General features: G+C 65.0%; 54 protein-coding genes (1 of these 54 running past the window's edge). 29 read left to right on the top strand and 25 right to left on the bottom strand.

Features of this window, described 5'->3' with window-relative positions; all coding sequences use genetic code 11:
• From BM118_RS27670 to xth, 6 genes are all read left to right on the top strand, one after another.
• Window positions 1-1,325 carry the 3' portion of an ammonium transporter gene (locus BM118_RS27670; RefSeq protein WP_092189271.1) on the top strand. The gene continues 124 nt to the left of window position 1, outside the view, so only the last 1,325 of its 1,449 coding nucleotides appear in the window; its start codon lies beyond the left edge, outside the window; it ends in the stop codon at window positions 1,323-1,325.
• A 205-nt stretch (window positions 1,326-1,530) separates the two neighbouring features.
• Window positions 1,531-1,935 (top strand): GFA family protein, encoded by a 405-nt coding sequence (locus BM118_RS27665; RefSeq protein WP_092189269.1) that lies wholly within the window; start codon window positions 1,531-1,533, stop codon window positions 1,933-1,935.
• Between the two features lie 345 nt (window positions 1,936-2,280).
• Window positions 2,281-3,495, top strand: coding sequence for an aminotransferase class I/II-fold pyridoxal phosphate-dependent enzyme (locus tag BM118_RS27660; RefSeq protein WP_177234750.1), 1,215 nt, complete (start codon window positions 2,281-2,283; stop codon window positions 3,493-3,495).
• A 9-nt stretch (window positions 3,496-3,504) separates the two neighbouring features.
• On the top strand, window positions 3,505-5,976 hold the full coding sequence (locus tag BM118_RS27655; protein ID WP_092189267.1) for a DNA translocase FtsK: 2,472 nt from the start codon (window positions 3,505-3,507) through the stop codon (window positions 5,974-5,976).
• A gap of 151 nt (window positions 5,977-6,127) precedes the next feature.
• Window positions 6,128-6,883, top strand: a complete 756-nt coding sequence (locus tag BM118_RS27650) for an outer membrane lipoprotein carrier protein LolA (RefSeq protein ID WP_092189706.1) — start codon at window positions 6,128-6,130, stop codon at window positions 6,881-6,883.
• Between the two features lie 180 nt (window positions 6,884-7,063).
• Window positions 7,064-7,879, top strand: a complete 816-nt coding sequence (xth, locus tag BM118_RS27645; protein WP_092189265.1) for an exodeoxyribonuclease III — start codon at window positions 7,064-7,066, stop codon at window positions 7,877-7,879.
• Between the two features lie 128 nt (window positions 7,880-8,007).
• Here xth and BM118_RS27635 read toward each other — a convergent pair whose 3' ends face one another.
• Both BM118_RS27635 and BM118_RS27630 read right to left on the bottom strand, forming a co-directional pair.
• Complete coding sequence (locus BM118_RS27635) at window positions 8,008-8,451, bottom strand: cyclic nucleotide-binding domain-containing protein (protein WP_092189263.1); 444 nt, start codon at window positions 8,449-8,451, stop codon at window positions 8,008-8,010.
• A 58-nt stretch (window positions 8,452-8,509) separates the two neighbouring features.
• Window positions 8,510-9,196, bottom strand: a complete 687-nt coding sequence (locus tag BM118_RS27630) for a response regulator transcription factor (RefSeq protein ID WP_008142830.1) — start codon at window positions 9,194-9,196, stop codon at window positions 8,510-8,512.
• 203 nt (window positions 9,197-9,399) lie between these two features.
• Between BM118_RS27630 and BM118_RS27625 the strand changes: the two genes are divergently transcribed.
• Window positions 9,400-9,969, top strand: a complete 570-nt coding sequence (locus BM118_RS27625; protein ID WP_177234784.1) for a L,D-transpeptidase family protein — start codon at window positions 9,400-9,402, stop codon at window positions 9,967-9,969.
• 6 nt (window positions 9,970-9,975) lie between these two features.
• Entirely contained in the window at window positions 9,976-10,761 is a 786-nt protein-coding gene (locus BM118_RS27620) for a 2-keto-4-pentenoate hydratase (RefSeq protein ID WP_092189259.1), read from the top strand.
• 146 nt (window positions 10,762-10,907) lie between these two features.
• Here BM118_RS27620 and BM118_RS27615 read toward each other — a convergent pair whose 3' ends face one another.
• Window positions 10,908-11,597, bottom strand: a complete 690-nt coding sequence (locus BM118_RS27615; protein ID WP_092189257.1) for a YggS family pyridoxal phosphate-dependent enzyme — start codon at window positions 11,595-11,597, stop codon at window positions 10,908-10,910.
• A gap of 108 nt (window positions 11,598-11,705) precedes the next feature.
• On the opposite strand from BM118_RS27615, the gene BM118_RS27610 reads away from it, so the two are divergent.
• The 4 genes from BM118_RS27610 to holA all read left to right on the top strand — a co-directional run bounded on the left by BM118_RS27610 (window position 11,706) and on the right by holA (window position 17,990).
• A complete protein-coding gene (locus BM118_RS27610) occupies window positions 11,706-13,403 on the top strand; it encodes a diguanylate cyclase domain-containing protein (RefSeq protein WP_177234749.1) in 1,698 nt (565 codons plus the stop codon).
• Window positions 13,404-13,683: 280 nt separating this feature from the next.
• On the top strand, window positions 13,684-16,308 hold the full coding sequence (leuS, locus tag BM118_RS27605; protein ID WP_092189253.1) for a leucine--tRNA ligase: 2,625 nt from the start codon (window positions 13,684-13,686) through the stop codon (window positions 16,306-16,308).
• Window positions 16,295-16,846, top strand: coding sequence for an LPS assembly lipoprotein LptE (gene lptE, locus BM118_RS27600; RefSeq protein ID WP_092189251.1), 552 nt, complete (start codon window positions 16,295-16,297; stop codon window positions 16,844-16,846). Before leuS ends, lptE begins: the two co-directional genes overlap by 14 nt.
• A gap of 115 nt (window positions 16,847-16,961) precedes the next feature.
• A complete protein-coding gene (holA, locus tag BM118_RS27595) occupies window positions 16,962-17,990 on the top strand; it encodes a DNA polymerase III subunit delta (protein ID WP_092189249.1) in 1,029 nt (342 codons plus the stop codon).
• A gap of 337 nt (window positions 17,991-18,327) precedes the next feature.
• Here holA and BM118_RS27590 read toward each other — a convergent pair whose 3' ends face one another.
• The 7 genes from BM118_RS27590 to hemJ all read right to left on the bottom strand — a co-directional run bounded on the left by BM118_RS27590 (window position 18,328) and on the right by hemJ (window position 27,008).
• On the bottom strand, window positions 18,328-19,212 hold the full coding sequence (locus BM118_RS27590; RefSeq protein ID WP_177234748.1) for a ParB/RepB/Spo0J family partition protein: 885 nt from the start codon (window positions 19,210-19,212) through the stop codon (window positions 18,328-18,330).
• Between the two features lie 147 nt (window positions 19,213-19,359).
• A complete protein-coding gene (locus tag BM118_RS27585; protein ID WP_092189245.1) occupies window positions 19,360-20,226 on the bottom strand; it encodes a ParA family protein in 867 nt (288 codons plus the stop codon).
• Between the two features lie 27 nt (window positions 20,227-20,253).
• Window positions 20,254-20,895 (bottom strand): 16S rRNA (guanine(527)-N(7))-methyltransferase RsmG, encoded by a 642-nt coding sequence (gene rsmG / locus BM118_RS27580; RefSeq protein WP_177234747.1) that lies wholly within the window; start codon window positions 20,893-20,895, stop codon window positions 20,254-20,256.
• Between the two features lie 141 nt (window positions 20,896-21,036).
• The gene (gene mnmG / locus BM118_RS27575) at window positions 21,037-22,917 is read right to left on the bottom strand and encodes a tRNA uridine-5-carboxymethylaminomethyl(34) synthesis enzyme MnmG (RefSeq protein ID WP_092189242.1); all 1,881 of its coding nucleotides are present in this window, start codon (window positions 22,915-22,917) and stop codon (window positions 21,037-21,039) included.
• 533 nt (window positions 22,918-23,450) lie between these two features.
• Entirely contained in the window at window positions 23,451-24,809 is a 1,359-nt protein-coding gene (gene mnmE, locus BM118_RS27565; RefSeq protein WP_092189238.1) for a tRNA uridine-5-carboxymethylaminomethyl(34) synthesis GTPase MnmE, read from the bottom strand.
• Window positions 24,810-25,070: 261 nt separating this feature from the next.
• Window positions 25,071-26,336, bottom strand: coding sequence for a transcription termination factor Rho (rho, locus tag BM118_RS27560; RefSeq protein WP_011083462.1), 1,266 nt, complete (start codon window positions 26,334-26,336; stop codon window positions 25,071-25,073).
• Window positions 26,337-26,585: 249 nt separating this feature from the next.
• The gene (gene hemJ / locus BM118_RS27555) at window positions 26,586-27,008 is read right to left on the bottom strand and encodes a protoporphyrinogen oxidase HemJ (RefSeq protein WP_092189236.1); all 423 of its coding nucleotides are present in this window, start codon (window positions 27,006-27,008) and stop codon (window positions 26,586-26,588) included.
• Window positions 27,009-27,527: 519 nt separating this feature from the next.
• Between hemJ and BM118_RS27545 the strand changes: the two genes are divergently transcribed.
• From BM118_RS27545 to dnaQ, 4 genes are read left to right on the top strand one after another with little or no spacing between them, the layout of a single operon-like run.
• Entirely contained in the window at window positions 27,528-28,367 is an 840-nt protein-coding gene (locus BM118_RS27545) for a pyruvate, water dikinase regulatory protein (RefSeq protein ID WP_092189231.1), read from the top strand.
• An 8-nt stretch (window positions 28,368-28,375) separates the two neighbouring features.
• Complete coding sequence (locus BM118_RS27540) at window positions 28,376-28,984, top strand: Maf family protein (protein WP_092189229.1); 609 nt, start codon at window positions 28,376-28,378, stop codon at window positions 28,982-28,984.
• 23 nt (window positions 28,985-29,007) lie between these two features.
• Window positions 29,008-29,607 (top strand): dephospho-CoA kinase, encoded by a 600-nt coding sequence (gene coaE, locus BM118_RS27535; protein WP_092189227.1) that lies wholly within the window; start codon window positions 29,008-29,010, stop codon window positions 29,605-29,607.
• 26 nt (window positions 29,608-29,633) lie between these two features.
• Window positions 29,634-30,353 (top strand): DNA polymerase III subunit epsilon, encoded by a 720-nt coding sequence (gene dnaQ / locus BM118_RS27530; protein WP_092189225.1) that lies wholly within the window; start codon window positions 29,634-29,636, stop codon window positions 30,351-30,353.
• Here dnaQ and secB read toward each other — a convergent pair.
• Entirely contained in the window at window positions 30,350-30,835 is a 486-nt protein-coding gene (gene secB, locus BM118_RS27525) for a protein-export chaperone SecB (protein WP_027543786.1), read from the bottom strand. The genes dnaQ and secB overlap by 4 nt on opposite strands.
• 416 nt (window positions 30,836-31,251) lie before the next feature.
• Between secB and BM118_RS27520 the strand changes: the two genes are divergently transcribed.
• The 3 genes from BM118_RS27520 to BM118_RS27510 are packed head-to-tail and all read left to right on the top strand — an operon-like array spanning window position 31,252 to window position 34,065.
• Entirely contained in the window at window positions 31,252-31,947 is a 696-nt protein-coding gene (locus tag BM118_RS27520) for a Tim44/TimA family putative adaptor protein (protein ID WP_092189223.1), read from the top strand.
• Window positions 31,925-33,478, top strand: coding sequence for a murein transglycosylase A (gene mltA, locus BM118_RS27515; RefSeq protein ID WP_177234746.1), 1,554 nt, complete (start codon window positions 31,925-31,927; stop codon window positions 33,476-33,478). Before BM118_RS27520 ends, mltA begins: the two co-directional genes overlap by 23 nt.
• The gene (locus tag BM118_RS27510) at window positions 33,475-34,065 is read left to right on the top strand and encodes a Smr/MutS family protein (protein WP_092189221.1); all 591 of its coding nucleotides are present in this window, start codon (window positions 33,475-33,477) and stop codon (window positions 34,063-34,065) included. The genes mltA and BM118_RS27510 overlap by 4 nt, the downstream gene beginning before the upstream one ends.
• Here BM118_RS27510 and BM118_RS27505 read toward each other — a convergent pair.
• The 5 genes from BM118_RS27505 to hslV form a co-directional block, all read right to left on the bottom strand.
• On the bottom strand, window positions 34,062-35,186 hold the full coding sequence (locus BM118_RS27505; protein WP_092189219.1) for a hypothetical protein: 1,125 nt from the start codon (window positions 35,184-35,186) through the stop codon (window positions 34,062-34,064). The genes BM118_RS27510 and BM118_RS27505 overlap by 4 nt on opposite strands.
• Before the next feature lie 198 nt (window positions 35,187-35,384).
• Window positions 35,385-36,689 (bottom strand): ATP-dependent protease ATPase subunit HslU, encoded by a 1,305-nt coding sequence (hslU, locus tag BM118_RS27500; protein WP_092189217.1) that lies wholly within the window; start codon window positions 36,687-36,689, stop codon window positions 35,385-35,387.
• Window positions 36,690-36,741: 52 nt separating this feature from the next.
• Window positions 36,742-37,359 (bottom strand): DUF2585 domain-containing protein, encoded by a 618-nt coding sequence (locus BM118_RS27495; RefSeq protein ID WP_092189215.1) that lies wholly within the window; start codon window positions 37,357-37,359, stop codon window positions 36,742-36,744.
• Complete coding sequence (locus tag BM118_RS27490; RefSeq protein WP_092189213.1) at window positions 37,356-37,841, bottom strand: GNAT family N-acetyltransferase; 486 nt, start codon at window positions 37,839-37,841, stop codon at window positions 37,356-37,358. Before BM118_RS27490 ends, BM118_RS27495 begins: the two co-directional genes overlap by 4 nt.
• A gap of 3 nt (window positions 37,842-37,844) precedes the next feature.
• On the bottom strand, window positions 37,845-38,405 hold the full coding sequence (hslV, locus tag BM118_RS27485; protein ID WP_092189211.1) for an ATP-dependent protease subunit HslV: 561 nt from the start codon (window positions 38,403-38,405) through the stop codon (window positions 37,845-37,847).
• 191 nt (window positions 38,406-38,596) lie between these two features.
• On the opposite strand from hslV, the gene hisB reads away from it, so the two are divergent.
• The 7 genes from hisB (at window position 38,597) to coaA (ending at window position 43,342) form a co-directional block, all read left to right on the top strand.
• Entirely contained in the window at window positions 38,597-39,190 is a 594-nt protein-coding gene (gene hisB, locus BM118_RS27480) for an imidazoleglycerol-phosphate dehydratase HisB (protein WP_027543777.1), read from the top strand.
• A 65-nt stretch (window positions 39,191-39,255) separates the two neighbouring features.
• Window positions 39,256-39,786, top strand: a complete 531-nt coding sequence (locus BM118_RS27475; protein WP_092189209.1) for a DUF2628 domain-containing protein — start codon at window positions 39,256-39,258, stop codon at window positions 39,784-39,786.
• Window positions 39,783-40,433, top strand: coding sequence for an imidazole glycerol phosphate synthase subunit HisH (hisH, locus tag BM118_RS27470; protein ID WP_027543775.1), 651 nt, complete (start codon window positions 39,783-39,785; stop codon window positions 40,431-40,433). The genes BM118_RS27475 and hisH overlap by 4 nt, the downstream gene beginning before the upstream one ends.
• The gene (gene hisA, locus BM118_RS27465) at window positions 40,430-41,164 is read left to right on the top strand and encodes a 1-(5-phosphoribosyl)-5-[(5-phosphoribosylamino)methylideneamino]imidazole-4-carboxamide isomerase (RefSeq protein WP_092189702.1); all 735 of its coding nucleotides are present in this window, start codon (window positions 40,430-40,432) and stop codon (window positions 41,162-41,164) included. The genes hisH and hisA overlap by 4 nt, the downstream gene beginning before the upstream one ends.
• A 10-nt stretch (window positions 41,165-41,174) precedes the next feature.
• Complete coding sequence (hisF, locus tag BM118_RS27460) at window positions 41,175-41,948, top strand: imidazole glycerol phosphate synthase subunit HisF (protein ID WP_092189207.1); 774 nt, start codon at window positions 41,175-41,177, stop codon at window positions 41,946-41,948.
• 90 nt (window positions 41,949-42,038) lie between these two features.
• The gene (locus BM118_RS27455; RefSeq protein WP_011083482.1) at window positions 42,039-42,359 is read left to right on the top strand and encodes a phosphoribosyl-ATP diphosphatase; all 321 of its coding nucleotides are present in this window, start codon (window positions 42,039-42,041) and stop codon (window positions 42,357-42,359) included.
• 26 nt (window positions 42,360-42,385) lie between these two features.
• The gene (coaA, locus tag BM118_RS27450; RefSeq protein WP_027543772.1) at window positions 42,386-43,342 is read left to right on the top strand and encodes a type I pantothenate kinase; all 957 of its coding nucleotides are present in this window, start codon (window positions 42,386-42,388) and stop codon (window positions 43,340-43,342) included.
• Between the two features lie 59 nt (window positions 43,343-43,401).
• Here coaA and BM118_RS27445 read toward each other — a convergent pair whose 3' ends face one another.
• The 5 genes from BM118_RS27445 to BM118_RS27425 form a co-directional block, all read right to left on the bottom strand.
• A complete protein-coding gene (locus tag BM118_RS27445; protein WP_177234745.1) occupies window positions 43,402-44,460 on the bottom strand; it encodes an AI-2E family transporter in 1,059 nt (352 codons plus the stop codon).
• A gap of 112 nt (window positions 44,461-44,572) precedes the next feature.
• Entirely contained in the window at window positions 44,573-45,202 is a 630-nt protein-coding gene (locus BM118_RS27440) for a histidine phosphatase family protein (RefSeq protein ID WP_177234744.1), read from the bottom strand.
• A gap of 104 nt (window positions 45,203-45,306) precedes the next feature.
• Window positions 45,307-47,532, bottom strand: a complete 2,226-nt coding sequence (locus tag BM118_RS27435) for an ATP-binding protein (protein WP_177234743.1) — start codon at window positions 47,530-47,532, stop codon at window positions 45,307-45,309.
• A 118-nt stretch (window positions 47,533-47,650) separates the two neighbouring features.
• A complete protein-coding gene (locus BM118_RS27430) occupies window positions 47,651-48,118 on the bottom strand; it encodes a hypothetical protein (RefSeq protein WP_092189199.1) in 468 nt (155 codons plus the stop codon).
• A gap of 97 nt (window positions 48,119-48,215) precedes the next feature.
• Window positions 48,216-49,754, bottom strand: a complete 1,539-nt coding sequence (locus BM118_RS27425) for a YifB family Mg chelatase-like AAA ATPase (protein ID WP_092189197.1) — start codon at window positions 49,752-49,754, stop codon at window positions 48,216-48,218.
• A gap of 225 nt (window positions 49,755-49,979) precedes the next feature.
• Between BM118_RS27425 and BM118_RS27420 the strand changes: the two genes are divergently transcribed.
• Window positions 49,980-50,225 (top strand): PilZ domain-containing protein, encoded by a 246-nt coding sequence (locus BM118_RS27420; RefSeq protein ID WP_011083489.1) that lies wholly within the window; start codon window positions 49,980-49,982, stop codon window positions 50,223-50,225.
• A 79-nt stretch (window positions 50,226-50,304) separates the two neighbouring features.
• Complete coding sequence (locus BM118_RS27415; RefSeq protein WP_092189195.1) at window positions 50,305-51,081, top strand: tetratricopeptide repeat protein; 777 nt, start codon at window positions 50,305-50,307, stop codon at window positions 51,079-51,081.
• 82 nt (window positions 51,082-51,163) lie between these two features.
• On the opposite strand, the gene BM118_RS27410 is transcribed toward BM118_RS27415, so the two are convergent.
• The 4 genes from BM118_RS27410 to cpaB are packed head-to-tail and all read right to left on the bottom strand — an operon-like array spanning window position 51,164 to window position 55,572.
• Window positions 51,164-52,453 carry an AAA family ATPase gene (locus tag BM118_RS27410; protein WP_092189193.1) on the bottom strand — a complete coding sequence of 430 codons (1,290 nt, stop codon included), beginning with the start codon at window positions 52,451-52,453 and terminating at the stop codon, window positions 51,164-51,166.
• A complete protein-coding gene (locus BM118_RS27405; RefSeq protein WP_092189191.1) occupies window positions 52,450-53,184 on the bottom strand; it encodes a CpaD family pilus assembly protein in 735 nt (244 codons plus the stop codon). The genes BM118_RS27410 and BM118_RS27405 overlap by 4 nt, the downstream gene beginning before the upstream one ends.
• Window positions 53,185-53,240: 56 nt before the next feature.
• Window positions 53,241-54,758 (bottom strand): type II and III secretion system protein family protein, encoded by a 1,518-nt coding sequence (locus BM118_RS27400; RefSeq protein WP_092189189.1) that lies wholly within the window; start codon window positions 54,756-54,758, stop codon window positions 53,241-53,243.
• Between the two features lie 10 nt (window positions 54,759-54,768).
• The gene (cpaB, locus tag BM118_RS27395) at window positions 54,769-55,572 is read right to left on the bottom strand and encodes a Flp pilus assembly protein CpaB (RefSeq protein ID WP_092189187.1); all 804 of its coding nucleotides are present in this window, start codon (window positions 55,570-55,572) and stop codon (window positions 54,769-54,771) included.
• Window positions 55,573-55,975: 403 nt separating this feature from the next.
• Between cpaB and BM118_RS27390 the strand changes: the two genes are divergently transcribed.
• Window positions 55,976-56,927, top strand: a 952-nt coding sequence (locus BM118_RS27390) for an IS481 family transposase (RefSeq protein ID WP_092189700.1), incomplete at its 3' end; no start/stop codon positions are given.

Genomic DNA, 56,927 nt, shown 5'->3' with positions numbered 1-56,927 from the left:
CAGTCCTCGTGCTGTTGATGACGATCCCGGGTCTTGCGCTGTTCTACGGCGGTCTCGTCCGTTCCAAGAACATGCTCTCGGTCTTGATGCAGGTCTTCTACACCGTCTGCGTCGTCACCGTGATCTGGGCCGTGTACGGCTACAGCCTCGCCTTCACCGGCGGCTCCGACTTCATCGGCGGCTTCTCCAAGGCCTTCATGATGGGCGTCACCACCGACTCGAAGGCCGCGACCTTCTCGGTCGACGCCAACATCTCGGAGCTCATCTACATGTGCTTCCAGATGACCTTCGCGGCGATCACGCCCGCCCTCATCGTCGGCGCCTTTGCCGAGCGCATGAAGTTCTCGGCGATCGCTCTCTTCATCCCGCTCTGGGTCACGCTGATCTACTTCCCGATCGCGCACATGGTCTGGTACTGGCCCGGCCCGGACATGATCCAGGATGCGGCCAAGGCTCTGGCTGCGGCGACTGATGCGGCGGCGAAGACCGCGGCGCAGGCCAAGCTCGACGAGATCAACGCCGACGCCGGCTGGATCTTCAAGAAGGGCGCGATCGACTTCGCGGGCGGCACCGTGGTGCACATCAACGCCGGCATCGCAGGTCTCGTCGGCGCTCTCTTGATCGGCAAGCGCACCGGCTACGGCAAGGAGCTGATGGCTCCGCACTCGCTGACCATGTCGATGATCGGCGCCTCGCTGCTCTGGGTCGGCTGGTTCGGCTTCAACGCCGGCTCCAACCTCGAAGCCAACGGCGGCGCTGCGCTCGCCATGACCAACTCCTTCGTCGCCACCGCGGCCGCCGCGCTGTCGTGGATGTTCGCGGAGTGGATCGTGAAGGGTCACCCGTCGGTGCTCGGCGTCATCTCCGGCGCTGTCGCGGGTCTCGTGGCCGTCACGCCCGCCGCCGGCTTCTCCGGCGTCATGGGTGCGATCGTCCTCGGTCTCGTGGTCGGCGTGGTCTGCCTGTTCTTCTGCACCGTCGTGAAGAACGCGATCGGCTACGATGACTCCCTCGACGTGTTCGGCGTGCACTGCATCGGCGGCATCGTCGGTGCTCTCGGTACCGGCATCCTGGTGAACCCCGCCCTCGGCGGCGCCGGCATCATCGACTACACGGCGATCCCGCCGAAGGTTGCCGATTACGACTTCGCGGCGCAGATGGTGTCCCAGTTCTGGGGCGTCTGCACCACGCTGGTGTGGTCGGGCATCGGTTCGGCGATCCTCTACAAGGTCGTCGATGTGATCGTTGGCCTCCGCGCCAATGTCGAGAGCGAGCGTGAAGGCCTCGACATCACCGAGCACACCGAGCGCGCCTACAACATGTAACTCTCCTCCCGGACGTGGGCTCCTCGGAGGCCGCGTCCACAACTACGGTTTGGGCACATACCCGGCAATGCCCCGACCGTTGAGGGGCTCCAGCGCAAGTTGGAGCCCCTTTCTTTTTGCGCCGCGCGGCAAAGAAAAGGATTGCCATTCCAGATTGCCGGCGCAGAAATATCGACCACAACGAACAACAAACCGGGAGGTCGTCATGCGTTTGGAAGGTGGATGCTATTGCGGCGAGGTGCGCTATGTGGCCGAAGGCGACCCGATGATGCAGGCGCAGTGTCATTGCCGCGAGTGCCAGTACATCTCGGGCGGCGCGCCCAACACCTTCATCGCGATGCCGGTGGCCGGCTTCAGCTACATCATCGGGCAGCCCAAGCAATTCACCCGCAAGGACCTCGAGCGCGCCGTGACGCGCGAGTTCTGCGCCGAATGCGGCACCCATCTGGTGACCAAGGTTCCGGGCCTTCCCGCCGCGATCCTGAAGGTCGGCACGCTGGACGAGCCGGAGCAGTTCCATCCGCAGATGGCGATCTACACCTGCGACAAGCAGGAATTCCACGCGATCCCCGCCGGCATGGCGACGTTCGAGAAGCTGCCGGGGCACTGAGCACGTCTATTTCGCGAAGCTCGTCATGCCCGGGCCTGTCCCGGGCATCCACGTTCCTGGGTGCAGCAGGAAAGGCCGTGGATGGCCGGGGCAAGCCCGGCCATGACGTCGCCGACACATCCACGCCCCCGACAAGGGCATCATGAAGCCCCGATTGCGAACGAGACGCGAGGGTCTCGCGCGCGCCACGCATCCCGTTGTTATCCGGTCTAATTATTCCGCGCTGGACGGGGGCGGCGACCGATGGTTAATCGCGTCTTAACCTCGCCCTATCTATGGTGAACTGAACCGCTTCCCGCCGGCGCCTTGGTGCGACCGGCTGTTCCAAGAGTGCTGGCGTCCAGAATGGCTATGACCGCTTCATCCCGTGCGCCGCTGGAAGGTGGAAGTTCCGATAACGAACGCTCGCCCTTCGTCCGGTTGAATGAGCTGCTGGCGCCGCATCAACCCGGCAAGCCGTTGATTACGCTTGCGGTCGGAGAGCCCCAGCATCCCGTACCTGACTTCGTCGGCCCGGTGCTGGCCAAGCACATCGCCGATTTCGGCCGCTACCCGATGAACCAGGGCACCGAGCCGTTCCGGAAAGCCGCCAGCGCCTGGCTGTCGTCACGCTTCAAGCTGCCGCGGCCGCTCGACCCCGCGCGCGAGATTCTCGTCCTCAATGGCAGCCGCGAGGGGCTGTTCCTCGCCGCGATCACGGCCGCGCGCTATGTCGGCCCGCGTCCCGGCAAGCCCGCCATCCTGATGCCGAACCCGTTCTATCCGGTCTATGGCGCCGGCGCCCGCGCCGCAGCCTGCGAGCCGGTCTATCTGCCGACCACCGTCGAGAACGGCTTCCTGCCCGATCTCGACGCCATCGACGAGGCGACGCTGGCGCGCACGGTCGCGTTCTACCTCGCCTCGCCCGCCAATCCGCAAGGCTCCGTCGCCTCGCCGGATTATTTCAAACGATTGAAGCAGCTCGCCGACCGCTACGGCTTCGTCATCCTCAGCGACGAGTGCTATTCGGAGATCTACACCCGCGAGGCTCCGGGCAGCGCGCTCGAATGCGCCGGCCCCGATTTCACCCGCGTGGTTGCGTTCCAGTCGCTGTCGAAGCGCTCCAACCTGCCGGGCCTGCGCGTCGGCTTCGCCGCCGGCGACAAGAAGTTCATCGGCATGTTCCTCGAGCTGCGCAACATCGCAGCGCCGCAGGTGCCGGTGCCGCTCCAGCATGTCGCGACCGTCGCCTATGGCGACGAAGCGCATGTCGAGGAGAACCGCAGGCTCTACCGGATCAAGTTCGACCTCGCCGACCAGATCATCGGCAACCGTTACGGCTATCGCCGGCCCGACGGCGGCTTCTGCGTCTGGCTCAACACGTCCGAGCTCGGCGACGACGTGTCCATCACGCTCAGGCTCTTCAAGGAAGCCGGTGTGCGCGTGGTGCCCGGCAGCTATCTGGCGCGGCTCCAGCCCGACGGCTTCAATCCCGGCGCAGGCTACATTCGCCTCGCGCTGGTGCAGGATGGCGAGACCACGGCACAGGCGCTGCACCGCCTGGTCGAGACTCTGGGTTAGGCGGGGCCCGTGAGCATGTCGGCAATCGAACGTGTCATTCCACTGGTCGGTCATCTGCCGCCATCGATCCGCGAGGCGCTGACGCGGCGCGTGCGCGAGCTCGCCGGCCTCGGCCTGATCGCACTGTCGGGGCTCGCCTCGGCCGCGCTCATGACCTGGTCGGTGCAGGATCCAAGCCTCAGCCACGCGACCTCGCGGCCGATCCGCAACATCCTCGGCTATGCCGGCGCGATCGGCGCGGACCTTGCGATGCAGATCCTCGGACTCGGCGCGATCATGCTGGTCCTGACGGTCGCGGTCTGGGGCTGGCGCATGATGACCCATCGCCCGTTCGACCGCGAGGCGCTGCGGCTCGGCTGCTGGATTCTCTGCACGGTGATCGCCGCGGGCTTTGTCAGCTGCTGGCCGCACGGCGGCGCATGGCCGCTGCCGACCGGACTCGGCGGCGTGGTCGGCGATGCCCTGGTGCGCGCGCCCGCGGTGATTTTCGGACCGGCCGGCACGATCTATCGCACGGTGCTCGGTGTGATCCTGTTCGCGGCGATGGCCGCGACTTTCCTGATCGCCTGCGGTCTTGGCGCGCGCGAGCATGACGACGAGCTCAATGAGATCGAGGATGACGACAAGCCGCTCGATGAAGACGAGGAGAGCGATCGCGGCTCGGTGTCGCTGGGCTGGCTGTTCCATGCATTGATGAGCACCAAGGCACGCCTGATCTGGCTGTGTGGTGCCGCTTACCGCTCGCTGGTCTCGAGCGGACCGAAGACCAAGGCCGTTGCGTTCAGCCGCCAGGAGCCGAATCTCGGCAGCGGCCGCACCGCGCCGCCGATCTCGCCGCGGTCCGAGGACGAGGACTACGAGGACGAGCACGAGGAAGAGGAAGACGAGGAGGAAGAGGAGGAGCCTGCCGCGCGCGCCCCGCGCAAGAAGGCTGCTCCGAAGGCTGCGAAGAAATCCTCCGACAAGTTCGAGCTTCCGTCCGTGTCCGTGCTGGCCGCGCCCAAGGCCGGTGATCGCCAGCCGCTCAGCAAGGCCGAGCTGGAAGCCAATTCGCGCTCGCTCGAAGGCGTGCTGCAAGACTTCGGCGTGCGCGGCGAGATCGTGAAGGCCAATCCGGGTCCCGTCGTCACGCTGTACGAGCTGGAGCCGGCGCCCGGCATCAAGTCGTCGCGCGTGATCGGACTTGCCGACGACATCGCCCGCTCGATGAGCGCGCTGTCGGCGCGCGTCGCTGTCGTGCCCGGCCGCAATGCCATCGGCATCGAATTGCCGAACGCCCATCGCGAAAAGGTCTATCTGCGCGAGCTGCTGGTCGCCAAGGAAACCATCGACACGGTTGCCAAGCTGCCGCTCTGCCTCGGCAAGACCATCGGCGGCGACCCCGTCATCATCGACCTCGCGCGCACGCCGCACATGCTGATCGCCGGTACCACCGGCTCGGGCAAGTCGGTCGCCATCAACACCATGATCCTCAGCCTGGTCTACCGGCTGCGTCCGGACCAGTGCCGCCTGATCATGGTCGATCCGAAGATGCTCGAACTCTCCGTCTATGACGGCATTCCCCATCTGCTCACGCCGGTCGTGACCGACCCGAAGAAGGCGGTGGTCGCGCTGAAATGGGCCGTGCGCGAGATGGAAGAGCGCTACAAGAACATGGCCAAGCTCGGTGTGCGCAACATCGACGGCTACAACACGCGCCTGCTCGAATTGAAAGCCAAGGGCGAGGAGCCGACGCGCACGGTGCACACCGGTTTCGACAAGGAGACCGGCAAGGCGATCTACGAGGAAGAGAAGCTCTCGCTCGACCCGCTGCCCTACATCGTCATCATCGTCGACGAAATGGCCGACCTGATGATGGTCGCCGGCAAGGACATCGAGGGCGCGGTGCAGCGCCTCGCGCAGATGGCGCGCGCCGCCGGCCTGCACGTGATCCTGGCGACGCAGCGTCCGTCGGTCGACGTCATCACCGGCACCATCAAGGCGAACTTCCCGACCCGCATCGCCTTCCAGGTCACCTCCAAGATCGACAGCCGCACCATTCTGGGCGAGATGGGCGCCGAGCAGCTGCTCGGCCAGGGCGACATGCTCTACATGGCGGGCGGCGGCCGCATCAGCCGCGTGCACGGACCGTTTGCCTCGGACGACGAAGTCGAGAAGGTGGTGCGTCACCTCAAGACCCAGGGCCAGCCGGAATATCTCGAGGCTGTCACGGCCGAAGAGCCGACCGAGGACGAGGATGGCGCGGTGTTCGACGCCACCGGCATGGGCGCCGATGGCGGCGGCGACCTGTTCGCGCAGGCCGTTGCGATCGTCAAACGCGACCGCAAGGCCTCGACCAGCTACATCCAGCGCCGCCTGCAAATCGGCTATAACCGCGCCGCATCGCTGATGGAGCGCATGGAACTGGAAGGCATTGTCGGTCCCGCCAACCACGCCGGCAAGCGCGAGATCCTGGTCGAGGAAGAAGACAGCCATATGTGAGGCGAGCCGCCTCAAAACAGCCTTTCACGCAAAATCGATATCTGCTTTTGCCCGAAATCACGCTAAAAGGCGCCTAGCCATACAGGACGACGCGTTGATCAGACATCCGGACATTCGATTCGCTGCCACCATCGCCGCGCGAAGCGCGCGCATGGCCGGCGTGCTTCTCGTCACCGCCGCGATGGTGACTGCGGCGTCGTTCGCGCAGACCGTGCCCGTGCCGAAGCCTGCGCCGAAGGGCCGCGATAACGGTCCGGCCGCCGGCGGGCCTGCGGTCACCGGCGCGACCCAGACGCCGCCGAATCCGATCATCCCGGATCCGCGCCGCAACGTGCCGAGCAGCATCTTCCAGACCTTCGACGCCAGCCAGAAGGCGCAGGCGGCCAAGGTCAGCGCCTATCTGTCCTCGCTGTCGACGCTGGTCGGGAATTTCGTCCAGGTCGGCCCCGACGGCAGCAAGACGCAGGGCGATTTCTACATCCAGAAGCCGGGCAAGGTGCGCTTCGAATATGACGCGCCGAGCCCGATCGACATCGTCGCCGACGGATCGTCGCTGGTGGTGCGCGACCGCAAGCTCGCCACCCAGGATGTCTATCCGCTGTCGCAGACGCCGCTGCGCTTCCTGCTGTCCGATCGCATCGACCTGATGAAGGACACCAATGTCGTCAACGTCTCGGCCGACGACGTCTTCGTCAGCGTCACCATCGAGGAGAAGCAGGCGCTGGTCGGCACCAGCCGCCTCTTGCTGATGTTCGGCGCCAAGGACGGCCAGCTGAAGCAGTGGACCGTCACCGACCCGCAGGGCTACGACACCACGATCGCGATCTACAATCTCGACGCAACCAAGAAGCTCGATCCCAGCATGTTCAAGATCGACTTCACCAATTACGGTCCATCGCCGGGCTGACGGTGCGTAGGGTGGGTTAGCCCTGCAGATGCGCAAAGCGCATCTGCTCGGCGTAACCCACCACTTGTGTTTCCGCAGAGATAGACTGTGGTGGGTTACGCCTTCGGCTAACCCACCCTACGAGAGCTCGCTGTGGACAAGCATTTTCCCCGCGCCAATCCATGCTAAGACGCATCCCTCATGCGTCTTTCCCTGACAACCTGGAATATCAATTCGGTGCGGCTGCGCATCGATCTGGTCGCGAAATTCCTCAAGAGCGCGCGGCCGGAGGTGCTGTGCCTCCAGGAAACCAAGTGCATCGACGACGCCTTTCCGCTGAAGCGCTTCAAGCGGCTCGGCTATGAGCATGTCGCGCTGAACGGGCAGAAGGGCTATCACGGCGTCGCCATCGTCTCGAAGATCCCGTTCGAGTCCAAGGACATCCGCACCTTCTGCGACAAGGTGGATTCGCGCCACATTTCCGTGTCCTTCGGCGACAAGGCCAACATCGCAAAGCCGCTGGTGCTGCATAATTTCTACGTACCGGCCGGCGGTGACATTCCCGATCCCGCGCTGAACGAGAAGTTCGATCACAAGCTGCGCTTTCTCGACGAGATGAAGGCCTGCGAGCCGCTGCATCCACGCGGTGATGACCGCCACATCCTGGTCGGCGATCTCAACGTCGCCCCGCACGAGAACGACGTCTGGTCGCACAAGCAGCTTCTGAAAGTGGTCTCGCACACGCCTGTCGAAACCGAGAAGCTGAAGGCGGCGCTCGCAGCCGGCGAGTGGGTCGACGTCGCGCGCGAGCGCATTCCGATGTCGGAAAAAGTCTACACGTGGTGGAGTTACCGCTCCGCCGACTGGACCGTCGGCGACCGCGGCCGCCGCCTCGACCACATCTGGGTCTCGCGCGCGCTGAAGGACGCGGTCCAGGACTTCAAGATTCTCCGCGACGCGCGGAGCTGGGAGCGTCCGTCGGACCATGTGCCTGTCACGGTGACGCTGGAGGTGTGATTCCCGGTCATTCCGGGGCGCGCGCAGCGCGAGCCCGGAATCCATGGAGCCGCAGAGTTCGTGGATGAATGGATTCCGGGTTCGCGCGTTGCGCGCCCCGGAATGACGAGCGGAGAGAGCGGAGAGACCTACGTCGTCAGCTTCGCACCGGCCATCAGGATATCGCTCGCGATCTGGCTGGAGCGAACTGCGAATTCGTCGCGCAAGCGAACGGCGGCGGCGGGGTCGCTTTCGAGCACGCGCTGAAACAGGCTGCGCGCGACGCGGATGACGGAGGAATGCTCCAGCGCGATCGCGCTCGACGGCCGTTTCATCGGCACCACCAGCGCGAGCTCGCCGATCAGCGCGCCGGGACCTGCGATCATCTCGGCGCCGGCGCCGTCCTCGACCCGGAAGGCGCCGCGCTGGACTACGTAGCCGGCATCGGCGTCGTCGCCGAGATTGAACAGGGTGTCGCCGCGGACGAAGTCACGCTGCTCGGAGCCGATCGCCAGCATGCGCAACGAGGCGTCTCCCAACAGGCGCAATGTCGGGACCCGCTCGAGAAGCGCTACGTCGTCGTCGATTGACATTCAGATCCGAGGCTCAAGGGCACGCGATCTAAAACGATTCGCACGCCCCTGAAGCGTATCACGGCACCAGCTTGTAGCCACCGGCTTCCGTTACCAGGATCTCCGGGTTGGCGGCGTCCTTCTCGATCTTCTGGCGGAGGCGGTAGATGTGGGTTTCCAGCGTGTGGGTGGTAACGCCGGAATTGTAGCCCCAGACCTCCTGGAGCAGGGTCTCGCGCGACACCGGCATCTGGCCGGCGCGATAGAGGAAGCGGAGGATGGCGGTTTCCTTCTCCGTCAGCCGGACCTTGCGCGCATTGGCGGCGGTCAGCATCTTGGAGCCGGGCCGGAAGCTGTAGGGGCCGACCGAGAACACCGCATCCTCGCTGGCCTCGTGCTGGCGGAGCTGGGCGCGGATGCGGGCCAGCAGCACGGCGAAGCGGAAGGGTTTTGCGACGTAGTCGTTGGCGCCGGATTCCAGGCCCAAAATCGTGTCGGAATCGGTGTCATGCCCGGTCAGCATGATGATGGGGGCCTTGAAGCCGCCCTTGCGCAGGGAGCGGACCACCTCGCGGCCATCGGTGTCGGGCAGGCCGACGTCCATCAGAACGAGATCGGGGGAATTGGCCTTTGCGGCGCTCGCGCCCTTGGCGCCGGTATCGACGGCAGAGGCCTCGAATTCTTCGTGCAGCGATAATTGCTCCACCAACGTATCGCGCAGATCGGTATCGTCATCCACGATCAGGATCTTGCGGGCATTGGCCATAGGGTATCATCCTTTTGGGGTCCGGCTCGGCGCGCATGCATGCCGCGCCCAGCCGCGAGGGGAAGTTTAAGGGTCGCCATTATTATTGTTGTTCGTGTTGAAGTAGTGGGCTGTTACCGATTCACAAGCCAGAACTACTCTAACCCAGAATAGCAGGGCGTTTTGATGAATGTCCTGTAATGAATTCGACATCGCACGTTCACATGAAAAACAACGCTGCTTCAGCTAGTTACATCAAGAATCGAAGCCCCGGACCGCTGTCCGCGATCCGCGTTAAGCCTGCCGCCGGTAATCCGTGCCGCGGCTGGCTGACGGCCGGACAGCTGACGATTCCGGTGGCGCTGGGGCGGGGCGGTATTCTCGCCAACAAGCGCGAGGGCGACGGCGGCACCCCGAGGGGCAGCTTCCGTCCCAGGCGCTTGTGGTGGCGGGGCGACCGGCACAGCCGGCCGCAAACCTTCCTGCCGGCGCAGATCATCACCGGCGAGGACGCCTGGTGCGAGGATCCCCGGGATCGTCATTACAACCAGGGAATCCGGCTCGGCGAGGGGCAGGGCGGTGACCGGCTCAAACGGGCCGACCATCTCTATGACTTCATCGTCGAAATCGACCACAACACGCGCCCGCGTATCGCCGGCCGCGGCAGCGCGGTGTTTCTGCATCTGGCCCGCGACAATTTCGGGCCGACCGCGGGCTGCGTCTCCATGACCAAATCCGCGATGCTGCAATTGCTGCGGCGGCTGGGCCCACGAACAAGAATCATCATCGGGTGAGGCCACATGCTCGAGAAGGATCAGATCGCCGCCGCATCGCGGGTTCTCGTTCAACACTGGCGTGACGGCACCAAGCTCGACGCGCTGGAGAGACATCTGCGGCCGCAGACCCGCGCCGAGGGCTACGCCATTCAGGCCGCGCTCGAAGCGCAATCGCCCGGAAAATTGTTCGGCTGGAAGATCGCGGCGACGAGCGAGTCCGGACAGAAGCATATCAATGTCGCGGGACCGCTGGCCGGGCGCATCATGAGCGACACATTGATTGCCGACGGCGGCACCGCGTCGATGAAGGGCAACGAGATGCGCGTCGGCGAGCCGGAATTTTGCTTCCGCATGGGACGCGATCTGGCGCCGCGCGCGACGCCGTTTGCCGTCGACGAGGTGCTGGCTGCCGTCGACAGCCTGCATCCCGCGATCGAGATTCCGGATTCACGCTTCGCCGATTTCGCCGGCGCCGGCGAGGCGCAGCTCATCGCCGACAATGCCTGCGCACATCTGTTCGTGCTGGGCGCCGCGACGCCTGCGAACTGGCGCGCGATGGATCTCGTCGCGGAACGGCCGCAGATCACGCTGCGCGGCGAGCGCTATATCGGCCACGGCAAGAACGTGCTCGGCGATCCCCGCGTTGCGCTCGCCTGGCTCGCCAACGAACTGCGCGGGCTCGGCATCACCTTGCGGGCAGGGGAGGTGGTGACCACAGGCACGTGCCATCCGCCGCTGCCGATCCAGGCCGGCGATCAGCTTGCGGTGGATTTCGGCGTGTTGGGGAAGGTGTCGGTGGGGTTTGCGTAATCACTGCTGTCGTCCTGGCGAAAGCCAGGACCCATACCGCGTGATCTCTCGATTCCGATCGGTCGCAGTACCAACGACCAATCTTCGCCAAACAGGCGATTGGGGTAATGGGTCCTGGCTTTCGCCAGGACGACGCAAAACAACTATCACCGATGCCCGAAGATCGCCGACCCCACGCGCACATGCGTGGCGCCCAACATGATCGCGGTGGCGAAATCCGCGCTCATGCCCATCGAGAGATTGTTCAATCCATTGCGCGCGGCGATCTTGGCTGTCAGCGCGAAATGCGCCGCCGGCGGCTCGTCGACCGGCGGGATGCACATCAGTCCGGAGATCGTCAGCCCATAGGTGTCACGGCAGCTTGCGAGGAAGGCATCGGCCTCGCCGGGCGCGACGCCGGCCTTCTGCGGCTCCTCGCCGGTGTTGATCTGGACGAAGAGCTGCGGATGTTTGTTCTGGGATTCGATTTCCTTGGCTAACGCCTGGCAAATGCTCGGGCGGTCAACCGAATGGATGGCGTCGAACAGCGCGACCGCCTCTTTCGCCTTGTTGGATTGCAGCGGCCCGATCAGATGCAGCGCGATATCGGGGTAAACGGACGTTAACGCCGGCCACTTGCCCTTGGCCTCCTGCACCCGATTCTCGCCAAATACGCGCTGTCCGGCGGCGATGACCGGGGTAATTGCATCCGCGTCGAAGGTCTTGGACACCGCGATCAGCGTGACGGAGGCGCGATCGCGCCGCGCGTCCTTGCAGGCGCGCGCGATTTCGGTTTCGACCGCGGCGAGCGCGTTTGGTGAATGGCCGGTTACCGGCGCGGCGTTGGCTTCTGTCATGACGTCGATTGGCTGTGGTCGTAACCGAGGTAAGTCCAATTTTACCGAGTTCAAGAAAGAGTTTTTGAACCCTTCGCTTTACCTTGGCCCATGGGGTGGGTAGCGAAGATGGCAAACGTCAGTTTCAACCGCAAGCGGGCAAAACTCAAGCAGGTCCTCGGAATCCGGGCGCGGCTTGCATTGCTCGCGGTGATTCTGGTGGCGCCCTTGATGCTCGAGCGCATCCGTTCGCTCGAAGACACGCGCAGGAGCCAGATCGCGCAGGCCGCGGCCGAGTTCACCACCGTCGCAAGGCACAGCGCCGATGCGCAGCGCGAGGTGATCTCGTCGGTCGAGACCATCCTGAAATCGGAAGCCTTCATCCGCGCCTCCGTCGGCGGCATCAGCAAGAGCTGCGACGTGCTGCGCGCGAGCCTGCCATCGAATCTTCCATGGATTCGCACGCTTTTGATCGCCGGCCAGGACGGCCGCATCCAGTGTGCCACCAACAACATGTATGTCGGCCTCGATCTCAGTGACCGGCCTTACTTCCAGCAGGCGCAGGAAACCGGCCGCTTCGTGCTGAGCGATTTCATCCTGTCGCGGCCCGTGCAGACGCCGACTGTCATGGCGGTGTACCCGGTATCCGCGTTCAGCGGCGTAGCGGATGCGGTCGTGCTGGCCACCGTCAACCTCGACTGGATGTCGAAGGTCATGAGCAATCTCGGCGGCCGCGCCGGCATCACGGCCGTGCTGGTCGACAGCGCCGGCACCGTGCTGGCCGCACCCGCCGACCAGCACAGCGTAGTGGGGCGTCCGCTCGACAACATGCCGCTGATGTCCGCCATCGCCGACAGGGCGCTGCGGTCGGACCAGGACGAGGGCTCGCTGTCTTTCCTCGCCGCCGACGGCTCCCGCCGCGCGGTCAGCTACATCCGCATCGCCGGCACCAACGCCCGGCTGATCGCCAGCATCGACGAGGACAAGGTGTCCGCGGCGGTGAGCCGCGACATCCGTACCGCCTATCTCCAGCTCGCGTTCGTCGTCGTGTTCGTCCTGCTCGGCGCGCTGATCGCCGCCGAAAAGCTCGTGATCAAGCCGATCGAGATGCTCGCCGACATGGCCAAGCGTCTCGGCGAGGGCGATCTGTCGGCGCGCGCGGCGCGCAATCGCCTGCCGGCCGAATTCGTGCCGCTGGCCCGCGCATTCAACGCGATGGCCGCACAACTGAGCCAGCGCGAGCGCGAGCTGATCGCGAGCAACGACCGCCTGACGGTGATGGCCTCGATCGACATGCTGTCGGGGCTCGCCAACCGCCGCGGCTTCCAGAGCCGGCTCGACTTCGAATGGATGCGCGCGCAGCAATATGGCAGCGACCTCGCGCTGCTGATGATCGACGTCGACCACTTCAAGCTCTTCAACGACACCTACGGCCATCTCGAAGGCGATTCCTGCCTGACCAGGCTCGGCGAGTCGCTGTCCGGCATCGCCGCCGACACGATGGGCTTCGCGGCGCGCTACGGCGGCGAGGAATTCTGCCTGTTGCTGCCGAACACCGACGTGAATCGCGCCGTGGAGATCGGCGAGCTGGTGCGTGCGGCCGTGCTGAAGCTCTGCCTGCCGCACATCACGTCCGCCCACATGATCGTCACCGTCTCGATCGGCGTTGCCGCAACGAAGCCCAACGAGGCCTTGCGCCCCGGCGACCTGATCGAAGCCGCCGACGCCGCGCTCTACGCCGCCAAGCACCGCGGCCGCAACAAGGTCGTCGAGCACGGCGTGCAGGCGATCGAGACCGGCGCAGCTGATATGATGATGGCGGGCTGACGGCTGGCCCGCGGCCTCGGTGCGATCGAGGTCGTCTCCCGTCCCCACGCGATTTCGGCACGGGCGGCAAGTTCGGCGCCTGGCAGCCGCGGTATTGAGGTCTTGGCCAGCCGCGTCCTCGCATTGGCCTCTTGATCACCCCCCCAACGGCACCCTCGGTATTTGTGCGGGCGGACCAGCAGCCCTGCCCCTTGCGGCAACCCGTTGACCCCACGGCCGCTTTTGTGGCCTAGTCCGCCGTCTTCAGGACGGCCGAACCCACGAAAAAACCAACGATTCCATGACCTCCGAACGCTATAACGCCCGCGATTCCGAACCGCGCTGGCAAGCCGCCTGGGACGAAAAGGCGATCTTCGTCTCCAGGAACGACGATTCGCGGCCGAAATACTATGTGCTCGAGATGTTCCCCTACCCGTCCGGGCGCATCCATATCGGCCATGTCCGGAACTACACGCTCGGCGACGTGCTGGCCCGCTTCATGCGCGCCAAGGGGTTCAACGTGCTGCACCCGATGGGCTGGGACGCTTTCGGCCTGCCGGCCGAGAACGCCGCGATCGAGCGCAAGGTCGCCCCCAAGGCCTGGACCTACGACAACATCGCCGCGATGAAGAAGCAGCTCCGCTCGATCGGGCTGTCGCTGGACTGGAGCCGCGAGATCGCGACCTGCGATCCCTCCTACTACAAGCACCAGCAGAAGATGTTCCTGGACTTCCTGCGTGCGGGCCTTGCCGAGCGCGAGAAGCGCAAGGTGAACTGGGACCCCGTCGACATGACCGTGCTCGCCAACGAGCAGGTGATCGACGGCCGCGGCTGGCGGTCCGGTGCCGTCGTCGAACAGCGGGAAATGAGCCAGTGGGTCTTCAAGATCACGAAGTACTCGCAGGAGCTCTTGTCCGCGCTGGATACGCTCGACCGCTGGCCCGACAAAGTGCGGCTGATGCAGCGCAACTGGATCGGCCGCTCCGAGGGTCTCCTGGTCCGCTTCGCGCTGGATCAGGCGACGACGCCGGCCGGCGAGAGCGAGCTGAAGATTTTCACCACGCGCCCCGACACGCTGTTCGGCGCGAAGTTCATGGCGATCTCGGCGGATCACCCGCTGGCGACGGCGGCCGCCGCGAAGAACCCTGAACTTGCGGAGTTCATCGCCGAGATCAAGAAGATCGGCACCGCGCAGGAGATCATCGACACCGCGGAGAAGCAGGGTTTCGACACCGGCATCCGCGCGATCCATCCGTTCGATCCGACATGGAAGCTGCCGGTCTATGTCGCCAACTTCGTGCTGATGGAATACGGCACCGGCGCGATCTTCGGCTGCCCCGCGCACGACCAACGCGACCTCGACTTCGTCAACAAGTACGGCCTCGGCAACACGCCGGTGGTGTGTCCCGAAGGCCAGGATCCGAAATCGTTCGTCATCACCAACACCGCCTATGACGGTGACGGCCGCATGATCAATTCGCGCTTCCTCGACGGCATGACCATCGAGCAGGCCAAGGACGAGGTTGCAAAACGCCTCGAAAACGAGCTGCGCGGCAACGCGCCGGTCGGCGAGCGCCAGGTGAATTTCCGCCTGCGCGACTGGGGCATTTCGCGCCAGCGTTACTGGGGCTGCCCGATCCCCGTCATCCATTGCCCGACATGCGATGTGGTGCCGGTGCCGGATGCCGACCTCCCGGTGAAGCTGCCTGACGATGCGACCTTCGACAAGCCGGGCAACGCGCTCGACCATCATCCGACCTGGAAGCACGTCACCTGCCCCAAATGCGGGGCCAAGGCTCAGCGCGAAACCGACACCATGGACACCTTCGTGGATTCGTCCTGGTACTTTGCACGCTTCACCGATCCCTGGAACGAGAACGCGCCGACGACGCCCGCGGTCGCCAACCGGATGCTGCCGATCGACCAGTATATCGGCGGCGTCGAGCACGCGATCCTGCATCTGCTCTACAGCCGCTTCTTCACCCGCGCGATGAAGGCGACCGGGCACGTTGCGCTGGACGAGCCGTTCGCCGGCATGTTCACCCAAGGCATGGTGGTGCACGAGACCTACCAGAAGGCCGACGGCACCTATGTGCAGCCGGCAGAGGTCAAGATCGAAGTCGGCGGCAACGGGCGCCGCGCAAGCCTCCTGACGACGGGCGAAGACATCCAGATCGGCGCGATCGAGAAGATGTCGAAGTCGAAGAAGAACACCGTCGACCCTGACGACATCATCGAGACCTACGGCGCCGACGTCGCGCGCTGGTTCATGCTGTCGGACTCCCCGCCCGACCGCGACGTGATCTGGAGCGACGAGCGCGTCCAGGGCGCCTCACGCTTCGTGCAGCGGCTGTGGCGGCTGGTGAACGATTCCGTTGAACTCGGCAAGGCCGCGCCGGCGGCCCGGCCGGCCTCGTTCTGGGCGGATGCGACCGCCTTGCGCAAGGCCGCCCATGGCGCGCTGGACAAGGTCACCACCGGGATCGAGCGGCTGCACTTCAACGTCTGCCTCGCCCATATCCGCGAATTCGCCAACGCCCTGTCCGAGGTCCTCCAGCGCCCCGGCCAGCCGGCGGCTGACCTCGCCTGGTCGATCCGGGAGGCCAGCCAGATCCTGGTTCAGCTGTTCTCCCCGATGATGCCGCATCTGGCCGAGGAGTGCTGGCAGGTGCTGGGCCAGAAGGGGCTGGTTTCGGAGGCCAATTGGCCGCAAATCGAACGCGATTTGCTGGTTGAAGACAGCGTGACCCTGGTGGTGCAGGTCAACGGCAAGAAGCGGGGTGAGGTCACAGTTGCAACAGCGGCCCAGAATCCGGAAATCGAGGCTGCCGTTTTGGCCCTCGATGCGGTAAAACTGGCCCTGGATGGCAAGCCCGTCCGCAAGGTGATCATCGTCCCCAAGAGGATCGTGAATGTTGTCGGCTAGGATCCGTATCGCAGCCCGCTTGCTCGCGGTGGCCGCTCTGGCGGCGCTGACGGCCGGCTGCTTCCAGCCGATGTATGCCGAGCGTACCGACGGCACCCCCGGCCTGCGCGATAAGCTGATGGGGGTCGAACTCCCGCCGATCAACAAGATCAATGCCTCGCGCGAGGCCCGCGTCGGCGTCGAGGTCCGCAATGCCCTCGCCTTCAAGCTCTACGGCACGGCCACGGGCATGCCGCCGACCCACCGGCTCGAGATTCGCTTCTCGTCCAGCCGGTCGTCCCTGATCGTCGATCCCAATACCGGTCTGCCGAGCAGTGAAAACTACGGCATCGACTGCCAGTACAACCTGACCGAGGTCGCGACCGGCAAGTCGGTGATGACCGGCACCACGTTCTCGCGCGTGTCCTATGACATGCCCGGCTCCTATCAGCGCTTCTCCCGCAACCGAGCGGTGCGCGATGCGGAGGATCGTGCCGCCAACGAGATCGCCGAGAACATTAATACCCGGCTCGCCGCATTCTTCACCGCGGGCACCTGATTCAGTTCCGTCATTCCGGGGCATGCGAAGCATGAACCCGGAATCTCGATCCCCAATCTCTGGATTCCGGGTTCGCCTCTGACGAGGCGCCCCGGAATGACGGGTATCAGACAATATGGTCGCGCTGCGCGGAAAAGAGATCGACGCCTTCCTTGCCCGCCCCGATGCGGGCCGGCCGATCATCCTGCTCTACGGTCCCGACGCTGGCCTCGTGCGTGAACGCGCCGATGCGCTGATCGCCTCCGCGGTCGACGATCCCAACGATCCGTTCTCGCTGGTGAAGCTCGACGGCGACGAGCTCTCCGCCGAGCCGTCGCGTCTCGTCGACGAAGCCATGACGGTGCCGCTGTTCGGCGGCCGCCGCGCCGTCCGCGTGCGCGCCGGCTCGCGCAGCTTTGCCAGCGGCATCGACACGCTGGCCGAGATGAGCGTGAAGGATTGCCGCATCGTGATCGAGGCCGGCGAGCTGCGGCCGGAGTCGCCGCTGCGCAAGGTTTGCGAGCGCGCCAAGACGGCCGTTGCGATCGGCTGCTATCCCGACACCGAACGCGACCTGGCCAAGCTGATGGACGACGAGCTCCGCATCGCGAACCTGCGCATCGCGCAGGATGCCCGCGCAACGCTGATGTCGTTCCTCGGCGGCGACCGCCAGGCCTCGCGCAACGAGCTGCGCAAGCTGACGCTCTATGCACATGGCAAAGGCGAGATCACGCTGGAAGACGTGATGGCGGTGGTCGCCGATGCGTCCGAGCTGAAGCTCGATCCGATCGTCGACGGGGCCTTCGCCGGCCGGCCCGACATCGTCGAGACCGAGTTCGCCAAAGCCATGATCGCCGGCACCTATCCCGGCGTGATCATCTCGGCCGCGCAGCGCCAGGCCGCGTGGCTGCACAAATCCGCGCTTGCGATCGCCGACGGCACCCCGGCCTCCGCCGTGCTCGACGGCGGCTTTCCGCGGCTGCACTTTTCGCGAAAGCCGGCGGTGGAGACGGCGCTACGCAATTTCAGCGTGGCGCGGCTCGCCGCCATCATCGAGCAGCTCGCAACCGCCGCGCTCGACACCCGCAAGCAGTCCACCCTCGCCGCCGCCATCGCCCAGCGTACGCTGATGGCGATCGCCGCGAACGCGAAGCGGCGGGGCTGAGCCCGCACTCTCTCGACGTCATTGCGAGGAGCCCGCGACAAAATTGCGAAGCAATTTTGCGCTGGTGCGACGAAGCAATCCAGGATCTTTCCGCAGAGAGATTCTGGATTGCTTCGCTGAGCCTGTCATCGAGCCGCGCTTTGCGCGGACCCGTTGGCTCGCAATGACGATGTGGAAGCAGACGTGTACCGCTCACTCAGCTGTCGTCCTGGCGAAAGCCAGCACCCATTACCCCAGGGCGAGGTTTTGCGAAGATTGTTGGTCCGGTACTGCGACCAGATCCCATCGATGGATCACGCGGTATGGGTCCTGGCTTTCGCCAGGACGACGCCGAGAGTTAAAGCGCGCCCTTCGCCAGCCGCTTCATCACCTCGTCGAGCTGATCGAGGTTGCGGTAGTTGATCTGGACCGAGCCGCCGGGGTCGCGGTGATTGACGGTGACCTTGAGACCAAGCGCGTCGCTGACGCGCTTTTCGAGGTCGATCGTATCAGGGTCCTTTTCCTTCGCCCCGGTGCGCGCCTTCTGCGGCTTGCGCTCCGGCACGCCTTCTTCATGCGCGAGCGCCTCCGCCTGACGGACGTTGAGGCCTTCCTCGACGATGCGCCTGGCGGCCGCGAGCGGATCGGGCACGCCGATCAGCGCGCGGGCGTGACCGGCCGTCAGCTGGCCGGTCGCGATCAAGGCCTGCACCTCGGCCGGCAGCTTGGTCAGCCGCATCATGTTGGCGACGTGGCTGCGGCTCTTGCCGACGACTTTAGCGATGTCGTCCTGGCTGCGTTTGAACTCGTTGGCGAGCGCGTGATAGCCCTGCGCCTCCTCCATCGGATTGAGGTCTTCGCGCTGCACGTTCTCGATGATCGCGAATTCCAGCGCATCGCTGTCGCTGATGTCGACCGGCACGATCGGCACTTCATGCAGGCCGGCCATTTGCGAAGCGCGCCAGCGCCGTTCGCCGGCGATGATCTCGTAGCGATCCTGCGCACCCTTCACCGGGCGCACCACGATCGGCTGGATCACGCCGTGCTGCCTGATCGAATCGCTGAGCTCCTTGAGCTCGGTTTCCGAAAAGGTGCGGCGCGGGTTGCGCGGATTGGGCTTGATGAATTCGATCGGCACCTTGCGCTGCGCGCGCGGACGATCGACGTGCTGAGCCTCGCCGCCGACGTCACCGATCAGACTTGCAAGACCCCGGCCCAGTCGCGAACGCGCTTCGTCGGCCATCGCCAGCTCCCTTGGATTCACGGTGCAGCACTCCAGAACTGAATTTCGAATCGTAGGGTGGGTTAGCGAAGCGTAACCCACCATTGGTTTGTTCGAGGCGGCAGAACTGGTGGGTTACGCCTTCGGCTAACCCACCCTACGGCATCGTCAATGCGTCGTGCGCAGCTCGCGCTCGCGCTGGATCACTTCGGTGGCGAGCCGCAAATAGGCTTCGCTGCCGACGCATTTGAGATCGTAGACCAGCACCGGCTTGCCGTAGGACGGCGCTTCCGAGATGCGCACGTTGCGCGGGATCATGGTCTTGTAGACCTTCTCGCCCATGAACTGGCGGACGTCGGCGACGACCTGGTTCGAGAGGTTGTTGCGCGAGTCGAACATGGTCAGCACGATGCCGTGGATCGACAGGTTCGGATTGAGCGTCGAGCGCACCTGCTCCACCGTCTGGAGCAATTGCGACAGACCTTCGAGCGCGAAGAACTCGCACTGGAGCGGCACCAGGATCGCATCGGACGCCGCCATCGCGTTCACCGTCAGAAGGTTGAGCGAGGGCGGGCAGTCGATCAGCACATAGGTGTAGTCGGCATCCGGCGAGACGTTGTTGTTGAGCGCGCCGATCGCATCGCGCAGCTTGAAGGCGCGGCCGGGCGTGGTGCCGAGCTCGAGCTCGAGGCCGGAGAGGTCCATGGTCGAGGGCGCAATGTGCAGCCGCGGCACCGCAGTCGAGACCACGGCTTCGCGCAACGCCGCTTCGCCGATCAGCACGTCGTAGGTCGAACAGGAGCGGCTGCGGCGATCGATGCCGAGGCCGGTCGAGGCGTTGCCCTGCGGGTCGAGATCGACGATCAGGACGCGCTCGCCGATCGCGGCGAGCGCCGTGCCGAGGTTGATCGCTGTGGTTGTTTTTCCCACGCCGCCCTTTTGATTCGCCAGCGCGAGGATGCGCGGGTGGCCCTGCGGGACCACAGCCTGTTCTTGGGCGGTCTGCTCTTGCTGCGGCTCGTCAATCACGCTCATCGCAATTCCCCATTCGCCCCTGAACGCTCAGCCGCGCCGTTCGGCGGCATTGAGCTCCACGATCCAGCCGTCACCCGTGCGGCTCTGGTGGAGCTGCGGCTGAATATTCCAATATTTAGCGGCTTCGGTCAATTCAGCCTCTACATCTTGACCCTTCGGAAACAACGCCTTTGCGCCCTGGCGCATCAGCGGCTCCGCAAAGCCGATGAGTTGATGTAGCGGAGCCAGTGCACGGGCGGTGACGCAATCGACGGGGCCGGTGATTCTATCCACATTATCCCCGATCTCAGCGAGATGTACGACTCCCGGAGATGAGGTGATGCGAATCGCTTCGCGCAGGAACGCTGCCTTCTTGGCGATTCGCTCGACGAGATGGACACGCGCGCCCGGTGTCTCCGCCATGGCGCAGGCCAGGACGACGCCCGGAAAGCCGCCGCCGCTGCCAAGGTCGGCCCAGCGCCTGGCCGATGGGGCGAGACCGAGGAGCTGAAGCGAGTCGGCGATGTGCCGGGTCCAGAGGTGCGGCAGGGTCGAAGGCGCCACGAGATTGGTCTTAGCCTGCCACTCCCGCAGCACCGCGATGTAGCGATCGAGCCGGGCCTCGGTTTCACGTGAAACGGGTGCGAGCTTCAGCGCTGCGATCTTGTCGGCGGCGATGACCGCGTCCAACGACGGATCGTTCGCGCTCGCCTTGTCGATTTTCGGTGTGATCGGTGCAGGTTCGGCTCGGCGCCGAGCGCCCTCACCCGCCGAGGGTTTCCCTGATGACGGTCTGCCGCCGGCCGGTCCGCGCTGTTTCACGTGAAACGCCTATGCAATTGCTTTGGAGGTCTTCCGTGCTTCGCGGCGAAGATACGCCGCGAGGATGCCGAGCGCCGCTGGCGTCATGCCGTCGATCCGGCCGGCCTGGCCGACGGTGAACGGTCGCGCCTTCTCCAGCTTGGCCCTGACCTCATTGGAGAGACCGGGGACCAGCTGATAGTCGACCTCTGACAGCACCAGCCCCTCATCGCGCCGGAAGGCTTCGACGTCGGCGCTCTGGCGCTCCAGATAGACATCGTACTTGGCGTCTATCTCGAGATGGGTGGCGATCGCAGGGTCGATCGCCGACAGCTCCGGCCAGATGGCGCGGACCTGACTCCAGCCGATATCCGGATAGGCCATCAGCTCGAAGGCCGAGCGGCGCTGACCATCGCGGTTCAGGGACAGGCCGTGCTTGATCGCCTCGTTCGGGGTCATGGTCAGGGACTTGGAGAGCGTCCGGGCCGCATTCAGGGCGTCCATCTTGGCGCGGTGATGCCGGGTTCGGGCGCTACCAACGCACCCGAGCGCGATCCCCTTCTCGGTCAGGCGCTGATCGGCGTTGTCAGCCCGCAGCGTCAGCCGGTACTCGGCCCTGGAGGTGAACATCCGATAGGGCTCGGTGATCCCGCGGGTGACGAGGTCGTCGATCATCACCCCGAGATAGCCATCGGCGCGGTCGAACACCGTCAACGCAGCGCCACTCGCGGCCAGCGCGGCGTTCAGGCCGGCGACGATGCCCTGGCCGGCGGCCTCCTCGTATCCGGTGGTACCGTTGATCTGCCCGGCCAGGAACAGGCCGCGCAGACGCTTGGTCTGGAGGGTCGGATCGAGCTCGCGGGGATCGATGTGGTCGTATTCGATGGCGTAGCCCGGGCGCACCATCTTTACCCGCTCCAGACCGGGAATGCTGGCGAGGATCGCGAGCTGGACCTCTTCCGGCAGCGAGGTCGAGATGCCGTTGGGATAGACGGTGCTGTCGTCGAGCCCTTCCGGCTCCAGGAAGATCTGGTGGCCATCACGATCGCCGAAGCGGACGATCTTGTCCTCGATCGAGGGGCAATAGCGGGGGCCGGAGCTCTTGATCTGCCCGGAGTACATCGGGGAGCGATGGACATTGGCCCGGATCACCTCATGGGTCTCAGGCGTAGTCCGCGTGATCCCGCACTGGATCTGCGGGGTCGTGATCCGCTCGGTCATGACCGAGAACGGCTCCGGCGGCTCGTCTCCGGGCTGCATCTCCACCGCGGACCAGTCGATCGTGGTGCCGTCCAGACGCGGCGGCGTCCCGGTCTTCAGCCGTCCAAGGGTGAATCCGGCGCGCTCGAAAGAGCCTGAAAGGCCCATCGCGGGGGCTTCACCGACCCGGCCGGCGGGCCAATTCTTCTCGCCGAGATGGATCAGACCGCGCAGGAAGGTGCCGGTAGTGACGACAATGGCCCCGGCCCCGAATTCCCGGCCATCGGCCAGGCGAAGTCCGGTCACCCGGCCCTCGACCACGATCAGCTCGTCGGCCTCGCCCTCGATGACGGAAAGACCCGCGGTCTCCCGGATCGCAGCCTGCATGGCGGCGGCATAGAGCTTCCGGTCGGCCTGGGCCCGGGGGCCGCGGACCGCGGGGCCCTTGCGGCGATTGAGTACGCGAAACTGGATGCCGCCGGCATCGCCGACCCGGCCCATGAGACCGTCCAGCGCATCGACTTCACGGACCAGATGGCCCTTGCCGAGACCGCCGATGGCGGGATTGCAGGACATCGCGCCGACAGTGGAGAAACGATGCGTCACCAGGGCGGTCGTTGCGCCCATTCGGGCGGAGGCGGCCGCAGCTTCACAGCCGGCGTGGCCGCCGCCAATCACGATGACGTCGAAACTCTCTCGCTCTGTTCGCATGGGCCGATCTTCTAGCTCAGAGGCGGAAAAGCCGGAAGTGGAAACTGGGCGGGGCCGGGTGTTTCACGTGAAACAGCCACGATCGACCCGGAACCAATTTTCTCGAAAACAACCCCATGCACAGTAGGCCGTGGTTTGAAATCACTATGTTTCACGTGAAACAAAATGGACCCGCCGACGCTGAAAGGGGCGACGGCGGGATAATCCATCCGTCGATACTGGCTGTATCGATGGAGGCGAGATCAGTGCAACGTGTGTCATTGCGAGCGTAGCGAAGCAATCCAGCTTCCCTCCGCAGAGGCAGTCTGGATTGCTTCGTCGCAAGGGCTCCTCGCAATGACGAGACTGTGGCACGCGCCCTGCTCCAAATCGCCACTGTTTCGCAGCGAGGTAGATCGAGCGCACCCACCTGGCTAAAGGCCTGTTTCACGTGAAACAGGCCCACTCGCCTTCCACGCAACGGAGCCGTGCCCCGTTTCACGTGAAGCAACAAGAAATGGAACAAGCGCTAGTTCTAGAATGAAGAACTAGCGTTACTTTCCGATACAGAATTTCTGGAAGATCGCCCCAAGGACGTCTTCGACGTCCACCCGGCCTAACAGCCGGCCCAGGGCATAGGCGGCGGAACGAAGCTCCTCGGCCGCGAGCTCCTCGCCCTCTTCTACAAGCTCGAGACTCCGGCGCAAGCTGTCTGATGCCTGGCGCAACAGATCGCGTTGGCGGGCCCGGGTCACCAATGCACCCTCACTGGTTCCAAAGAACTCAGCGGCGAACGTCACAAGGGCGTCGACCAGCTGGCGAATCCCGTCGCCCTGGCTCGCCGAGATCCCGAACTCACCCAGCCGTCCGGCTTCCCCGACCCCGCCGAGATCGATCTTGTTGCGCACGATCCAGACCGAGCCGCCGGACGGATGGCGCCCGTCGCCGGACGTCCACAGCGAACGCATCGCCTCGGGATCGGCGGCCTGCTCCCCCTCGATAAGCCACAGCACCAGGTCGGCGTCATCGGCCCGCGCTCGCGCGCGGCGCACACCCTCCTGCTCCACGGGATCATCGGTCTCGCGAATGCCGGCGGTGTCGATGACAGTGACGGGATAGCCGTCGAGATCGAGCTGCACCTCGATCACGTCGCGCGTGGTGCCGGCATGCGGCGAGACGATCGCGACCTCGCGACGCGCCAGCTGGTTGATCAGCGTCGACTTGCCGACATTCGGCTCGCCGGCGATGGCAACCACCAGGCCATCGCGTAGACGTTCAGCTTGTCCCTGTGCCGCAAGGACTTCTGCAATTTCGTCGTGCAGCGCCTTGATCGCCTTGACCGCCGGCGCCCTCAATTCCGCGGGCACATCGCCCTCGTCCGAAAAGTCGATGCCGGCCTCGATCAGCGCCGAGGCCTCGATGATGCGCTCGCGCCAGTCGCGCGCGCGGTCGCCGAGCAGCCCTTGCAATTGACGCAACGCCTGGCGGCGCTGGCGGTCGGTGTCGGCATGGATGAGATCGTCGAGGCCTTCGGCCTCGGTCAGGTCGAGCTTGCCGTTCTCGAAGCCGCGCCGCGTGAACTCGCCTGGCTCGGCCGCCCGCGTATTCGGAATTACAGAAATAGCGGCCAGGAGCGCCGCCAGCACCGCGCGGCCGCCATGGACGTGGATTTCGGCGATGTCCTCACCGGTCGCGCTCGCCGGCCCCGGAAACCAGAGCACGACCGCATCGTCGATCGGCTGGTTCGCGGCGTCACGGAGCAGCCGGCGGCTGGCCTGCCGCGGTGCCGGCAGCCTGCCCGCGAGCGTCGCCAGCACCGGGCCGGCCTGGGCGCCCGAGACCCGCACCACGGCGATCGCGCTTGGCGGACGGCCGGACGACAGTGCAAAGATGGTCTGGTCTCGCGGATGCATGGCCTATTTGTCCAGCCGCCGGGGAAAAGGCAAATATCCGTTTTGGCCGATGCGCCCGGCCGATTTTGCTGCACCTTTTCCCGCAGCAAGAGAGTTTGTTGCAATGCAATATAACTCAAGTATTATTTAGTTATATCAACACATTAATAGACCATCAGATCCGACAGCGAACCGCTCGCCATCCTGCACCCTCGGTGCAACAAGCCTGCACAAAAGAAAAGGGCGCCCAAAGGCGCCCTCCAATCCTTTGCTGCACCGCACTCAGGTGTTCATCGAGTCGAAGAACTCCGAATTGCTCTTGGTCGAGCGCAGCTTGTCGAGCAGGAAGTCGATCGCGTCCATGGTGCCCATCGGGTTCAGGATGCGGCGGAGCACGTACATCTTCTTGAGCACCTGCGGATCGGTGATGAGCTCCTCCTTGCGGGTGCCGGAGCGCGAGATGTCGATCGCCGGGAAGGTCCGCTTGTCCGAGACCTTGCGGTCGAGGATCAGTTCGGAGTTACCGGTGCCCTTGAACTCTTCGAAGATGACTTCGTCCATGCGGCTGCCGGTATCGACCAGCGCGGTCGCGATGATGGTCAGCGAGCCGCCCTCCTCGATGTTGCGGGCGGCACCGAAGAAGCGCTTCGGGCGCTGGAGCGCGTTGGCGTCGACACCGCCGGTCAGCACCTTGCCGGATGACGGCACCACGGTGTTGTAGGCGCGGCCGAGACGCGTGATCGAATCGAGCAGGATCACGACGTCGCGGCCATGCTCGACCAGGCGCTTGGCCTTCTCGATCACCATCTCGGCGACCTGGACGTGGCGCACCGCCGGCTCGTCGAAGGTCGAGGACACGACCTCGCCCTTCACCGAGCGCTGCATGTCCGTGACTTCTTCCGGACGCTCGTCGATCAGAAGCACGATCAGATAGCATTCGGGATGATTGTGCGTGATCGAATGCGCGATGTTCTGCATCAGCACGGTTTTACCCGTTCGCGGCGGCGCCACGATCAACGCGCGCTGGCCCTTGCCGATCGGCGCGACGATGTCGATCACCCTTGCAGAAAGATCTTTTCGCGTCGGATCGTCGATTTCCATGCGGAAACGCTGGTTCGGAAACAGCGGCGTGAGGTTGTCGAAATTGACCTTGTGCTTGGCCTTTTCCGGGTCCTCGAAATTGAGCGTGTTGACCTTCAGCAGCGCGAAATAGCGCTCGCCCTCTTTCGGGCTGCGGATGTGGCCTTCGATGGTGTCGCCGGTGCGCAGGCCAAAACGGCGGATCTGCGAGGGCGAAACGTAGATGTCGTCCGGGCCCGGCAGATAATTGGCATCGGGTGAACGAAGAAAGCCGAAGCCGTCGGAGAGCACCTCGACGACGCCTTCGCCGACGATGTCAGTCTCAGCAAGCGAAAGCTGCTTGAGAATGGCGAACAGCAGCTCCTGCTTGCGCATGGTGCTGGCATTCTCGACCCCGTTCTCTTCCGCGAACGAGACGAGCTCGGCCGGGGTCTTCGACTTGAGGTCCTGGAGTTTAATTTCCCGCATTGGGGTGGTCCTGTGGGGTAACCTTAGGAAGGGGGTGCGAGGAGGCTCTGAAATGCGGACGTGAGAAGATAGGGTCCGCAGGTCTGGCAAGGTGAGTGCCGGTGGGGGCTTCAAACCTGATGCGGTGTCCGGCCTCTGGAAAGCTCGGACACAACCACATCCGCCTGCGTTGGGTGGGATATCGCTAATATAGAAAATCGCCCTTCACTGCGCAAGCCGAAGCGCTGAGCGATCAATCGAGATCGCTGCCTAGAACGGTTTCACGATCACCATGATGACGATGAAGATCATCAGGACGGTCGGCACCTCATTGATAATCCGATAGAATTTCTGACTTCGCGGACGCCGGTCGGCAGCGAAATCCTTGCACCAGCGCGAAAAAAAGCCGTGGACCGCGGACAGCGCCAGGACCAGTGCCAGTTTTACGTGCAGCCAACCGGACGCAAACCAATGGCCGGACCAGGCGAGATAGAGCCCGGCAAGCCAGGTGATGATCATGGCCGGGTTGATGATCGCCTTGAGCAGCCGGCGCTCCATGATCTTGAACGTTTCCGACTGCCTGGAGCCGATTTCGGCCTCGCAATGATAGACGAACAGCCGCGGCAGATAGAGCATGCCCGCCATCCAGGAGATGACGGCGATCACGTGCAGCGCCTTGATCCACTCGTACATGCCGGCGGCCTCCTTTTCTTGTTTCGACGTGTTTTATCGAGGCGAACCGGAATCCGCTTCGCTCGAAAACGCTTCTGCTCACCAAACGGTGGATGGAATGTGCCCGGTAAGAATTCATTCATAGATGGGAGCGCAGACTTATCCGAGCGCTCGGCTTATCTAAACCTAAACTTTTAGAATCTTAAGGTTTGAGTCTTAGTGACCGTGAATTGGACTCACACAATTCCGTCCGCCATTTCGCCCGCGCTTGTTCACATCCATCAACATATCCCGCGCAGACCCTGGCTGTTCCGATAAGTCATCCGGGCTCAAGGGCTTGCGTGCGCCTGTCGGCAGCTTATCAAGGGAGTTATCCGCGCAATCCCGCTTCGCTCTCGGCGGGCTGCCGGACTTGTTCTCACGGGCAGTGGTGTGAAGAAAATTGGCCGTTGTCCCGCCCCTGGTGTCGCGCAACCCTTTCCGAGGGGTTAAGCTCCACAGAAATCCACACACCACACCGCCCTCATACAAAGAGTTTTTGTGCCGACCTCGAGCAATTATTTCCATCTGCACCTCGTGTCCGACTCCACCGGCGAGACGTTGATCACCGTCGCGCGCGCCGTCGCCGCGCAGTACGCGAACGTCACGCCGGTCGAGCATGTCTACCCGCTGGTGCGCAGCCAGAAGCAACTCGACCGGGTGCTCGACGAGATCGAGGAGGCGCCGGGCATCGTGCTGTTCACGCTGCTCGAGAAGGATCTGGTCTCCCGGCTCGAGGACAAGTGCAAGGGGATCAATGTTCCGAGCCTGTCGATCATCGGCCCGGTGATGCAGCTGTTCGAGGCGTATCTTGGCGCCGCGACCACGGGGCGCGTCGGCGCGCAGCACGTGCTCAATGCGGAATATTTCAAGCGCATCGATGCGCTGAACTACACGATGATCCATGACGACGGTCAGCACGTCGAAGGCCTCGACGATGCCGACGTGGTGCTCGTCGGTGTGTCCCGCACCTCGAAGACGCCGACGTCGATCTATCTGGCCAATCGCGGCATCCGCACCGCCAACGTGCCGCTGGTGCCGGGCATCCCGGTGCCGGCGCAATTGGAAACGCTGACGCGGCCGCTGGTGGTGAGCCTGCACGCGACGCCGGAACGTTTGATCCAGGTCCGTCAGAACCGCCTGCTCTCCATGGGCGCCGACTCCAGCAGCGACACGTATACCGACAAGCAGTCGGTCGCCGAGGAGGTCGCGTTCGCCCGCAAGCTCAGCGCCAAGCACGAATGGCCGCTGCTCGACGTCACACGGCGCTCGATCGAGGAAACCGCCGCGGCGATCATGAAGCTCTACAGCGATCGCCAGCGCAACCGGCCCTTGGAATAGTTTTCGCGATGGGTCTGTGGCGCGGCAAATCTCCGTTGATCCTGGCTTCGCAAAGCAGCGCGCGAAAGATGTTGCTGGCGAATGCCGGGCTTGAGTTCAATGCGATTACGGCCGATATCGACGAGCGCGGCATTCAGGCGGCTTCAAAACTTTCCAATCCGCGCGAAATCGCTCTGCGGCTGGCCTGTGAAAAGGCGAAGGCCGTCTCCGCCCTTCATCCCGGAAGCCATGTGATCGGCGCCGACCAGACCCTGGCTCTGGGCGATCGTCTCTTCAACAAGCCCGCCGGCCGCGCGCAGGCGATGGCGCAATTGCGCGATCTCGCCGGCAATTGTCATGAGCTGAATTCGGCGGTGGCCGTGGCACATGACGGCAAGATCGTCTTCGAGGACGTCTCGGTGGCCCGCATGACCATGCGACAGATGAGCGAGGCGGAGCTTTCGGCCTATCTCGACGCGGCCGGCGATGCCGTGACGACCAGCGTCGGCGCCTATCAGCTCGAAGGTCTCGGCATTCATCTGTTCGAGCGCATCGAGGGCGACCATTTCACCATTCTCGGCCTGCCGCTGCTGCCGCTGCTTGCGTTCCTGCGGCGCGAGCGGCTAGTTGCGGTGTGACTGACAGAGATGGTTGGACGCTGATGCGGATCCTGGGACTGACCGGCTCGATCGGGATGGGCAAATCGACCACCGCGAAATTGTTCGCGGAGGCCGGCGTCCCCGTCTACGACGCCGATGCCGCCGTCCATCAGCTCTACGAGGGCGAGGCCGCGCCCGCGATCGAAGCCGCCTTCCCCGGCACCACCGCGAACGGCAAGGTCGATCGGACAAAACTGTCGGCGCGCGTCGTGCACGATCCCGCCGCGATCAAGCAGCTCGAGCAGATCGTTCATCCGATGCTCGGTGCCTCCCGAAAAAAATTCTTTGACGACGCCGAAGCCGCCAACGCGCCGGTCGTGGTGCTGGATATCCCGCTGCTGTTCGAGACCGGCGGCGAGAAGCGCGTCGACGCCGTGGTCGTGGTCACGACTTCGCCGGAACTACAGCGCGAGCGGGTTCTGGCGCGGGGCACGATGGACGAGGCCAAGCTCGACGCCATCATCGCCAAGCAGACGCCCGACGCGGAAAAGCGCAAGCGGGCCGATTTCGTAGTGGATACGTCGCACGGACTTGAACCGGTGCGGGAGCAAATTGCGCACATCCTGGCCGAGGTCGTTAAGATGCCGCAGCGGCGAGCCTGATTCGCCGCCCCACACGGCTCCTGATCATGCGCGAAATCGTTCTCGACACCGAAACCACCGGCCTCGATCCACTCCGCGGCGATCGCCTGGTCGAAATCGGCTGCGTCGAGATGCTCAACCGCATGCCGACGGGGCAGACGTATCACGTCTACATCAATCCCGAACGGGACATGCCGGCGGAGGCGTTTGCCGTACACGGGCTGTCGGCCGAATTCCTGGCGACCAAGCCGCTGTTCCACGAGGTCGTCGACGCGTTTCTGGAGTTCATCGGCGATGCGCCGCTGGTGATCCACAACGCCTCGTTCGACATCAGCTTCATCAATGCCGAACTCGACCGGATCAAGCGCGCCGCGATCCCGCGCGAGCGGCTGGTCGACACGCTGCTGCTGGCCCGGCGCAAGCATCCGGGCGTGTCCAACCGGCTCGACGATCTCTGCTCGCGTTACGCGATCGACAATTCCCGCCGCACCAAGCACGGCGCGCTGCTCGACGCCGAGCTTCTGGCCGAGGTCTATGTCGATCTGGTCGGGGCGCGGCAGTCGCAGCTGCTGCTGGCTTCGGAAGCCGAGGAAATCCGCATCCATGCGGCTGGCGACGCGCCGCGGCGGCAGCGGCTGACACCGCTTGCGCCGCGGATTTCCGACGCCGAGCGCGAGACCCACAGGGCCTTCATCGCAACGCTCGGCGACAAGGCGATCTGGAACGAGTTTTTGCCCGCTCCGGCTGCCGTCGATCCGGCTGGTTAGGCCTGACCGGCCTGACCACCGGCGGCCATTTGCCGCTCCATGTTCTGGCGATAGAGACCGACGAAATCGACCGGGTCCAGCATCAGCGGCGGGAACCCGCCGTCGCGCACGGCCGTGGCGATGATCTCACGGGCGAACGGGAACAGCAGGCGCGGGCACTCGATCATGACCAGCGGGTGCAGGTTCTCCTTCGGAACGTTGACGATCCGGAACACGCCGGCATAGGCGAGCTCGAACGAGAACATCACCTTGCCCGCGGTCTCGGCCTTGCCCTCGACCGACAGCGTCACCTCGAATTCCTGTTCGCTGAGGTTATTGGCGCCGACATTGATCTGGATATTGATCTGGGGCGCCTGGCCCTGCTGCTGGAGCGAGCTCGGCGCGTTCGGATTTTCGAACGAGAGGTCCTTGGTATATTGCGCCAGCACATTGAGCTGGGGAGCCGGGGCCGCCTCGGGAGGGGTGCCGTTACCGTTGGTCATGAAAGTCTCTCCTTACCCGATTGGGGGCTGAATTTCGCGGCGGTTGGCTAACATAGGGCTACCTCGTTCCACAAGGACGAACGGTCCCGGATCGGGCGGCCGGGCCGCAGCCACAACTGTGACGTTCTGCCCGGCCTCCCGGCCAAATCGCGCCTTAAACGATTGAAGATGCGCGATTTCCGGCCACGATCGGGTTTCCCCTTAAGCATAAAACGCGCTACACTCCGTGCTGTGCCAAAAGGCGCCATTGGCCGGGCAAGATTTCGTGCCTACATCCCACGGACCTGACGTGCGGACCCGAAATGGTGATGTAGACTTGCCGTTCCCGTATGGAACGGTCTACTGGCCGGATTGATTTTCCCGGCGACGACCTTCTAGGCGGCCCCTTCTAGAGAAGACCAGAAAGCGAATACCACGTGGACATCTACACCATCATCTTCCTGGCGCTGGCGGTCTTTATTTTTCTGCGGCTGCGCAGCGTGCTGGGGCAGCGCACGGGCAACGAGCGGCCGCCGTTCGACCGCAACGCGCTCCAGGGCGCCCAGGACAAGAACGTCGTGACCATGCCGGGCAAGGTGATCGACCAGGCCCCGCTGGCGCCGACGGTCGAGCCGACCCCGCCGTCCGATCGCTGGAAGGGCCTGACCGAGCCGGGCACCGCGCTCGCGCAGGGCCTCGACGCCATTGTCGACAAGGATTCCACCTTCGATCCGCGCCATTTCATCTCGGGTGCCCGCGGCGCCTATGAGATGATCGTGCTGGCCTTTGCCAATGGCGACCGCCGCGCGCTGCGCGACCTGCTGTCGTCGGAGGTCTATGAAAGCTTCGACGCCGCGATCAAGGAGCGCGAGAAGAACGAGCAGAAGACCGAGACGCGCTTCGTCTCGATCGACAAGGCCGAGCTCGTCGGCGCCGAGCTGCGCGACCGTACCGCCCAGCTCACCATCCGCTTCGTCTCGCAGATGATCTCGGCCACCCGCGACAAGTCCGGCAACATCGTCGACGGCAGCGCCGATACGGTCGCCGACATCACCGACATCTGGACTTTCGCCCGCGACACCACCTCTCGCGATCCGAACTGGAAGCTGGTTGGCACCGGAAGCGCGAATTAAGGTCTTCCTGAAGACCAGCGCGACGGCGCTTTGCGCGGGTGTCGTCGTGCTGTCGTCGTTTTCGCTCGGCGCCGAGGCGGCGCGGCGCCACTACCGCAGCCACCATCATCACCTTCCGGCATTGCCCGCCACCCCGCCGCGGGCCTTGCCCTATCCGCAGCTCCCCCTGCCGTTCGAGATTCCGGGCGCGCAATACCTGCCGCTGGCGTGGGCCGATGTGAAGGGCTGGGGCGACGACGATCATCTCGCAGCCTACAAGACGTTCCGCGCGAGCTGCCGCTCGATCAACGCGCAGACCGGCGCTCCCGAACCCAAGAGCGAATACAAGGCGCTGGGGGCATCGCTGAGCGAGCCGTGCCGGGCCGCCAAATCGCTCGAGCTCAGCGACGACGCCAAGGCGAAAACCTTCTTCGAGGAGAACTTTGCGCCGCTGCGCATCTCCCGCCTCGGCGAGCCCGACGGTTTCGTCACCGGCTATTACGAGCCGGTGCTGGAGGGATCGCGGACGCAGACCGACGTCTACAATGTCCCGGTCTATCGCCGGCCCTCGAACCTGTTCGTGCGCGGCTACAAGCAGGATTCGGTCAGCCTGCCGAACAAGGGCCCGGTGTATCGCAAGATCGGCCGCCGCAAGCTGGTGCCCTATTACGACCGCGGCGAGATCGAGGACGGCAAGATCGCCGGCCGCGGGCTGGAGATCGCTTGGCTGAAGGATCCCACCGATCTGTTGTTCGCACAGATCCAGGGCTCGGCGCGGATCAAGTTCGATGACAGCACCACGCTCCGGCTCAACTATGACGCCTATAACGGCTATCCCTACACGGCGGTCGGGCGCATCCTGATCGAGCGCGGCATCATTCCGAGGGAAGAGATGTCGATGCAGAAGATCAGGGAATGGATGGCGCAGAACCCGGACGGTGCCAAGGAGCTGCGCCGCCAGAACCGCGCCTACATCTTCTTCCGCGAGGTCAATCTCTCGGACAAGGACGAGGCGGTGGGCGCGCAGGGCATCCCGCTGACGGCCGGCCGCTCGATCGCGGTCGACAAATCGCTGCATGTCTATGGCACGCCGTTCTTCATCGAAGGCGAGCTGCCGATCGACTCCGAGCGCTCGAAGACGCCGTTCCATCGGCTGATGATCGCGCAGGACACCGGCTCGGCCATCATCGGCCCCGCGCGTGCCGATCTCTATTTCGGTGCCGGCGCGGAGGCCGGCCGTGTCTCGGGCCGGCTGCGCCATCCCATGCATTTCGTGATGCTGGTGCCGAAGGGCCTCGATCCCACGGCGCGCGCCGCGCGGCTGCCGGTGCCGGACCCGCGGCCCTCGGCGAAGATCGCAAAGCTGTTTCCGCAAACCGAACCTGCTAAGGATCAGGCCAAGCCGGCGGCTCCGGCCGCAGCCGTGGCGCCAGGCAAAGGTGAGACGGTCGCTGTCGCCAGCCCTGTCCCGTTGCCGGTGCCACGTCCCGTGATCGAGCCCGTTCAAGAGCCGCGGCGGCCGGTGAAAAATCGTTCCCATCGGCAGCAATGAAGCGATCGTCCCGTCCGCCCGTGCTGGAGCCTCGCCCCTCGCCGCGCCGCCGCGCGCTGAGCGAGGATGAGCGCGCGCTGTGGGATACGGTCGCAAAGCAGGTCAAGCCGCTGAGGAAACATCGTGCGCCGAAGGCGCAGGCTGTGCCGCGCACCGAGTCATCACCCGCTGCGCCGGCCACGCGGCCAGCACCATCGCCGCGTCCGATTGCTGCGGCACCGACGCCGCGTGCCGCCAAGCCGTCCGTCCCGCCTCTGGCGCCGCTCGGCAAGCGCGAGCGCACAAAGCTGTCGCGCGGCCGCAGCGAGATCGAGGCGCGGCTCGATCTGCACGGCATGACCCAGACGCGCGCTCATCGCGCCTTGACCGGTTTCCTGCACCGCGCCCATCACGACGGCCTGACCTTCGTGCTCGTGATCACCGGCAAGGGCCGGAGCGGCGGCGAAAGCGGCGTGCTGCGCCGCCAGGTGCCGGAATGGCTGAGCCTGCCGGAATTCCGTGCCTTCGTCGTCGGCTTCGAGACGGCGCATATCGGCCATGGCGGCGAGGGCGCACTTTACGTGCGGATCAGGCGGGCCAGATTCTAGAACGGCCGAACGATTCCGACGCGCGGGATCAGCGTGATGACCAGGCCGAAGATGTTTGTGTTGCGATGCTCGGCTGGAATCGGCGGGGTTTCCTGTTTGGCCGGCAGCATCTTCACCGCATGCAGGATCAGGAACAGGCAGACCGCCCAGTTCGAGATCCAGCGCGAATAGTCGAACACCATCGCGAACATCACGAGATAGGCGAGGCTGACGCCGATCAGCGCGGCGACGACGAGGCGCCGGTGCGTCTCGCTTGCGAGCGCGCCGATCAGGCTCGCAAAATAGCGCCATAGCGGCGTGTGCAGCCAGATCAGGAGCGCAAACACGGGCACGCCGAGGATGTTGTGCGGCAGGCGGCCCCAGGTGTCCGAAATCTCCTTCGCCAGCGGCTGGTACCAGATGTAGCTGAATTGCAAGAGGTCGGTGCGGGAGGGATCGGCCATCCGGGTCTTCAGATACGCGACGAAATCCGCTTCCGGGATCGGCATCGTTCCCAGGAATTGGGCCGCGAAGAACAGCGCGGAGACGAGGAGGAAGGCGATGGTACCGAAGGTGACATTGCTGCGATTGCAGCCGCAGGCGAGATAGTGCCTGATCACGACGATGGCGATGATCGTCGGCACGTACATCAGCAGATGAATGTGGTGGATCAGAACGAGCACGATCGAGAACAACGCGGCCGTCGCCACAAACAGCAACGAGCCCGCCGGCATCAGCAGCAGGATCATTGCGAGCGCGCAGCCATAGATGTCGAAATGGCCGAGCGTGTGCATGAAGTTCTTCAGGAAGAACGGCGAGCCCGCGATGAAGACGAACAGCGGCAGCGTCTTGGCAGTGAAGCCGAAGGTTTTTTGAAACAGCCTTACGAATAGCGCCAGCGTCACCAGCCACGTCACCCCGCCGAGTGTGAACACCAGCCAGACCGGCACCTTGTTCGTGAACAGCGCGACGACCGCCCCGATCAGCGCGCGCTTGATGAAGCCGAAATGATAGTCGACGAGCAGGTGGATGTAGGGAACGTAAGGCGGCAGCTGGATCTTGTGAACGAACACGCCGACGATGATTGCGGCGTTGATCGCGAGCAGCAAGCGCCAGGGGTTTTTCAAAACGCTAGCGGGCACGCGGCACCCGACGCGCACAAAACTCCGCTGTCGTCCCGGACAAGCGAGCAAAGCGAGCGCACATCCGGGACCCATAACCACCGCAGGTCGTTTGAGCCGAGATCAGGGCCGCCATCTTGCTTCAACAATATCCGCTGGTGGTAATGGGTCCTGGCTTTCGCCAGGACGACGGCGGATAGATAGCTGACCCCGGCCGAATTACAAAATGAACCGGCTGAGGTCCGCGTTCTTGGCGAGGTCGCCGACGTGCTTCTGCACGAAATCGGCATCAACCCGGATGGTCTCGCCGTTGCGGTCGGGGGCGGTGAAGGAGATCTCGTCCAGCACGCGCTCCATCACCGTCTGGAGCCGCCGTGCGCCGATGTTCTCGACGGTGGAGTTGACGGCCACCGCGACGTCGGCGAGCGCGTCGATGGCGCTGTCGGTGATGTCGAGCGTGACGCCCTCGGTCTGCAACAAGGCGACATATTGCTTGATCAGCGAGGCCTCGGGCTCGGTCAGGATGCGCCGCATGTCGTCGCGGGTCAGCGCCCGCAATTCGACGCGGATCGGCAGGCGGCCCTGCAACTCAGGCAACAGGTCCGACGGCTTGGCGACATGGAAGGCGCCCGAGGCGATGAACAGGATGTGGTCGGTCTTCACCGCGCCGTGCTTGGTCGAAACCGTGGTGCCCTCGATCAGCGGCAGCAGGTCGCGCTGCACGCCCTCGCGCGAGACGTCGCCGCCGACGCGGCCGTCGCGGGCGCAGATCTTGTCGATCTCGTCCAGGAACACGATGCCGTTGTTCTCGACCGCGCTGATCGCCTCCAGCGTGAGCTGCTCGGTGTCCAGCAGCTTGTCGGATTCCTCGTTGACGAGGATCTCGTGCGAGCTTTCCACCGTCAGCCGTCGCGTCTTGCTGCGGCCGCCCAGCTTGCCGAAGATGTCGCCGATCGAGATCGCGCCCATCTGCGCGCCCGGCATGCCCGGAATCTCGAACATCGGCATGCCGCCGCCGGACGACTGCGTCTCGATCTCGATTTCCTTGTCGTTCAGTTCGCCCGCCCGCAGCTTCTTGCGGAAGGATTCCCGCGTCGCCGCGCTGGCATTGGCACCGACCAGCGCGTCGAGCACGCGCTCCTCGGCGGCGAGCTGGGCGCGCGCCTGCACGTCCTTGCGTTTGCGCTCGCGCACCTGGGCGATCGCGACCTCGACGAGATCGCGCACGATCTGCTCGACGTCGCGGCCGACATAGCCGACCTCGGTGAATTTCGTCGCCTCGACCTTCAGGAACGGCGCATTGGCGAGTTTTGCCAATCGCCGCGCGATTTCCGTCTTGCCGACGCCGGTCGGCCCGATCATCAGGATGTTCTTCGGCAGCACCTCCTCGCGCAAGGAGCCTTCGAGCTGCTGCCGGCGCCAGCGATTGCGCAGCGCGATCGAGACGGCGCGCTTGGCATCGGTCTGGCCGACGATGAAACGGTCGAGTTCGGAAACGATTTCGCGGGGAGAGAAGTCTGTCATGGGACCTTAGCTAGGGTCAGATGCGGGCCGGGACAAGTCGCTTTTTCGGCCGTCAGATGATCGGCGGCCCCGATTGCCACTGCTTCACGGCCTCGATCGGATGGACCAGCATCAAGATATTCAGCGTCAGATTGTCGCGAATATGGAGCGCCAGCATGATCTCGAAGGCGAGCCCGAGCAGGACGGTCGCCGTGACCGGCAGCACGCGTGCGGCAAGGAACCCCAGCACCATGAACAGCGTGTCCGACACCGAATTGACGATGCTGTCGCCAAAATAGTCGAGCGAGATCGTGCCGGCGCGGTAGCGCTCGATGATGAATGGCGAGTTCTCGACGATCTCCCAGGCGCCTTCGATCAGCATGGCGACGATCAGCCGTGCCGGCCACGACAGAGACAGCAACGGCAGGCGCGCGAACAGCAGAAAGGTCAATCCGTAGAACAGGAAGCCGTGCAGGACGTGCGAGAAGCTGTACCAGTCGGCGATGTGCTGGGAGTTCTCCGAGCTGTTCACCACGCCATGCCACAGCTTGACGTAGCCGCAGGTGCAGATCGGCACCCGGCCCATCGCGAACAGGATCGAGGCCTGCAGCGCCAGCAGCAGCAGCGCGATGCCGACCCAGGCGAATGCTGGCACCGCGGCCCTGCTTTCGTGCGCGCTGGCCAGCGTCATGGCTCGCGCACCATCAACAGTGCCGGCCCGTCGGGCGTCTCGACCATGCGGTCGCGGACGAAGCCCGCCTTGGCGTAGGCGCGCAGAGCTCGCAGATTGAGCGGGTCTGGATCAGTGACGACGCGTGGCAGGCCTTGCCGCAGCTGCGCGTCGACGAATTGGCGGATGAAGGCCGAGCCGTGGCCGCGCGCCATCATGTCGCTTTCGCCGATGAACTGATCGATCCCACGCGTGCCCTCCGGTTGTGGCCCGAAGCCCGTATTCCAGGCGGTCAGGCGGTAGCACTGAAGATAGCCGAACGGCTTGTCGCCGGCCAACACGACGAACTGGTCCATCGCCGGCTCAATGAGGTCGCCGCTGACCAGCGCAAGCTGCTCGTCCGGATCGCCCCACCATTCCCGCACATGCGCCTCGCCCAGCCACCGCCGGATCAGCGGCAGGTCAGCCGCGGTCATCGGGCGGAAGGCGTAGGCGGGCGTCATGGCCTAGCCGGTCGCCAGGCTTTCGATGGTCACATTGCGGTTGGTGTAGACGCAGATGTCGGCGGCGATGTCGAGGGAGCGGCGGACGATGGTCTCGGCATCCTTGTCGGTGTCGAGCAGGGCCCGCGCGGCCGCCAGTGCATAGTTACCGCCGGAGCCGATCGCCATCACGCCGGCCTCGGGCTCGAGCACGTCGCCGGTGCCCGTCAGCACCAGGGAGACGTCCTTGTCGGCCACGATCATCATGGCCTCCAGCCGCCGCAGGTAACGGTCGGTGCGCCAGTCCTTGGCAAGCTCGACCGCGGCCCGGGTCAACTGCCCCGGATATTGCTCGAGTTTGGCCTCCAACCGCTCAAACAGCGTGAAGGCGTCGGCGGTTGCGCCGGCAAAGCCGCCGATGACGTCGCCCCTGCCGAGCGTGCGGACCTTCCTGGCGTTGGACTTGATCACGGTCTGGCCGATCGAGACCTGGCCGTCGCCGCCGACCACCACCTTGCCGCCCTTGCGGACCGTCAAAATCGTGGTGCCGTGCCAGCCCGGCGAGCTGTTCTGGGAATCCTGCATGAAGTACCTCATTGTCCCGCCTGATTTAGGCGGTCGGGAGCGAGGGCACAACGGGCCGCTCCGGGCCCAATTTCGCTCACCATAGGCAGAAGTAGAGGCCCGGCCAGCCGTTCCCGCAGTAGCGAAGGCGTCATGGGGCTGTTAAAAGACCCCCGTTTTCGGCCCCCGAACTAGGATGAAAGCTAGTTTTGATGCGCACCGCGACGATCAAGCGCAAGACCAAGGAAACCGACATCGAGGTCACCGTGAACCTCGATGGCACCGGCGTGTCCAATATCGCGACCGGCATCGGCTTTTTCGACCATATGCTCGATCTCCTCGCCCGCCATTCCCGCATTGACCTCACGGTCAAGGCGGTCGGCGACCTGCACATTGATCATCACCATACCACCGAAGACACCGGCATCGCGCTCGGCCAGGCGGTCAAGCAGGCGCTCGGCACCATGGCGGGCATCACCCGCTATGCCGGCGTGCACATGCCCATGGACGAGACGCTGTCGCGCGTCGTGATCGACATCTCGGGCCGCCCGGTCCTGGTGTTCAAGGTCGACTTCCCCCGCGACAAGATCGGCGAGTTCGACACCGAACTGGTGCGCGAGTGGTTCCAGGCCTTCGCCATGAACGCCGGCGTGACTCTCCACGTCGAGACCCTATATGGCGATAACAGCCATCATATCGCCGAGTCCTGCTTCAAGGGTCTGGCGCGGGCGCTGCGGGCGGCGGTTGCGATCGATCCGAAGGCGGCGGGCGAAATCCCGTCCACCAAGGGCTCGCTCGGCGGCTGACATCTCCGTCTCGGTGGCAAACGCTGCCGGCGGCATCACTGAATTCTTGAGAACGGGGCATCACCATGCCTGTCTACACAGTTCATGCTCCCTTCCCTGGCGGAGCCGATCTGCGCGCGACCGACAAGTTCGTCTTCGTGCGCGACGGCTTCCATTACTGGGCGATGATTTTCGGCCCGCTCTGGCTGTTGTGGAACCGGCTGTGGCTGGTGCTGATCGGCTGGCTGGTCTTCGTCGCCGCGTTCAATGCCGGACTGTCCAGCCTCGGCATCGGACGCAGCGCGATCTTCTTCGCCGATATCATCGTTGCGCTGCTGATGGGCTTTGAGGCCTCCAGCCTGCGCCGCTGGACGCTGTCGCGCGGCAAGTGGCGGCTGCTCGATATCGTCGTCGCCGACGACGAGGACACCGCCGAGCGCCGCTTCTTCGAGCGCTGGAGCCAGAAGCAGCACGGCATCGTCAACGACCAATGGGCCGTCGATCGCGGCGGCCCGCCGCCGACCCGCAACACGCCGGGCCAGCAATTTTCGAACCCGCCGCCGCTTCCGGCCGGCGGCATCATTGGATTGTTTCCAGAACCGGGAGGGTCAAGATGAGCATCGCCATCATCGATTACGGTTCCGGCAATCTGCATTCCGCCGCGAAAGCCTTCGAGCGCGCCGCGCGCAGCCTGGAGAATCCGCAAAAGGTCTTCGTCACCAGCGATCCGGATCAGGCTTACAGCGCCGATCGCCTGGTGCTGCCGGGCGTCGGCGCCTTCGCCGATTGCCGGCGCGGGCTGGACGCCGTCAACGGCATGGTCGAGGCGATCACCGAAGCGGTGCGCGTCAAGGCGCGGCCGATGTTCGGCATCTGCGTCGGCATGCAGCTGTTCGCCACCCGCGGCAAGGAGCATGTCATCACGCAAGGCCTGAACTGGATCGGCGGCGACGTCGAGAAGATCACGCCGCGCGACGAAAGCCTGAAGATCCCGCACATGGGCTGGAACACGCTCGACGTGCTGCGCGAGCATCCGGTGCTGAACAAGCTGCCGCTCGGCCCCAAGGGCCAGCACGCTTATTTCGTGCACTCCTACCACCTCAACGCCGCCAATGAGGCGGACGTGCTCGCGCGCGCCGATTACGGCGGGCCTGTCACCGCGATCGTCGCCAAGGACACCGCCATCGGCACGCAATTCCACCCCGAGAAGAGCCAGCGCTTTGGGCTCGCCCTGATCTCGAACTTTTTGCGATGGAAGCCGTGATTCTCTTTCCTGCTGTTGACCTCAAGAACGGCCAATGCGTGCGCCTCGAGCAAGGCGACATGGCGCGCGCGACCGTGTTCAACCTCAATCCCGCAGCCCAGGCGCAGAGCTTTGCCGAGCAGGGCTTTGAGTATCTCCACGTCGTCGACCTCGACGGCGCCTTTGCCGGCAAGCCGGTGAACGCCCAGGCCGTCGAGGCGATGCTGAAGACGGTCAGGATCCCGGTGCAGCTCGGCGGCGGCATTCGCGACCTCGCGACCGTCGAAGCCTGGCTCGAAAAGGGCATCACCCGCGTCATCATCGGCACCGCCGCGGTGCGCGATCCTGAATTGGTGAAAGCTGCAGCCAGGAAATTCCCCGGCCGCGTCGCGGTCGGGCTCGACGCCCGCGACGGCAAGGTCGCGGTCGAGGGCTGGGCCGAGACCTCGCAGGTCACGGTGCTGGAGATCGCACAGCGCTTCGAGGATGCCGGCGTCGCCGCCATCATCTTCACCGACATCGCGCGCGACGGCCTGCTCAAGGGCCTGAACCTCGATGCGACGATCGCGCTGGCCGACGCGATCTCCATCCCCGTGATCGCCTCCGGCGGTCTTGCCTCGATCGAGGACGTCAAGGCGATGCTGACGCCGCGCGCATCAAGGCTCGCCGGCGCGATCGCAGGCCGTGCGCTGTACGACGGCCGGCTCGATCCCGCTTCCGCCCTCACCCTGATCCGCAACGCGCGCGCCTAGGAGCCGACACATGTTCAAGGTGCGCGTGATCCCCTGCCTCGACGTCAAGGACGGCCGCGTCGTCAAGGGCGTCAATTTCGTCGATCTGCGCGATGCCGGCGATCCCGTCGAAGCTGCGATCGCCTATGACGCCGCCGGCGCCGACGAGCTCACCTTCCTCGACATCACCGCGACCCATGAGAACCGCGGCATCATGCTCGACGTGGTCCGGCGCACGGCGGAGGCCTGCTTCATGCCTGTGACCGTCGGCGGCGGCGTGCGCGAGGTTGACGATATCAAGACGTTGCTGCGCGCCGGCGCGGACAAGGTCTCGATCAACAGCGCCGCGGTGTCGCGGCGCGAGTTCGTCAAGGAAGCCGCCGAAAAGTTCGGCGAGCAGTGCGTGGTGGTCGCGATCGACGCCAAGCGGGTCAAGCGCCCGGGCGGCGACCGCTGGGAGATCTTCACCCATGGCGGCCGCAACTCGACCGGCATCGACGCCATCGAATATGCCCAGGAAGTGGTCTCGCTCGGCGCCGGTGAAATCCTGCTGACCTCGATGGACCGCGACGGTACAAGGCAGGGGTTCGATATCCCGCTGACCCGGGCGATCGCCGACAGCATTCCCGTTCCCGTGATCGCCTCGGGCGGCGTCGGCAATCTCGACCACCTCGTCGACGGTATCCGCGACGGGCACGCCACGGCGGTGCTGGCGGCTTCGATCTTCCATTTCGGGGAATTCACCATCCGCGAGGCCAAGGAGCACATGGCCCGGCGCGGCCTGCCCATGCGCCTGGATGCCTGACGACTCCCGCTCCCAGAAATGCTACACAGGCTGGCGGGGAATGGCCGCCGTGGCCAAGTGTGCTGCCAAGTGTGTTTCCGAGTAATTCCGATGCCGCGTTTCACGATCCACGATCTGGCCGAGACCATCGACGCCCGCGCAGCGGCCGGCGGCGAGGGCTCCTATACCCGCAAGCTCCTGGACAAGGGCGCCGAGCATTGCGCCAAGAAGTTCGGTGAGGAAGCAGTCGAAACCGTAATCGCAGCAGTCGAAAACGATCGCGCGCATCTGATCGCCGAGGGCGCCGATCTGCTCTATCATTTCCTTGTGCTTTTGAAGGCACGCGGCATAAAGCTGGAAGAGGTCGAGGCCGCGCTGGGCAAGCGAACCTCGATGTCAGGGTTGGAAGAAAAAGCTTCGCGTAAAGAGTGAGTAAGTCGCAACGGAAAGGCGGCGTCATGGATATCCGCGCACCCGAGCAGCAGTATAATCCGTACCGCGTCTATACGCGCGAGCAATGGGCGCGGTTGCGCGACGACACGCCGATGACGCTGGAGCCGGGCGAGTTCGACCGGCTGCGCTCCCTGCACGATCGCCTCGACTTGCAGGAGGTCGAGGACATCTACCTGCCGCTGTCGCGCCTGCTGTCGATCTACGTCGATGCGATGCAGCGCCTGTATTACGCGGAGCGCCAGTTCCTCAACATCCGCGACCGCAAGATGCCTTACATCATCGGCGTCGCCGGTTCGGTCGCGGTCGGAAAATCCACCACGGCCCGCGTGCTCCAGGCGCTGCTGGCGCGCTGGTCGCCGCGCCCGAAGGTGGACCTGATCACGACCGACGGTTTTCTGTACCCGAATGCCGTGCTCGACCGGCAGGGCATCATGCAGAAGAAGGGCTTTCCGGAGAGCTACGACCTGCCGCTGCTGCTCGGCTTCCTCTCCGACATCAAGGCCGGCCGCCGCCACGTCCGCGCGCCGGTCTATTCGCATCTGACCTACGACATCGTGCCGAACCAGTGGGTCGAGATCGACCAGCCCGACATTTTGATCGTCGAGGGCGTCAACGTGCTGCAAACCGGCAAGCTGCCGCGCGACGGCAAGGCGGTGCCCGTCGTCTCCGACTTCTTCGATTTCTCGGTCTATATCGATGCCGACGAAGCGGCGCTGCGGCGCTGGTACATCAAGCGCTTCCTGGCGCTGCGCGACACCGCGTTCACCAATCCCAAATCCTACTTCAACCGCTACGCGCTGCTGTCCGACGAGGAGGCTACCGCCACCGCGATCGCGATCTGGGAGCGCACCAACCTCGCCAATCTCGAGGACAACATCCTGCCGACCCGCCCCCGCGCGACGCTGATCTTGAAGAAGGGCCCCGACCACGTGGTCGAGAGCGTGGCGCTCAGGCGGCTTTAAGCGCGCCGGCCTTCGAAGGCGCGAGGGCTGCATGGTTGACCGTCACGCCGCGTGACGGGTCAATTCCGGACCTCCTGTCGCTCTTTCGAGCCGACGAAGATGTGCCACGCCGTCAGAAACATGGCGGCGACGAGCGGACCAATGACAAAGCCGTTCGCGCCGAAAGTCGCAAGGCCGCTCAGGGTGGCGAGCAGCACGACATAGCTTGGCATTCGGATCGACTGGCCGACCAGGACAGGGCGGAGAAAGTTGTCGGCAAGACCGATCACGAAGGTGCCGAAAGCGAGCAGGATCATTCCCTTCGTGACTGCGCCTGCCACGAGCAGGTAGAGGCCGACCGGAACCCAGACCAGGGCGGAGCCGAGCACGGGCAGAAGTGAAAGCAGCGCCATGAGGGCGCCCGCCAGCAGCGGTGCAGTCAGGCCGAGCAGCCAGAAGATCAGCCCGCCAAGCGCTCCCTGGATCAGTGCAACCAGTATGATCCCTTTGATCGTCCCGCGAACCGAAAGGGTGAACGCATCCAGAATCGCGGCGGTGTGGCTCCTACGCAGCGGTAGCGCGTCGCGGATGCGTACGTTCAGCTCGTCGCCGTCGCGCAGGAAAAAGAACAGCAGGTATAGCATCACGAGCAAGCTTGCGACGAACTCCACCGTCAACTGACCGATGTTGATCGCGTGCCCGGCCAGTTGCTGGCCGGCCGGGACGACCAGGCTCGAGAGGCGTTCTTTCAGGGCCGAAAGATCAATGCCGGCCAGACGGTCCGAGACGGAAACCGCCCAGTCAGGCAGCGCGGATTTCAGTTGCTGCAGGGGATGAGCCAAACTGATCTCCCCGGTCTGAACGCGCTGATACAGCTCCCCTCCCTGGTCGACGAGCGAGGCGATCACGACGGCCACGGGGATCAAGACCATGACGACCACGACGAGGACGGTGGAAAGTGCGGCAAGGTTGCGCCATTCCGGGAACGTCTCCAGGCAAAGTCGATAGAGCGGCGCGAAGATGATCGCCAGCAGCGTCGCCCACAACAATGCGCCGGAGAACGGCCATAGCAGCCAGCCGAACGCGACGGAGATTGCCGCAAGCAAGACGAGGAATGAGCGGTCTTCCGATGTTCTCACGTGTCGCCGGCCTTTCAGTCGCTCCTCACGGGACGTTGGTATCACAGGACTGTGGCGTGGCGGCAAGTCACGCCCGTCTCGTCGCGCCGGCCGCCGGGTTGGATGCGGTCTGTCACCTGCCGGCCTTCGCACTCCAGTCCGCAGGCTTGATGCGCCCCGCAAAGACGGCGGGGCCGGAGCCGCTGGCCTTGTAGACGAAAGCTTCGCCCTCCTGCACGTCGCCGGCCTCCTTGCCGAAGGCATCGGCGATGTTCGTCTTGTGGGTGACCAGGAAGACGTTGGTGCCCGCCTTCGGCGGCGCATCGACGAGCTGTCGCACGGCCTGTCCGGCCTTTGCATTTGCACCGGTCGGGTTTGCCATGCCCGACGCGCTGGCGTTGCTGCTGTCCGTCAACGCATCGACCGGCTTGACCTCGCGGCCGGAGATCAGCTTGCCGGCCTCGATCGCGCGGTTCAGCCGGCTGGTGTAGACATCGCCGATCGGGATCGCGAGCTCCCTGATCGCCGCCCCGATCTGGCGCGCCATGTCCCTGCCCTTTTCGCTGAGCTGACGCTGGGCGCTCATGTCGTCGAACTTGAAGGGATAGACGTCCTTTTGGCTGTCGTCGGTGGCGGTGTGCCGAAAGATCAGCACGTAGCCGCCTTGCTTGAGCGATGAGATCAGCTCCGGCGTATCGCCTGCGGCGGATCCGGAGAGTCCAGCGAAAAGGACAGCGACTGCGAGGCGGCAAAGCAAGCTCATGCTCGAAATCCTCTATCGCAAATGCCCCCGAGGATGGTGACGCGCAACGCGGTCGATTTCAATTATCGATTGCGGCCGAGATGAGGTTCCCGTGAAATTCTGGATCAGACCGCCAGCTGCCGCGACGCGGCCAACCCCGCCAGCGCCTCTTCAAGCTTCTCCCGGTCGAGCGGCTTGATCAAAAACCCGTTCATGCCGGCCTCGAAGCAGGCGTAGCGATCTTCCACCAGCGTGTTGGCGGTGAGCGCGAGGATCGGGGTGTGATGACCGCCGGTGGCGGCCTCATGCGCGCGGATGCGCTTGGTCGCCTCGATGCCGTCGAGCTGAGGCATCTGGATGTCCATCAGCACGAGATCATAAGGCGTGCCGGCCGAGCTGGCAGCGAGCCAGGATTCCAGCGCGGCCTCGCCATGGACGGCGATGACGACGCGATGGCCGAGTTTCGTCAGCAGCGAACGCATCAGCAGCGCGTTGATCTCGTTGTCTTCTGCAACGAGGATGGAAAGCCGCTTTGCCGGTGTCGCGCTCGTGGAGTCGGCCGGCGGCTCCGGCGCGAGCTCGGGCGAGGCGACCTCCGGCGTCAGCGCGAGACGTGCGGCGAGCGAGGCCGCACGCAGCGGCTTCACCAGAAAACCGGTGAAGGCCGCCGACTGCTTTTCATGGCGCGAGCTCGACGTCAGCAGCACCAGCCGTTGCGGCGCATGGGCGCGGGCCACTTCGCCCAGCCGGTCGGCAATTGCAGGGCCGATCGCGCGATCGACCAGCACCGCGTGCCATGGGCGTTCCGGCAGCAGCGCTTCCGCGACGGCGGCGTCAGTCACCAGGCAGGTCTGGCTGCCCCAGCGCTCCAGGCGCCGCGCGATTAGCGAAGCCTCGATCCCCTCGGCAATCAGGAGGATCGACTTGCCGGTGAGGTCGGGACTCGGGAACGGGGTCTGCCCCGCGCCTCCTTGCGATGGCGCGAGCGGCACCGCGACCTCGAAGGTCGCGCCCCTGCCCGGTTCGCTCGTGAGTGTGATCCGGCCGCCCATGCGCTTGACGATGCGTTCGCTGATGGCAAGGCCGAGCCCGGTGCCGCCATAGGTGCGGGCGACGCGCTCGTCGGCCTGCTCGAACTCGCGGAAGATGCGTTGCTGCGCTTCGGCTGCGATGCCGATGCCGGTGTCGCGGACGAGGAAGCTGATCTCGTTCGGCCAGATGCCGGGCTCGACGATCAGTGCTACGCCGCCGCTCGCGGTGAACTTGATGGCGTTGCCGGCGAGGTTGAGCAGCACCTGGCGCAGCCGCGCGGCGTCGCCGACCACCTCGAGCGGCAGGCGCTCGTCGACATAGGCGGCGATCTCGAGCGCCTTCGCCTGCGCGCGCGGCGCGAGCAGCTCGGTGATCTCCTCGATCAGGGTCGAGAGCGCGAAGGGGCGTTGCTCGAGGTCGAGCTTGCCGGCCTCGATCTTGGAATAATCCAGCATCTCCTCGATCAGCGCCATCAGCGCTTCGCCTGAGCTTTTCACGGCCTTCGCGTAGGTCGCCTGCTCCGGCGTCAGCGTGGTGTCGAGCAAGAGGCCGCCCATGCCGATGATGCCGTTGAGCGGCGTGCGGATCTCATGCGAGGCCATCGCGAGGAAGCGCGACTTGGCGCGGTTGGCTGCATCGGCCTGGTCGCGAGCGTCGGACAACGCGCGCTCGGTCTCGGTGCGGTCGGTGACGTCGCGTCCCACACTCTGCAACTCGGCCGGCTGGCCGGCGTCGAGGCGGACATAACCCTCGCGCCAGGCGATCCAGCGCGCGCCGAGCGGGGTTGCGATCTTCTGATCGTGAACGCGCGTGCCATTGCTTTCACGGGCACTATCGCCCTGCTCCAGCAGGTCGAAATCAAAGCGCGTGCCGACCAGTGCGCCGCGGCCCTGCCCTGCGAGCGCGCAATAGGCGTCGTTGGCAAAGGTGATGCGGCCGTTTGTGTCGCGCAGCACGATCAGGTCGCCCTGCTGTTCGAACAGGCTGCGAGCGCGCTCCTCGGCTTCCTTCAGCTCCCAGTTGCGGTCGATCAGCGCCTCGTTGTGGGCGGCAAGCTTGCGCAGCCGCTTGTTGACGAAGCGCAGCCGCATGCTCAGCGTCGCCAGGCCAAGGCAGGCGAGCGCGAACAGGAAGCTCGCGCCGATCGCAAAGGCATTGGGATCGTAGCCGGAGTTCTCCGAGCGGCTGCCGGAGACGAAGCCATAAGCGCCGCCGAAGGTCGCCGAGAAGATCATGAAGGAGCGGATCGCGAAGGCAATTCTCGGATGCTGCCGCCTGAAGCGGCGCATGCGCACCTTGATCCGGAACGTCCGACCCATCGCCACCGACCCCGACTCTTGTCTTAAAACCCTGTGCTCGCCGCGTGCGACGATGTCCCGCCGACCTTGCGAACAGCTTGAGGCTTTGGGGCCGCCTCCAAACAGGGTTGACGAGGTGTTAAAGCGAGGCGGCCTGGAACGGGCGGTGACCGTCGTGGGCGCCGACGATCAGCGCCGCCGCCTCGCGCTGCGAGAATGTCTTCGAGCGCACATAGATGCGGTAATCGGCCGGGCCGTCGGTGGAGAGGTAGATCACCGGCCCGCCGTCGACCGGCTGCGCGGCAATCGTGATGAGCCGGGTCTGCGGATTGGCCTGGCAGGAGTCCGGCTCGGAGCCGAGACCGTCGTCCACCACCGCGAAGTCCGCACCGTCCGCATCGTCGGTGATCTGAACCCTGACCGTGGCCCGCGTCGGATCGTCGGTGAAGGCGACATGGACGCCGGCGGTCCAGAACAGCGATGTCAGCTCGACGGAGGTGTCGCCCAGCGCGATGCAGGGATGCGAGACCGATCCGATCTCGCTGCGGGCAAACACCGCAGCCGCCAACAGGGGAACGACCGAGGCCAGGATCTTGAAACGCAACATGACACTCTACTCGCCAGGCCCGTACGGGAACTTGTGGGCCTTATGGTTTGCAGAGCGTAAAGGAAACTCGTTACCGCCGGGTTGATGCGCGGAATGATCACGCCATCTGGCGCACATCCTCTGCGAGTGCGCGGTAGGACAGCGCTTCGGCGAGATGCAGCCGGCCGATCCTGTCGGCGTTGTCGAGGTCGGCGAGCGTGCGCGCCACCCGCAGCACGCGGTGATAGCCGCGCGCCGACAGCCGCATGGTTTCGGCGGCGTCGCGCAGCAGCTTGGCGCCTTGCGCATCCGGCTTGGCGATGTCTTCCAGCACCGAGGCCGGCGCCTCGGCATTGGTGCGGACCCGCGGCAGGCCGATCGCCGCGTAACGCGCAAGCTGGATGTCGCGCGCCGCCGCCACGCGCGCGGCGACCTCGGCCGATCCCTCCGCCGGCGGCGGCAGGATCAGGTCGGCTGCGGTCACCGCCGGAACCTCGATGCGCAGGTCGATGCGGTCCATCAAGGGGCCTGAGATGCGCGCCTGGTAGTCGCCGGTGCAGCGATCGATGCGGCCGCGCTTGCAGGCATAGCCGGGCTCGAACGCGTTGCCGCAGCGGCAGGGATTCATCGCCGCGACCAGCATGAAGCGGGCAGGGTAGGTGACGCGATGATTGGCGCGGGACACCGAGACCTCGCCGTTCTCCAGCGGCTGGCGCAGCGAATCCAGAACGCGCGGATCGAACTCCGGCAATTCGTCGAGGAACAGCACGCCCTGATGCGCCAGCGAGATTTCGCCCGGCTTTGCGCGCATGCCGCCGCCGGTGAGCGCGGCCATGCTGGCGGAATGATGCGGCGAGCGGAACGGGCGCCGTGACGTCAGCGCGCCGCCCTCGATCTCGCCGGCAACGGAGGCGATCATCGAGACCTCGAGCAGCTCGCCCGGCGAGAGCGGCGGCAGGATCGAGGGCAGGCGCGCCGCCAGCATCGATTTGCCGGCGCCGGGCGCGCCGATCATCAAGAGGTGATGTCCGCCGGCGGCCGCGATCTCCAGCGCCCGCTTGGCGCTTTCCTGGCCCTTGATGTCGCGCAGGTCGAGCGGCGAGGCGGCGGCCTCATGCACCCTGGGCGAGGGCCGCGACAGCACCTGCGTGCCCTTGAAGTGGTTGGCGATCTGGATCAGCGATTGCGCGGCGATGATCTGGATGTCCGGGCTCGCCCAGGCCGCTTCCGAGCCGCAGGCGGCCGGACAGATCAGGCCTTCCTCGCGCACATTGGCGCCGATCGCGGCGGGGAGAACGCCGGCCACCGGCGCGATCGAGCCGTCGAGACCGAGCTCGCCCAGCACGGTGAAGCCGGTCAGCGCATCCGGCGGGATCGCGCCGATCGCCGCCATCAGCCCGAGTGCGATCGGCAGGTCGTAATGGCTGCCTTCCTTGGGCAGGTCGGCGGGGGCCAGATTGACGATGATCCGCCGCGCCGGCAGCGCCAGGCCTGAAGCGATCAGCGCCGAGCGGACCCGCTCCCGCGCCTCGGACACCGCCTTGTCCGGCAGGCCGACGATGGCAAAGGCCGGCAGGCCCGGCGCGACCTGCACCTGCACGTCGACCGCGCGGGCCTCGATCCCCTCAAAGGCGACGGTAGAAACCCGTTGAACCATGCCGAACCAGCCTGCCCTCTTGCACAATCGAGGGTAGCAGAGCCGGCCACCCTCCGCAAGAACAATACGGGAACATATCCGGCGCCGCCGAAGCCCTAACCAATCGTAACCAGGACGCGGACACTACGCCTCGAATGCGAACGGCTGTCCTCAGCACATTCCAACGAATGTCCGCTACTTCTAGGGCTGCGGGATGGGCCGTGATCTAACAAGTGAACAATCAAAATGCTTGCAAATCGCCGGAGAAGCGAACGTCGGGTGTGCAGCCGGCTCGCCAAGATCCATTTTGGCGCGGGCTCGCTGCCGCGGGATTGCACAATCACGGATATCTCGGACGGGGGCGTGAAAGTGGTGGCGGAATTTCTGGAAGTGCCGCCGCAATTCACCATCATCTTCGCACCCGACTATTCCCGCCAGTGCCGGCTGCGCTGGCGCATCGGCTGCGAATTCGGTGCCGAGTTCACCGATTAGGCTGGCGGGGCTGACTTCCTTAACGGGAATTTAGCGTTAATCGGTAAGCATCTCTGATCAGTCGCCGAGTGATCAGAGTATGCCCAAGCGTTTGTCCGTTGCCTCTCGCCCGGCGAGATATCTGTTCTCCGCGCTTCTGATCCTTGCTCTTGGCGGCTGTCAGACCACCGGCATCGAGGACATCACCGGCGCGCTCGGCGGCAAGTCGGACGCCGCGAGCAAGGCGGACGCCAAGCCGGACATGGACGCATTGCGCGAACGTTATCGCGCCAAGCCCAGCGATCCCAACATCGCGCTCGAATACGGCAAGGCGCTGCGCGAGACCGGGCAGCGCGCCCAGGCGGTCGCGGTGCTCGAGCAGGCCGTGCTCGGCCATCCCAGCAACAAGGCGCTGCTCGCCGGCTACGGCCGCGCGCTCGCCGACAACGGCAATTTCCAGCAGGCTTTCGACGTTCTGAGCCGCGCGCATTCGCCCGAGGATCCGGACTGGCGTATCCTGTCGGCGCAGGGCGCGGCGCTCGACCAGCTCGGCCGCAACGAAGAGGCGCAGCAATATTACGCGACCGCGCTGAAGATCGTGCCCGACGAGCCGCAGGTCTTGTCCAATCTCGGCCTGTCCTATGTGCTGCAAAACAATTTGCCGAAGGCCGAACAGGTGCTCGGCCGCGCCTATCAGCGCAATCAGAACGATGCGCGGGTCCGTGCCAATCTCGCGCTCGTGCTGGGATTGCAGGGCCGCGAGGCCGAGGCTGAAATCCTCGTGAAGGCAGATTTGCCGCCGGACCAGGCCGCGGCCAAGATCGCGGCACTGCGGCAGCTGCTGGCGAAGAAGCAGCAGCAGCGGGCGAGCAAGTAGCCCGCCGTCGGCCTGGATTCCCGACTTAACGCGTGTTCCTGACGCGAACCGGTATCCGCTTCGCTCGAAAACGCTCTGGCGCTTACGACGCCTTGCGATGCGGGGCCGATGCGCGGCCCGATCGACCCTTCAGCTTCTTCAGCAGCGGTGCGAGCAGCGAGCGCTTCGGCTTCTTCACCTCGCCGCGCCCGGCGAGGCGGTTCGCCATGTTCTGGAACAGCTCGGTGGTGCGGTGGCTCTTGGAGACCTCCGCGATCATCTGGCCGTTATTGGCCGCGGCGGAGAACAGTTTCGAATCGAACGGGATCACCGCGATCGGCTGGCTCTCCATGGTCTTGGCGAACGACTTGACGTCGATCTCTGCGCGCTTGTGCATGCCGACCTGGTTGATGCAGTACAGCGGCGGCCGGTCGTTCGGCCGCGCCGCCTTCAGCACGGTCAGCATGTTCTTGGTGTTGCGCAAGTTCGCGAGATCGGGCTCGGCCACGATCACGATGTCGTCGGCGTTGATCAGCGCGCGCCGCGTCCAGCCCGACCATTGATGGGGGACGTCGAGCACGATGCAGGGCGTGGTCATGCGTAGCGTGTCGAACACCGCGTCGAAGGCTTCCGCGCCGAAATCGTAGACCCGGTCGAGGGTGGCAGGCGCGGCCAAAAGGCTGAGGCGCTCGGTGCATTTGGCGAGCAGGCGCTCCATCAGCGCCGTGTCGGGCCGGTCCTGCGACAGCACCGCGTTGGCGATGCCCTGCACCGGGTCCTGGTTGTAGTCGAGGCTCGCGGTGCCGAAGGCGAGGTCGAGGTCGATCACGACGGAATCGAGCGCGAGGTCGCGGGCGATGGTCCAGGCCACATTGTGCGCGACGGTGGACGCGCCGACGCCGCCCTTGGCGCCGACCACCGCGATGACGCGGCCGGTGATGATGGCTTCGGACGCCGAGAACAGGCTGCAGATCGAACGGACCACGTCGAGCGTCTCGACCGGTCCGACCACATAGTCGTTGACGCCGCGGCGCACCAGCTCGCGATAGGGCGCCGTGTCGTTGGGGTTGCCGATCACGACCACGCGGGTGCCGGGATCGCAGACGCCGGCGAGATCGTCCAGGCCCTCCAGGATGTCGCGCGTGCCGTCGGATTCGATCACGATCACGTTCGGCGTCGGCATCGATTCATAGACTTCGATCGCCGCGGCGAGGCCGCCTTCCTTGGCGGTGACATGCGCCTTGGCGAGCCGGCGATCCTGCCCGGCCGCGGTCACTGCGGCGAGCGTCTGGTCGGTCTCGCAAAAGGCTTGCACGGAAATGCGAGGAACCGGCGCAATATGCTCCTCGGGGTGCCGCGGATGGTCCGCTTCTTCGTCGTTGGCGCTCGTCATCTGCCTGTATCGCTGAGCTTGGCCTTGTCGGCCTCGGGGTTGGGAGTCGCGACCGGCGTGCCCTTGCGATAGCGTTCGAAGGCAATGTCGCGACGTGCGGTGTAGACCGGCGTTTCGGCCCGCGGCTGCTCGAGGTCGGCGGGATTGTCGATCATCGCCGCGAGATTGCGCTGGCTGGCGCAGCCCAGATTGAAGTACGGCTGGTTCTCGTTGTAGCCGGGATCGAGGATGGACGGACCGATGTCTTCGGGCCACAGCCCGCAGGGGCCGGCGACCGCGGCGATGCGGGAATAGCCGAGGCGGATGGTGGGCAGCAGTCCGGGATCCTCGGGCCGATAGGGATGCTGGACGATGGCACGCGACGGCACGCCGCCGGATGCGAGCACGGAACGGATTTCCCGATAGGTCGCCGCGGCGGCACGCGAATTCGCGGCGTCGATCGGCACGTCGACGATGACGGACCCGGTACCTTCGCGCACCCAGTCCCGGGCGATGCCCGCGACGTCGGATTGCTGTGCGGCCGAGAGGCCGCCTCTCGCCTTGCCGACGAAAATCACGATCGACTTCTTGGCTTCCTGCACCGCGATCGGATGGCGCTGGCGATAATCGGTCGGCACCGTCTGGGTGACGATCTCGCCCGTGGTGTTGCACGCACCCAGCATGACGGAGAGCCCCGTCAGCGCCAGCGCGACGTTTAAGCCGCGACGTCGATCGGTCATGGTCTTCGTCATCGCTTGATCCCCTCTTGCCCCGATCCTTGCCCCGTTCCCCAAGCCGTCCGTCGGTCTCAGTCGATGATGAAGCCGAAATCGCCGCGGGCGCCGTCGATCGGATCGACGCGGCGCGCGATGCCATAGAGGCGGTTCATGCGGCCGAGCAGCGCCGTCTGCGCGTCCGAGGCCGGCGCGAAGCCGTCGTCGGGCCGCGACAATTCCTTCTGGGCGACCGCGCGCACGACATAGGGCGTCACGATCACCATCAGCTCGGTCTCGTTGTTGACGAAGTCCTGGCTGCGGAACAGCGCGCCGATGATCGGCACCTGGTCGACGCCGGGCAGGCCGTTGATCGCCTGCTTGGTCTGCTGCTGGATCAGGCCGGCCATCGCCATCGAGCCGCCCGAGGGAATCTCGAGCGTGGTCTCGGCGCGACGGGTCTGGATCGAGGGGATGGTGATCGAGCTCGTCGAGCTCGCGGACACCGCCTGCGTCACGGAGATGGCGTTCTGATTCGACAGCTCCGAGACTTCGGTCATCACGCGCAGGCTGATGCGTCCCTCGCTCAACACGACCGGTGTGAAGTTCAGGGAGATGCCGAACTTCTTGTAGGTGATCTGGGTGGTACAGACGTGGGTGACCGGATCGCAGGAATAGCCCGCAGGGATCGGGAATTCGCCGCCGGCGATGAAAGTGGCGGACTCGCCGGAGATCGCCGTCAGGCTCGGCTCGGCCAGCGTCCGCATCACGCCGGCGCTTTCCATCGCGCGCATCGTGGCGTTGACGGTGGCCACGCCTTTTGCCAGTCCGGTAAGGCCGAGCCCGTTGCTGCTGACGAGCGGGCCGCCAGAGACCGAGAACGGGTTGGAATTGTTGAAGTTCACGACCGCGGTGCCGGCATTCAGGCTGGCGCTGAGATCGACGCCCAATTGCTTGACGATGTCGCGGCGCACTTCGCCGACGACGACCTTGAGCATCACCTGGTCGCGGCCGCGCACGACGATGTTGTTGACCACCTTGTCGGAGCCGCCGACCAGCTTGGCGGCGACGTCGCCGGCCTGCTGCGCCTCGACCGGGCTCGACACCGAGCCGGTCAGCATCACGCTGTCGCCGACGCCTTCGATCTGCACGCCCGGCAGCGACTGGCGCAGCGCGGCACGCATGCCGTTGAGGTCGCGCTTCACCGCGATGTCGTAGGCGGCGACCTGCTGGCCGTCGGCGGTGAAGAACACGACGTTGGTCTGGCCGACCTGGCCGCCGATGATATAGGCGCGCTGGGCCGAGCGGATCACCGCGTTGGCGATCTTGGGATCGGCCACCAGCACATCCTTGACCTCGCGGGGCAGGTCGATGACGACCGACTTGCCGACGCCGAGCGACAGGAAACGCGTCTTCGCCGGCGCGATCGTCCCGACCGACGCCACGCCGAGATCCGGCGCCTGCATCGGCGCCTGGTCGCCGATCGGCGTTTCGGCGGCGCCGACGAAGTCGGGAGCTGCGAGCAGCCCCAGCATCAACATCGCCCCCGTCCAGAACGTGCGTGCGCGATTCCCCCGAATGCGCAAGCCCGCCCGATCATCCCCGTAGTTCATTGTGTCCCCATCACTTCTGTGACGTCTGTTGTCGCACCTGGACGCCGTAGCGGATCACGTTGACGCCGCCGGAACGTTTGATCGCCAGGTCCTCGGCCGTGAGCTCTGCTGCGTTGGCATCGACGATGCTCCGCAGCGCAAGCTGGAGCGTGCCGCCCTGGCGCGCCGCGGCGAGCGTTGCGACCTGTTCGGGCTTGAGCTCGAGCGTGACGGTCTTGCCGAGCACGGCGTTCTGGCCGTCCTTTTCCTTCGGCGCCTGGTCGATCGCGAGCACGCGGACGTTGCTCAGGATGACCTCGGACAGGATGAGGTCATTGCCGCCGTTGGGGTCGGGATTCTTCAGGCGGCGGGTCAGGACGATGTCGACGCGGTCGTTCGGCAGGATGAAGCCGCCGGCGCCGGTCTCGGCTGAAATCTCGGTGGAAACGGCGCGCATGCCCGACGGCAGAATCGCGGCCATGAAGCCGGAGCCTTCGGCCTTGACCAGCTTCTGCTCGCGGATCGGCTCGCCCTGCATCAACGGCACGCGCGCGATCGAGCCGACGATCTGGTTCTGCGCTTCGGGCCTGCTGTCGCGGCGGATGAAGGCGCCGCTCGCGGTCGCCGCCGGCCATACCTGCCATTGCAGGTCCTCCGGCTTCACATACTGGCCGAGCCCGATGTCGTTCTTCGCGACCAGGATCTCGACCGTCGGCAGGTTCTCGGCGACGGGCTGAACGGGCGCGGGCTTGTTGTCATAACCGCTCGCCAGATACGCAGCGACGCCGCCGGCGCCCAGCGCGATGACGAGAACGACAATGCGTGCGGTATTCATACGCCTCTACTCTTACGCGGGGTACTCGAACCGCACGTGGCGGGTTCCCCTGTGTCGATGAGTAGGGAGTAAAAGTATAAGGGGTGTTGCGAGGCCGAATGCGATGACCGGCCACGGCCCGAGTTCTGGGCAGATGGTGAACGGCGCGTTATTCGGTCGGCCAGCGGCCCCGTAGATTCACTTAGTACGAGACGTTCGTTCGAGCGAGACGCGCGACGTCATGGTGAACGGGTGGTTAGTGATGCGTGGTTTGAAGCCATGTCGTCATGGCGGCGAGACGGAAGCGACGTGCCACATCATCGGTGTCGTCCCGGCCTAGTTGTGGTCTTTCAGGAGGTTGTCCATCTGGTCTGAACCGAGGAAGCTGAGGTTGCGAAGCTTCAGTGTTCCAAGGAGAGACCAGATGAACGTCCACAAGAATGCGCCTTTGACGCCCAAAGGTCGAGAGGCGATGGTGCGAAGCGTGGTCGAGGGCGGGCTGAGCCAGGCCGACGCGGCTTTCCAGTTCAACACGACGCCGAAGACCGTTGCCAAATGGGTCAAGCGGTTCCGCGAGGAAGGCGTAGAAGGGTTGCGCGACCGCTCCTCCAGACCCCACTCATCGCCGAGCCAAACCCCGCCAGCCACGTGCACGGTTGTCGAGGTCTTGCGCCGCCAACGTCATACCGGCAAGCAGATCGCAGCTAAGGCCGCTGTATCACCGGCCACTGTCAGCCGCATTCTGCGCCGCTTGGGACTAAACCGGATCCGAGATCTCGAACCGGTCGAGCCGGAACGCCGCTATGAACGCGAGACCCCAGGCGAGATCATTCACATCGACATCAAGAAGCTCGGGCGTTTCAAGCGTGTTGGCCACCGCATCACTGGCGATCCGAGTGGTCCGAACAAGAGCCGCGGCGCCGGCTGGGATTTCGTCCACGTCTGCATCGACGACCATTCCCGCGTCGCCTTCTCCGAGATCAAGCCCGATGAGACGGCGGACAGCGCTGTTCCCTTTCTCAAGGCCGCTGTGGCTTATTACAAAAACCTCGGCGTCACCGTCACGCGTGTCATGACCGACAATGGGAGTTGCTACCAGTCCTTCGCCTTCCGCGACGCTTGCCGGGACCTCGGCATCAAGCATATCCGCACCAAGCCTTACACGCCGAGAACAAACGGCAAGGCCGAGCGCTTCATTCAGACAGCGCTTCGCGAATGGGCTTATGCCAAAGCCTATCCCACATCAGATCGGCGCGCCCGGGAGCTGCCGATCTGGCTGCACCAATACAACTGGCACCGGCCCCACGGTGGTATAAAATCTCAAACGCCGATCAGCCGGCTCGGTTTGACCGAGGACAACCTCTTGAGGCTCCACA

This window comes from Bradyrhizobium sp. cf659 (assembly GCF_900113725.1).
Taxonomy (GTDB): domain Bacteria; phylum Pseudomonadota; class Alphaproteobacteria; order Rhizobiales; family Xanthobacteraceae; genus Bradyrhizobium.
This window is presented reverse-complemented; position numbering and strand designations above follow the sequence as displayed.

Bases quoted from the DNA above. Each gene is read 5' to 3' on its own strand.
- BM118_RS27610 (WP_177234749.1), top strand. From the start codon at position 11,706: ATGGCAAACGTCAGTTTCAACCGCAAGCGGGCAAAACTCAAGCAGGTC.
- BM118_RS27590 (WP_177234748.1), bottom strand. From the start codon at position 19,212: ATGGCCGACGAAGCGCGTTCGCGACTGGGCCGGGGTCTTGCAAGTCTG.
- BM118_RS27510 (WP_092189221.1), top strand. From the start codon at position 33,475: ATGAAGCGATCGTCCCGTCCGCCCGTGCTGGAGCCTCGCCCCTCGCCG.
- BM118_RS27615 (WP_092189257.1), bottom strand. From the start codon at position 11,597: ATGACAGAAGCCAACGCCGCGCCGGTAACCGGCCATTCACCAAACGCG.
- BM118_RS27660 (WP_177234750.1), top strand. From the start codon at position 2,281: ATGGCTATGACCGCTTCATCCCGTGCGCCGCTGGAAGGTGGAAGTTCC.
- coaA (WP_027543772.1), top strand. From the start codon at position 42,386: ATGGATATCCGCGCACCCGAGCAGCAGTATAATCCGTACCGCGTCTAT.
- coaE (WP_092189227.1), top strand. From the start codon at position 29,008: ATGCGGATCCTGGGACTGACCGGCTCGATCGGGATGGGCAAATCGACC.
- secB (WP_027543786.1), bottom strand. From the start codon at position 30,835: ATGACCAACGGTAACGGCACCCCTCCCGAGGCGGCCCCGGCTCCCCAG.
- BM118_RS27400 (WP_092189189.1), bottom strand. From the start codon at position 54,758: ATGAACTACGGGGATGATCGGGCGGGCTTGCGCATTCGGGGGAATCGC.
- leuS (WP_092189253.1), top strand. From the start codon at position 13,684: ATGACCTCCGAACGCTATAACGCCCGCGATTCCGAACCGCGCTGGCAA.
- BM118_RS27620 (WP_092189259.1), top strand. From the start codon at position 9,976: ATGCTCGAGAAGGATCAGATCGCCGCCGCATCGCGGGTTCTCGTTCAA.
- mnmG (WP_092189242.1), bottom strand. From the start codon at position 22,917: ATGCGAACAGAGCGAGAGAGTTTCGACGTCATCGTGATTGGCGGCGGC.
- BM118_RS27650 (WP_092189706.1), top strand. From the start codon at position 6,128: ATGGCCGGCGTGCTTCTCGTCACCGCCGCGATGGTGACTGCGGCGTCG.
- xth (WP_092189265.1), top strand. From the start codon at position 7,064: ATGCGTCTTTCCCTGACAACCTGGAATATCAATTCGGTGCGGCTGCGC.
- hisH (WP_027543775.1), top strand. From the start codon at position 39,783: ATGAGCATCGCCATCATCGATTACGGTTCCGGCAATCTGCATTCCGCC.
- BM118_RS27425 (WP_092189197.1), bottom strand. From the start codon at position 49,754: ATGGTTCAACGGGTTTCTACCGTCGCCTTTGAGGGGATCGAGGCCCGC.
- rho (WP_011083462.1), bottom strand. From the start codon at position 26,336: ATGCGGGAAATTAAACTCCAGGACCTCAAGTCGAAGACCCCGGCCGAG.
- BM118_RS27490 (WP_092189213.1), bottom strand. From the start codon at position 37,841: ATGACGCCCGCCTACGCCTTCCGCCCGATGACCGCGGCTGACCTGCCG.
- BM118_RS27455 (WP_011083482.1), top strand. From the start codon at position 42,039: ATGCCGCGTTTCACGATCCACGATCTGGCCGAGACCATCGACGCCCGC.
- BM118_RS27625 (WP_177234784.1), top strand. From the start codon at position 9,400: ATGAAAAACAACGCTGCTTCAGCTAGTTACATCAAGAATCGAAGCCCC.
- BM118_RS27435 (WP_177234743.1), bottom strand. From the start codon at position 47,532: ATGGGTCGGACGTTCCGGATCAAGGTGCGCATGCGCCGCTTCAGGCGG.
- BM118_RS27415 (WP_092189195.1), top strand. From the start codon at position 50,305: ATGCCCAAGCGTTTGTCCGTTGCCTCTCGCCCGGCGAGATATCTGTTC.
- dnaQ (WP_092189225.1), top strand. From the start codon at position 29,634: ATGCGCGAAATCGTTCTCGACACCGAAACCACCGGCCTCGATCCACTC.
- cpaB (WP_092189187.1), bottom strand. From the start codon at position 55,572: ATGAATACCGCACGCATTGTCGTTCTCGTCATCGCGCTGGGCGCCGGC.
- BM118_RS27635 (WP_092189263.1), bottom strand. From the start codon at position 8,451: ATGTCAATCGACGACGACGTAGCGCTTCTCGAGCGGGTCCCGACATTG.
- holA (WP_092189249.1), top strand. From the start codon at position 16,962: ATGGTCGCGCTGCGCGGAAAAGAGATCGACGCCTTCCTTGCCCGCCCC.
- hemJ (WP_092189236.1), bottom strand. From the start codon at position 27,008: ATGTACGAGTGGATCAAGGCGCTGCACGTGATCGCCGTCATCTCCTGG.
- BM118_RS27540 (WP_092189229.1), top strand. From the start codon at position 28,376: ATGGGTCTGTGGCGCGGCAAATCTCCGTTGATCCTGGCTTCGCAAAGC.
- mnmE (WP_092189238.1), bottom strand. From the start codon at position 24,809: ATGCATCCGCGAGACCAGACCATCTTTGCACTGTCGTCCGGCCGTCCG.
- BM118_RS27630 (WP_008142830.1), bottom strand. From the start codon at position 9,196: ATGGCCAATGCCCGCAAGATCCTGATCGTGGATGACGATACCGATCTG.
- hslV (WP_092189211.1), bottom strand. From the start codon at position 38,405: ATGCAGGATTCCCAGAACAGCTCGCCGGGCTGGCACGGCACCACGATT.
- BM118_RS27665 (WP_092189269.1), top strand. From the start codon at position 1,531: ATGCGTTTGGAAGGTGGATGCTATTGCGGCGAGGTGCGCTATGTGGCC.
- lptE (WP_092189251.1), top strand. From the start codon at position 16,295: ATGTTGTCGGCTAGGATCCGTATCGCAGCCCGCTTGCTCGCGGTGGCC.
- BM118_RS27430 (WP_092189199.1), bottom strand. From the start codon at position 48,118: ATGTTGCGTTTCAAGATCCTGGCCTCGGTCGTTCCCCTGTTGGCGGCT.
- hisB (WP_027543777.1), top strand. From the start codon at position 38,597: ATGCGCACCGCGACGATCAAGCGCAAGACCAAGGAAACCGACATCGAG.
- BM118_RS27475 (WP_092189209.1), top strand. From the start codon at position 39,256: ATGCCTGTCTACACAGTTCATGCTCCCTTCCCTGGCGGAGCCGATCTG.
- BM118_RS27405 (WP_092189191.1), bottom strand. From the start codon at position 53,184: ATGACGAAGACCATGACCGATCGACGTCGCGGCTTAAACGTCGCGCTG.
- BM118_RS27585 (WP_092189245.1), bottom strand. From the start codon at position 20,226: ATGAGCGTGATTGACGAGCCGCAGCAAGAGCAGACCGCCCAAGAACAG.
- hisF (WP_092189207.1), top strand. From the start codon at position 41,175: ATGTTCAAGGTGCGCGTGATCCCCTGCCTCGACGTCAAGGACGGCCGC.
- hslU (WP_092189217.1), bottom strand. From the start codon at position 36,689: ATGACAGACTTCTCTCCCCGCGAAATCGTTTCCGAACTCGACCGTTTC.
- BM118_RS27495 (WP_092189215.1), bottom strand. From the start codon at position 37,359: ATGACGCTGGCCAGCGCGCACGAAAGCAGGGCCGCGGTGCCAGCATTC.
- BM118_RS27410 (WP_092189193.1), bottom strand. From the start codon at position 52,453: ATGACGAGCGCCAACGACGAAGAAGCGGACCATCCGCGGCACCCCGAG.
- BM118_RS27420 (WP_011083489.1), top strand. From the start codon at position 49,980: ATGCTTGCAAATCGCCGGAGAAGCGAACGTCGGGTGTGCAGCCGGCTC.
- BM118_RS27440 (WP_177234744.1), bottom strand. From the start codon at position 45,202: ATGAGCTTGCTTTGCCGCCTCGCAGTCGCTGTCCTTTTCGCTGGACTC.